46 protein-coding genes and 5 tRNA genes (1 of these 51 running past the window's edge) are annotated in these 51,885 nt (G+C 58.9%); 36 read left to right on the top strand and 15 right to left on the bottom strand.

Annotation, left to right across the window (positions count from 1 at the left end; genetic code table 11):
• Positions 1–240: 240 nt before the first annotated feature.
• Positions 241–313 (bottom strand) — tRNA-Lys (locus ADA16_RS09530).
• A 720-nt stretch (positions 314–1,033) separates the two neighbouring features.
• On the opposite strand from ADA16_RS09530, the gene ADA16_RS09525 reads away from it, so the two are divergent.
• Entirely contained in the window at positions 1,034–2,203 is a 1,170-nt protein-coding gene (locus ADA16_RS09525; RefSeq protein ID WP_048761342.1) for a L,D-transpeptidase, read from the top strand.
• 54 nt (positions 2,204–2,257) lie between these two features.
• Here ADA16_RS09525 and ADA16_RS09520 read toward each other — a convergent pair whose 3' ends face one another.
• On the bottom strand, positions 2,258–2,941 hold the full coding sequence (locus ADA16_RS09520) for a LuxR C-terminal-related transcriptional regulator (RefSeq protein WP_082150696.1): 684 nt from the start codon (positions 2,939–2,941) through the stop codon (positions 2,258–2,260).
• Positions 2,942–3,002: 61 nt separating this feature from the next.
• The gene (locus ADA16_RS09515) at positions 3,003–4,208 is read right to left on the bottom strand and encodes a sensor histidine kinase (protein ID WP_048761336.1); all 1,206 of its coding nucleotides are present in this window, start codon (positions 4,206–4,208) and stop codon (positions 3,003–3,005) included.
• Positions 4,209–4,357: 149 nt separating this feature from the next.
• Here ADA16_RS09515 and ADA16_RS09510 point away from each other — a divergent pair, with 149 nt between their 5' ends.
• Both ADA16_RS09510 and ADA16_RS09505 read left to right on the top strand, forming a co-directional pair.
• Positions 4,358–5,374 (top strand): FtsX-like permease family protein, encoded by a 1,017-nt coding sequence (locus tag ADA16_RS09510; protein WP_239659429.1) that lies wholly within the window; start codon positions 4,358–4,360, stop codon positions 5,372–5,374.
• A gap of 97 nt (positions 5,375–5,471) precedes the next feature.
• Complete coding sequence (locus ADA16_RS09505; protein ID WP_048761330.1) at positions 5,472–6,266, top strand: ABC transporter ATP-binding protein; 795 nt, start codon at positions 5,472–5,474, stop codon at positions 6,264–6,266.
• Positions 6,267–6,359: 93 nt separating this feature from the next.
• Here the strand turns inward: ADA16_RS09505 and ADA16_RS09500 are convergent, their stop codons facing one another.
• Positions 6,360–6,788: a hypothetical protein gene (locus ADA16_RS09500; protein WP_048761327.1), complete on the bottom strand. Its 429-nt coding sequence runs from the start codon at positions 6,786–6,788 to the stop codon at positions 6,360–6,362.
• Positions 6,789–6,831: 43 nt separating this feature from the next.
• Between ADA16_RS09500 and ADA16_RS09495 the strand changes: the two genes are divergently transcribed.
• On the top strand, positions 6,832–7,176 hold the full coding sequence (locus ADA16_RS09495; protein WP_152680755.1) for a hypothetical protein: 345 nt from the start codon (positions 6,832–6,834) through the stop codon (positions 7,174–7,176).
• Between the two features lie 469 nt (positions 7,177–7,645).
• Here ADA16_RS09495 and ADA16_RS09490 read toward each other — a convergent pair.
• Both ADA16_RS09490 and orn read right to left on the bottom strand, forming a co-directional pair.
• Positions 7,646–7,721 (bottom strand) — tRNA-His (locus ADA16_RS09490).
• A gap of 143 nt (positions 7,722–7,864) precedes the next feature.
• Positions 7,865–8,518, bottom strand: a complete 654-nt coding sequence (gene orn / locus ADA16_RS09485; protein WP_048761322.1) for an oligoribonuclease — start codon at positions 8,516–8,518, stop codon at positions 7,865–7,867.
• Between the two features lie 267 nt (positions 8,519–8,785).
• On the opposite strand from orn, the gene ADA16_RS09480 reads away from it, so the two are divergent.
• Positions 8,786–9,430 (top strand): TetR/AcrR family transcriptional regulator, encoded by a 645-nt coding sequence (locus tag ADA16_RS09480; RefSeq protein WP_048761319.1) that lies wholly within the window; start codon positions 8,786–8,788, stop codon positions 9,428–9,430.
• Between the two features lie 55 nt (positions 9,431–9,485).
• Here the strand turns inward: ADA16_RS09480 and ADA16_RS09475 are convergent.
• A tRNA-Arg gene (locus tag ADA16_RS09475) sits at positions 9,486–9,558 on the bottom strand.
• 110 nt (positions 9,559–9,668) lie between these two features.
• Here ADA16_RS09475 and ADA16_RS09470 point away from each other — a divergent pair.
• The 5 genes from ADA16_RS09470 (at position 9,669) to ADA16_RS09450 (ending at position 16,042) form a co-directional block, all read left to right on the top strand.
• Positions 9,669–11,816 (top strand): cytochrome c oxidase assembly protein, encoded by a 2,148-nt coding sequence (locus tag ADA16_RS09470; protein ID WP_048761315.1) that lies wholly within the window; start codon positions 9,669–9,671, stop codon positions 11,814–11,816.
• A 233-nt stretch (positions 11,817–12,049) separates the two neighbouring features.
• Complete coding sequence (locus ADA16_RS09465) at positions 12,050–12,589, top strand: single-stranded DNA-binding protein (RefSeq protein WP_048761310.1); 540 nt, start codon at positions 12,050–12,052, stop codon at positions 12,587–12,589.
• A 301-nt stretch (positions 12,590–12,890) separates the two neighbouring features.
• Positions 12,891–14,561: an energy-dependent translational throttle protein EttA gene (gene ettA, locus ADA16_RS09460; protein WP_048761306.1), complete on the top strand. Its 1,671-nt coding sequence runs from the start codon at positions 12,891–12,893 to the stop codon at positions 14,559–14,561.
• 137 nt (positions 14,562–14,698) lie between these two features.
• The gene (locus ADA16_RS09455; RefSeq protein ID WP_048761303.1) at positions 14,699–15,160 is read left to right on the top strand and encodes an acyl-CoA thioesterase; all 462 of its coding nucleotides are present in this window, start codon (positions 14,699–14,701) and stop codon (positions 15,158–15,160) included.
• 6 nt (positions 15,161–15,166) lie between these two features.
• On the top strand, positions 15,167–16,042 hold the full coding sequence (locus tag ADA16_RS09450; protein WP_048761299.1) for a hypothetical protein: 876 nt from the start codon (positions 15,167–15,169) through the stop codon (positions 16,040–16,042).
• Between the two features lie 19 nt (positions 16,043–16,061).
• On the opposite strand, the gene ADA16_RS09445 is transcribed toward ADA16_RS09450, so the two are convergent.
• Entirely contained in the window at positions 16,062–16,460 is a 399-nt protein-coding gene (locus tag ADA16_RS09445) for a globin (protein WP_048761296.1), read from the bottom strand.
• Between the two features lie 67 nt (positions 16,461–16,527).
• Complete coding sequence (gene pepN / locus ADA16_RS09440; protein WP_048761293.1) at positions 16,528–19,230, bottom strand: aminopeptidase N; 2,703 nt, start codon at positions 19,228–19,230, stop codon at positions 16,528–16,530.
• A gap of 152 nt (positions 19,231–19,382) precedes the next feature.
• Between pepN and ADA16_RS09435 the strand changes: the two genes are divergently transcribed.
• Positions 19,383–19,913, top strand: coding sequence for an SMI1/KNR4 family protein (locus tag ADA16_RS09435; protein WP_239659428.1), 531 nt, complete (start codon positions 19,383–19,385; stop codon positions 19,911–19,913).
• A gap of 151 nt (positions 19,914–20,064) precedes the next feature.
• The gene (locus tag ADA16_RS09430; protein ID WP_038628082.1) at positions 20,065–20,709 is read left to right on the top strand and encodes a DsbA family protein; all 645 of its coding nucleotides are present in this window, start codon (positions 20,065–20,067) and stop codon (positions 20,707–20,709) included.
• A gap of 27 nt (positions 20,710–20,736) precedes the next feature.
• On the opposite strand, the gene ADA16_RS09425 is transcribed toward ADA16_RS09430, so the two are convergent.
• Positions 20,737–21,942 carry a TIGR04053 family radical SAM/SPASM domain-containing protein gene (locus ADA16_RS09425; RefSeq protein ID WP_048761286.1) on the bottom strand — a complete coding sequence of 402 codons (1,206 nt, stop codon included), beginning with the start codon at positions 21,940–21,942 and terminating at the stop codon, positions 20,737–20,739.
• Between the two features lie 228 nt (positions 21,943–22,170).
• On the opposite strand from ADA16_RS09425, the gene ADA16_RS09420 reads away from it, so the two are divergent.
• Positions 22,171–22,644, top strand: coding sequence for a ribose-5-phosphate isomerase (locus tag ADA16_RS09420; RefSeq protein ID WP_005511109.1), 474 nt, complete (start codon positions 22,171–22,173; stop codon positions 22,642–22,644).
• Between the two features lie 162 nt (positions 22,645–22,806).
• Here ADA16_RS09420 and ADA16_RS09415 read toward each other — a convergent pair whose 3' ends face one another.
• The 3 genes from ADA16_RS09415 to ADA16_RS09405 form a co-directional block, all read right to left on the bottom strand.
• The gene (locus ADA16_RS09415; RefSeq protein WP_048761282.1) at positions 22,807–23,679 is read right to left on the bottom strand and encodes a hypothetical protein; all 873 of its coding nucleotides are present in this window, start codon (positions 23,677–23,679) and stop codon (positions 22,807–22,809) included.
• Between the two features lie 147 nt (positions 23,680–23,826).
• Positions 23,827–24,060, bottom strand: coding sequence for a hypothetical protein (locus ADA16_RS09410; RefSeq protein ID WP_048761280.1), 234 nt, complete (start codon positions 24,058–24,060; stop codon positions 23,827–23,829).
• A gap of 109 nt (positions 24,061–24,169) precedes the next feature.
• Positions 24,170–24,244, bottom strand: a tRNA-Gly gene (locus tag ADA16_RS09405).
• Between the two features lie 562 nt (positions 24,245–24,806).
• On the opposite strand from ADA16_RS09405, the gene ADA16_RS09400 reads away from it, so the two are divergent.
• From ADA16_RS09400 to clpX, 5 genes are all read left to right on the top strand, one after another.
• A tRNA-Pro gene (locus ADA16_RS09400) sits at positions 24,807–24,883 on the top strand.
• 59 nt (positions 24,884–24,942) lie between these two features.
• Positions 24,943–26,319: a trigger factor gene (tig, locus tag ADA16_RS09395; RefSeq protein WP_048761386.1), complete on the top strand. Its 1,377-nt coding sequence runs from the start codon at positions 24,943–24,945 to the stop codon at positions 26,317–26,319.
• 141 nt (positions 26,320–26,460) lie between these two features.
• Positions 26,461–27,033 (top strand): ATP-dependent Clp protease proteolytic subunit, encoded by a 573-nt coding sequence (locus ADA16_RS09390; RefSeq protein WP_048761277.1) that lies wholly within the window; start codon positions 26,461–26,463, stop codon positions 27,031–27,033.
• 46 nt (positions 27,034–27,079) lie between these two features.
• Positions 27,080–27,703, top strand: a complete 624-nt coding sequence (locus ADA16_RS09385) for an ATP-dependent Clp protease proteolytic subunit (RefSeq protein ID WP_048761383.1) — start codon at positions 27,080–27,082, stop codon at positions 27,701–27,703.
• 186 nt (positions 27,704–27,889) lie between these two features.
• Entirely contained in the window at positions 27,890–29,152 is a 1,263-nt protein-coding gene (gene clpX, locus ADA16_RS09380; RefSeq protein WP_048761275.1) for an ATP-dependent Clp protease ATP-binding subunit ClpX, read from the top strand.
• A gap of 62 nt (positions 29,153–29,214) precedes the next feature.
• On the opposite strand, the gene ADA16_RS09375 is transcribed toward clpX, so the two are convergent.
• Positions 29,215–30,000 carry a TetR/AcrR family transcriptional regulator gene (locus ADA16_RS09375; protein ID WP_048761272.1) on the bottom strand — a complete coding sequence of 262 codons (786 nt, stop codon included), beginning with the start codon at positions 29,998–30,000 and terminating at the stop codon, positions 29,215–29,217.
• Positions 30,001–30,230: 230 nt separating this feature from the next.
• On the opposite strand from ADA16_RS09375, the gene ADA16_RS09370 reads away from it, so the two are divergent.
• The 5 genes from ADA16_RS09370 to ndk all read left to right on the top strand — a co-directional run bounded on the left by ADA16_RS09370 (position 30,231) and on the right by ndk (position 36,960).
• Positions 30,231–31,214 (top strand): malate dehydrogenase, encoded by a 984-nt coding sequence (locus ADA16_RS09370; RefSeq protein WP_048761267.1) that lies wholly within the window; start codon positions 30,231–30,233, stop codon positions 31,212–31,214.
• 215 nt (positions 31,215–31,429) lie between these two features.
• Positions 31,430–34,165: a valine--tRNA ligase gene (locus ADA16_RS09365; protein WP_048761266.1), complete on the top strand. Its 2,736-nt coding sequence runs from the start codon at positions 31,430–31,432 to the stop codon at positions 34,163–34,165.
• A gap of 236 nt (positions 34,166–34,401) precedes the next feature.
• Positions 34,402–35,907: a bifunctional tetrahydrofolate synthase/dihydrofolate synthase gene (gene folC, locus ADA16_RS09360; protein WP_414629662.1), complete on the top strand. Its 1,506-nt coding sequence runs from the start codon at positions 34,402–34,404 to the stop codon at positions 35,905–35,907.
• A complete protein-coding gene (locus ADA16_RS09355) occupies positions 35,904–36,419 on the top strand; it encodes a DUF4233 domain-containing protein (protein WP_048761263.1) in 516 nt (171 codons plus the stop codon). The genes folC and ADA16_RS09355 overlap by 4 nt, the downstream gene beginning before the upstream one ends.
• A gap of 130 nt (positions 36,420–36,549) precedes the next feature.
• The gene (gene ndk, locus ADA16_RS09350; RefSeq protein ID WP_048761378.1) at positions 36,550–36,960 is read left to right on the top strand and encodes a nucleoside-diphosphate kinase; all 411 of its coding nucleotides are present in this window, start codon (positions 36,550–36,552) and stop codon (positions 36,958–36,960) included.
• Positions 36,961–37,247: 287 nt separating this feature from the next.
• On the opposite strand, the gene ADA16_RS11195 is transcribed toward ndk, so the two are convergent.
• On the bottom strand, positions 37,248–37,418 hold the full coding sequence (locus ADA16_RS11195; protein ID WP_161797598.1) for a hypothetical protein: 171 nt from the start codon (positions 37,416–37,418) through the stop codon (positions 37,248–37,250).
• A gap of 232 nt (positions 37,419–37,650) precedes the next feature.
• Here ADA16_RS11195 and ADA16_RS09345 point away from each other — a divergent pair, with 232 nt between their 5' ends.
• The 13 genes from ADA16_RS09345 to ADA16_RS09285 all read left to right on the top strand — a co-directional run.
• Positions 37,651–41,811 carry a translation initiation factor IF-2 N-terminal domain-containing protein gene (locus ADA16_RS09345; RefSeq protein ID WP_048761261.1) on the top strand — a complete coding sequence of 1,387 codons (4,161 nt, stop codon included), beginning with the start codon at positions 37,651–37,653 and terminating at the stop codon, positions 41,809–41,811.
• A gap of 391 nt (positions 41,812–42,202) precedes the next feature.
• Positions 42,203–42,511 carry a 50S ribosomal protein L21 gene (rplU, locus tag ADA16_RS09340; protein WP_038628111.1) on the top strand — a complete coding sequence of 103 codons (309 nt, stop codon included), beginning with the start codon at positions 42,203–42,205 and terminating at the stop codon, positions 42,509–42,511.
• A gap of 40 nt (positions 42,512–42,551) precedes the next feature.
• Positions 42,552–42,809, top strand: coding sequence for a 50S ribosomal protein L27 (gene rpmA, locus ADA16_RS09335; protein WP_048761258.1), 258 nt, complete (start codon positions 42,552–42,554; stop codon positions 42,807–42,809).
• 256 nt (positions 42,810–43,065) lie between these two features.
• Positions 43,066–44,580, top strand: coding sequence for a GTPase ObgE (obgE, locus tag ADA16_RS09330; protein WP_048761256.1), 1,515 nt, complete (start codon positions 43,066–43,068; stop codon positions 44,578–44,580).
• Between the two features lie 98 nt (positions 44,581–44,678).
• Positions 44,679–46,028 carry a glutamate 5-kinase gene (proB, locus tag ADA16_RS09325; RefSeq protein WP_048761253.1) on the top strand — a complete coding sequence of 450 codons (1,350 nt, stop codon included), beginning with the start codon at positions 44,679–44,681 and terminating at the stop codon, positions 46,026–46,028.
• Between the two features lie 127 nt (positions 46,029–46,155).
• Positions 46,156–46,869: a class E sortase gene (locus ADA16_RS09320; RefSeq protein WP_048761251.1), complete on the top strand. Its 714-nt coding sequence runs from the start codon at positions 46,156–46,158 to the stop codon at positions 46,867–46,869.
• Positions 46,870–47,022, top strand: a complete 153-nt coding sequence (locus ADA16_RS11240; protein ID WP_048761246.1) for a hypothetical protein — start codon at positions 46,870–46,872, stop codon at positions 47,020–47,022.
• 14 nt (positions 47,023–47,036) lie between these two features.
• The gene (locus ADA16_RS09310) at positions 47,037–48,380 is read left to right on the top strand and encodes a glutamate-5-semialdehyde dehydrogenase (RefSeq protein WP_414629661.1); all 1,344 of its coding nucleotides are present in this window, start codon (positions 47,037–47,039) and stop codon (positions 48,378–48,380) included.
• 21 nt (positions 48,381–48,401) lie between these two features.
• On the top strand, positions 48,402–49,127 hold the full coding sequence (gene nadD / locus ADA16_RS09305; protein WP_048761242.1) for a nicotinate-nucleotide adenylyltransferase: 726 nt from the start codon (positions 48,402–48,404) through the stop codon (positions 49,125–49,127).
• Between the two features lie 86 nt (positions 49,128–49,213).
• On the top strand, positions 49,214–49,672 hold the full coding sequence (rsfS, locus tag ADA16_RS09300) for a ribosome silencing factor (protein WP_048761239.1): 459 nt from the start codon (positions 49,214–49,216) through the stop codon (positions 49,670–49,672).
• A gap of 2 nt (positions 49,673–49,674) precedes the next feature.
• A complete protein-coding gene (locus ADA16_RS09295; protein WP_048761236.1) occupies positions 49,675–50,388 on the top strand; it encodes a histidine phosphatase family protein in 714 nt (237 codons plus the stop codon).
• Positions 50,378–51,721 (top strand): DegV family protein, encoded by a 1,344-nt coding sequence (locus ADA16_RS09290; RefSeq protein WP_048761235.1) that lies wholly within the window; start codon positions 50,378–50,380, stop codon positions 51,719–51,721. Before ADA16_RS09295 ends, ADA16_RS09290 begins: the two co-directional genes overlap by 11 nt.
• A 126-nt stretch (positions 51,722–51,847) precedes the next feature.
• Positions 51,848–51,885: the start of a ComEA family DNA-binding protein gene (locus ADA16_RS09285; protein WP_239659427.1), read on the top strand. 739 nt of this gene lie beyond the right edge of the window; only the first 38 of its 777 coding nucleotides appear in the window; it begins with the start codon at positions 51,848–51,850; its stop codon lies off the right edge, out of view.

Here is a 51,885-nt window from a genome sequence, read left to right as displayed (position 1 = left end):
TTCAGGCTATTTTTCGGGCCATTTTTGCTATAAGCGAGGTCACTAACTCGTGTTGACCCACCGTCGCTGGCCATAAATGCGGTCACTAACTTGCATTGGGGTAAGTAGCGAAAGGTGCCCACCCGGTGACACGCCAGGCGGACACACTTTTGTCTATTAACCCTTGCCAGAATTTAAACAAGGAACAAAAAGAAATGCCCCGGCGGTTGAATCGTGGAGATTCGCACGCCGGGGCATTTGTGCGCCATCAGGGACTCGAACCCCGAACCCGCTGATTAAGAGTCAGCTGCTCTGCCAGTTGAGCTAATGGCGCTTACCGTTTCCTGCTTGGTGCTCTCTTTGTGAGCTCCTCGCTGGCAACGAGAAGATATATAACCAGGTTTCTGATTGTTTGTAAAATCGGCTGGTCAGACGCTGTTTTTGAGTCGATGTTTCTGTATGTTTTTGGGAAGGTTTTGCGCAACCGTTTGAAAAAAGTTCAAAAAAAGTTTGAAAATCCTCAAAGTGGGGCTGGAGGGCGCCTGTATCAACGTCGGGAGCGTGCATAGATGCCGCGGTGGCGTTCGGTGTGGTTCGGCGGTGGTGTTCAGTGGTGGCGGTGGCGTTCGGTGTGGTTCGACGGTGGTGTTCAGTGGTGGCGGTGGCGTTCGGTGGTGGCGTTCGGTGTGGTTGGGCGGTGGCAGCGGTGGCGATTTGGAATACCGAACTGATTACTTTTCGGTAACAATCCCTGAAGGTGTCCCGTTTTCCCTGGTCGATTCAAGTGCCCCGGCTTTTGGGGGTTGCACAGCAATTTTCTAGAGGGTTAACTGTAGGAACCGTTGGGCTACTCTGCGTGCTGTGTCCTGTGAGGGGTTTCAGGCTGCAATTGGGCAGTTAAAAAGGCTTTTCACGTAGGGTGAGCGTTTTGTCGGCGGCTAGTGCCATCGCGGGGTAATCTAGCTTTTTCCCGGACATATCAGGGCTTCGCTGTGTTGCTCTGTGGCCCGGGAGTTACTACTTAATAATTGCACTGTTGGAGTGAAGCACGATCATGCGGCAATCATTTAAGCGCCTGTCGATGGCGGTGGTGACGTTTGCGACCACCATTTCTCTGGCTGCTTGTACCGTTGGTGGAGATAATTCCGGGCAGCAGGGAGCAGAGGAGCCAGACGCTGGTCTTGTCGCCAGTGTGAAGGACGACGCTACCGATGTTTCGGTGGTTGATCCGATTTCGGTTCAGGTGGGCGAGGGACATCGCCTGGACAAGGTTGTTATGACCAACCCTGAGGGTAAAGAGGTAAAGGGCAAGCTCGACGACAGTGGCACCAAGTGGACCACTGCAGAACCTTTGGGGTACTCAAGGACCTACGAAATTAACGCCACCTCGGGCACAGAAAAGCTGACTAGCTCATTCACCACCGTCGAGCCGACTAATCAGGTAAATGGTTACCTGTCTCCACTGGATGGTTCTACCGTGGGGGTTGGCCAACCTATCGCCGTGAAGTTCAGCGCGAGTATCTCGGACCGAGAGGCCGCTGAGGAAGCGATTAAGGTGACCACCGAACCTAAGGTGGAAGGCGCTTTCTACTGGCTGAACAATACTGAGGTTCGCTGGCGTCCAAAGGATTACTGGAAGCCGGGCACCAAGGTTACCGTGAAATCCGACATTTACGGCACCGATCTTGGTGACGGCATGTACGGTGCGGAGTCCGCTGAAACTAGCTTCACCATTGGTGATGAAGTCATTGCCATCGCTGATGATGCGACTAAGACCATGGTCATTAAGAAGAATGGTGAAGTCGTAAACTCCATGCCTATCTCCATGGGGTCGAATGTTCACCCGACTCCGAATGGTCAGTACATTCTCGGCGACCACAATGAGAGCATGGTGATGGACTCTCGCACCTATGGCCTGTCTTTGGCAAACGGCGGCTACGTCACCCCGGTTAACTATGCAACGCAGATGTCCTACTCGGGTATTTACGTTCACGGCGCACCGTGGTCCACGTGGGCACAGGGCAGCGTCAACCAGTCTCACGGCTGCATCAACGTCACGGACGCCAACGCTAAGTGGTTCCTGGAGAACACCAAGCGCGGTGACATCGTGATTGTGAAGAATACTGTTGGTGAGACGCTCTCCGGTGTCGATGGACTAGGTGACTGGAACATCCCGTGGGAGACTTGGAAGAAGGGCAACGCCGACGAGACCAGCTCTTGGTAGCCCATATCGCCTAAAGTGCGGCCATCGTTTAGGCCGCACGGGCTAGGCCGCCACCTATTCACCCAACATTCCCAGCTCCTGCGCCCGAGCAACAGCCGCGGTGCGGGAGCTTACGTCTAGCTTGGTGAAAATATGCACCAGATGCGACTTCACAGTCGCTTCGGTGAGCACCAGCTGTTCAGCAATTTTCCTATTCGACATACCCCGCGCGACCAATTCGAGCACCTCGAGTTCGCGCGGGGTTAGTGCTGTATTGGGGTTGCGCATCCTACCCATCAGGCGCCCGGCCACCTGCGTGTTCAGTACGGTTTCACCTCGAACGGCACGACGGATGCCGTCGATGAGTTCTTCCGGCGCAGCATCCTTCAGCAGATAACCAACTGCGCCTGCGGTCACAGCGCCGAGCACATCGGAGTCTGAGGAATAGTTGGTCACTACCAACACTTCGGGAGCCTTCACTCCCCGCCCGGCCAGTGCGCGGATGGCCGCGGTGGCATCAACCCCGCCAGCGCGGGTAGCGGTGCCAGGGGCCTCGCCAAAGCGAAGGTCCATGAGTACCAGATCGATGTGGTCGCAAGAGTCGTCGTCAAGCGATGCGCGCACCTTCTCGACCGCTTCGTCACCGGTAGTAGCCTCGCCGACCACGACGATATCCGGCGCCGATTCAACGACGGCGCGAAGGCCAGCGCGGACGATGGGGTGATCGTCGGCGATGAGGACTCCGATGGGCTTGGTCACCTGGCTATCTCCTCGGGTGATGTGAATGGTCGTTTCCTACCTGCCTACCAGGTGCGCGACTTTAAGGGTTGAGGTCGTGCGGGATGCTGACGCTGACACCGCAGCCGCGCCCCGGTTCCGATTCGATGGTGAAGGTACCGCCGAGCTTTTCCACACGTCGGCGCGCGTTGGCGATACCGACGCTGTCGTCGCTGGTTGGTGTGATGGGGTCGAAACCGATGCCGTTGTCGACGCAGTCGAGAAGGACCTCGTCGGGCTGGTAGGTCAGGGTGACGCGGCAGCGGGTGGCGTTTGCATGCTTGACGACGTTCGCCAAGCTCGCCTGGGCCACCCTGATAATGGTGGCCTCGACAGTGGCTGGCAGCCGCGTGGGTGTGCCGTCGACGCAGAAGGTGACGGCATCGCCAAGTACCGTGGTGGAGCAGACTTTCTCCAATGCACTGGAAAGGTCAGAGCCTTCGAGGGGCGCCGGCTGCAGCGCTGCAATGATGCGCCGGGTCTCGGCGAGATTGTCGGCCGCGACCTTGCGGGCGAGCTGTAGAGAATCCAGCGAGGCCTGATCATGCTGGATGGGGGCGTTCTTCATTCGTGACTCCACCGAATGCAGCAGCAGCTGGATGGAGGACAGCCCCTGCGCCACCGTGTCATGAATGTCGGCCGCGAGGCGTGCGCGTTCGTCCAGCTCACCGGCGCGACGCGACAGCGCTTCCGAGCGGGCACGGGCAGCCGAGAGCTCCTCTAGCGCCTTGGTCTTTTCGATGGTCTCCTTCTGCAGGAGCCGGAACCCCAGCCCCACAGTGAGTACAAACGTCCCGCCGAGGATGGGGCCGAGGACACCGCCAAAAGTCAGGGGAGTGTGTATAGCGATGGCGCCGATTGCGGCCGCCGTTGTCGCAGCCACCATGATTACGGCTGTAATCCCGCCGGTGACCTGCAAAATTACGAAAAAAAGTGGGAAAACCAGAAACGAGGCGTCCAGCGTCGCGAACGCCAACGCCGCCCAGCACAGCAGCAGAATCACAAGCCAGCCCAGCAGCAGGCCACGTGGTTTAGTCAGTGCAACCTCGTTGGCTACGTTGCCATGCCGAGCCCGTCCAATCGGCCCGACCGAACCGGCAATGTACACCACCAGAAAGCACGCCGCATAGGTGATGATTCGCCACTCCGGGTTCGGTATCACGCACACCGCCAGCAGCACCAGCACCAAAACATCCAGGGCAAACCGCAGTATCTGCCAGCTGCGGTTCAGAGTCTCAGGAGTATCCACGCCCTCGAGCTTAGGTCAGTTCCACCTGCCAAAACACTGCTGACGAGCTGGAACCATCAACATCAACCGAAAGTTGGAGACGAAGTTCAACCTCCATGGCGATTAAATCCGCCTGTGAATCCACGACCATAATGAGTATGTACCAGTCAATGAAAGAACTTCGAGCCGCTCCAGGCCGTGCCGCACTGATCACCATCACCGTCGGCATGATTGCTGTGATGGTCACATTCCTCTCGGCTTTGGCTGCAGGTCTGTCCGACCAGTCCGTTTCCGCACTTGACGAGGTCTACGGCAAAAACGACGCCGTCGTCATCTCCGAGGGGGCTACGTCGCTGTCGTCGTCAAGCATGGGCGAGACAGCACGTAAGAGCGTCCAAACGTGGGCGAGCGACAGCGGCGCAAGCGTCCGCGATGTCTACGTCAGTCGTGCGCGCGTCAACGAAACGCCCGTCACCGTCATCTCCGACTTTTCGCTTGACGACGACCAGGTGGCCATCACCGATGGCGTCAGCGAAACCGATATTGCGGAAGGTGACTCGCTGACTCTGTCTGGTGCGATGGGTGAACACGAAACCACGGTTGCACGCGTGGTGGGGGACAAGTGGCTGGATCACCAGGCAGTTATTTACGCCGGTCGCGGTGTGATGGAAGACCTGACCCCGGGGCAGATGGTGCCGGCGGCGATGGTTGTCGACGAGTCTGCGGCACAGCTGCCGAATGTTGCGGAAGGAACCATTCTGCGTGATGGCGAGCGCAATAACCTGTCGGCTTCCTACCAGGGAGAGCAGACTTCGCTCAACGCGATGACCTCGATGCTGTATGTCATCTCCGCGCTGGTAGTAGGCGCATTTTTCACCGTGTGGACCGTTCAGCGACTGCGTGGTGTGGCTATCTCATCGGCACTCGGTGCTTCCCGCTCCGTGCTGGTGGCTGACTCTCTGGCACAGGTGCTGGCCGTGCTCGCAATCGGAGTTGGCGGCGGCGTGGCGGTGACTGCAGCTGCAGGCTGGGCTCTGCAGAGCGCCAATGTCATGCCGATTGTGGTCGATGCTTCAACGACTGTCGTGCCGGGGCTCATTCTCGCTGTGACCGGCGTGGTTGGTGCACTGCTGGCGCTGGTGCCGGTCTTCCGTGTCGATCCGACGACCGCACTAGCGAATGCATAGGAGTGCGTTACTGCGGCGGCTCCCTGCACCATACACACCACACACCACGCACCACGCGCATCACGAACAACCCTGCAACTGAGGAATTGAGGACAAAATGACTACCTACATCGACAACAAGGCTCCCGTAGCACTGGCGCTGAAGAACATCTCGCTGACCGTCCAGGACGGTGAAAACAAGCGCACCATTTTGGATGACATCTCGCTGAAGATTCGAGCTGGCGAGGTAGTGGGGCTGGTGGGGCCATCGGGTTCCGGTAAGTCGACATTGCTGACCATTGCCGGTTGCCTGAAGAGCGCCGATTCCGGATATGTCACTCTGTACTCCAACAAGCAGGACTCGAACGGTGCAGGCGCTGCCGAGAACACGGAACGAACAGCCATTGACTTGAGCGCTCGCGGCGCGGATGCTGCCAAGATTCGTCGCGAACACATCGGTATCGTCTTCCAGCAGCCGAATCTTCTGCCCGCCTTGACGGTTAAGCAGCAGCTCATCGCGATGCGGCGACTGGGCCGCGTCTTCGGTTGGCCCGCGGGTGGCCGTCGTGAAGCGGAGAAGCGCGCGGATGAGCTGCTAGAGGCAGTTGGCCTGGCAGGGCTTGGAGACCGTCGCGTAAGCCAGCTTTCCGGTGGTCAGCAGGCGCGCGTCAATGTTGCGCGGGCACTGATGAATGAGCCGGAAGTGCTGCTAGTCGACGAACCGACTGCGGCCCTGGATCAGAAGACCGCCGGTGCGGTGACACGACTGATTATGGATGTGACGCGGAAAATGGGTGTGGCCACCCTGTACATCACCCACGACCTGGGCCAGCTCCACGGCGCCGACCGAATCGTGGAGATGGTTGACGGCAAGCTGCAGACATCGGATGCAGGCTTGGTAGCTACTCGGTAGGCACTGGGGAGTAACGGGGGATTCGGTAGCTACCAGCAGCGGCTATCCGCTGGGTAGCTAACCGGTCGCGTCGGCTTACCAGGTGGCGGGAAATTACCAGGTGACGTAGGTATCCTTGCCGACGGTAAAGCCGTGGTCACCACTTACACAAGTCATGTTGTTGTCCTTGGAACCGCAAGTGACAGTCTCGTCGGATTCAAAAGACATCCGGACTTTGATTTTCTTGCCATCCTCGAGGGGGGTACCCGTACCTATCGAAGGGAAAGTTCCCTGCTGCAGCCAATTCTTCGGCTTGGTTCCCAACGGAGAACGCACTGGCATCCAGCCAACGTTGGTTGCCTTTGGCGGGTTCGGCATATCTCGGACACCGTCGTCAGCACGCTCATCATGGGGCCACTCACTATGGTCGCCAGGCACGGCACAGACAGCTTTGTCAACGACAAAGTGGCACTGCACCGTTTCGTCCGGTGTCATAAAACGCGTGCCTGCCAGTTCTCCAGAACCGTTTTGCGTGTAGAACATGGCATCGACTTCCTCGAGGTCGTCGAGGATGCTCGCGTAATCCTTGGCGCTATCTGCAGCGGTGCTCGTAGAGTTCGAGCTGCTTCCCGACGTCGAAGTCTCAGAGCTGGTCGAGGTACTGGAGTCTGATGAGCTCGAGCTAGAGGTACTTGAATCAGAAGTACTTGTGGAAGACAGGGTGGAAGAAGATGCGCTTGAACTGACGGCCTGCTCTGAGCTAGCGCTGCTTGCGTCGGAGTCGTCCCCGTTACAAGCTGCCAAGCTGCCTGCGATGGCAACACCTGCAAGCAATGCGGCTACTTTGCGGGGAATGGAGATTGGTGAGTGCTGGTGGGGTGCGGGGTTTTTGAAGGTCCTCATGCACGACAGAATATCCTCGCAGCTATAGCTGGGTAAGCGTTTTTCACCAATTTATTTAGGGTTAATAGACAAAAGTGCGCCTGATTCTCAAGATAGTGACTGGTCAGACCCCAACTGTGGCAGTTCCACAACCTGGGGGTAGGTAGCAAAACCGGAAAACCCAAAACCGGAAAACCCAAAAACTATGGAGTGCACATGCGAATACGGGCTGCACATGTGAAACTGCCCAACTTTATAGCACTTTCAGGTCATTTTTCGGGCCATTTTTGCTATAAGCGGGGTCAGTAACTCGCATGGGATTGTCGTTGCTGGCATAAACGCAGTCACTAACTCGCATGGAGGGCTAAGTAGCAAAAGGCCCCACCCGGTGACACGCCGGACAGACACACTTTTCTTTACTTAGCCCTATTAACCCGCGACCTGCGTAGGGCGGATTCTAGGGGGCGTGGACACAGAAGACCCTCGGCCGGGAAAAATTCCTGGCCGAGGGTCCTATTTGGGGTGACTGACGGGGCTCGAACCCGCGACACCCAGGATCACAACCTGGTGCTCTACCAACTGAACTACAGTCACCATTACCGCGTTAAGAGAGCTATTTTCTCGGCTCATCTCTGCAGCGAACTATATGGTAGCCCACAGTAGGCTGGAAACAAAAACGGCAGGTCAATCCGGATAAATTTAGGAAAGGGCGGGGTTTGGGGCCGTCGTAAAGCGAGCTAGCCGCGAATTTCGCCGTACTTTTCTGTGGATTCGTTGCTAGCGGTGGAAATAGCGTCGGCGTCCGGGCCGGGGTGGGGTAGGAGCATTGCGCGACGGTAGTAGTCCAGCTCGCGGATGGACTCCTTGATGTCGGCGAGAGCTCGGTGAGCGAGGCCCTTCTCTGGAGCGCCCTTGAGGACCTGTGGGTACCAGCGGCGAGCTAGCTCCTTGAAGGATGAGGCATCAATCATGCGGTAGTGCAGGTGCTGATCGAGCTCTGGCATGTAGCGGTGGATGAACTTGCGGTCGGAGGCAATCGAGTTACCTGCCAACGGAGCGGTGCGCGGCTCGGGAACCCACTGGCGGATGTAGTCCAAGACGGCCTGCTCGGCGTCAGAGACATTGGTCCTGCTTGCGCGAATCTCCTGATCTAGGCCGGACTTTGCATGCATCTTGGTGACGAAATCATCCATCTGTGCCAATTCGGTTTCGGAAGCGTGCACGACAATGTCCACACCTTCACCAAGAACATTGAGGTTGGCGTCTGTGACGAGAGCCGCGATTTCGACGATGACGTGGCGTTCGGGCTCGAGGCCTGTCATCTCGCAGTCAATCCACACGATGCGGTCGAGCTCAGGGGAGAGCTGGAGGTCGGGATCGGACTGAGTCATGATTTCACCTTTCGCTGAGATTCGGCTTGAGCCTGCAATGAGTTTTGTTTCGCGTCTGGAATGTGCTGTGGGCACGTGTTGACTACGCCCAGCTTAGCGAGGCGGATCGTGGCGTGGTCTGGGTATGGATTGAAAGGCGGATTGTGGGGAAATGAAATTAATTGGATGTTGAGGTTTTAGGATTGGACGACGGGGTATGAGCTAAATCAACCTATTTGCCTGCTAAAATTACTTCTGAATTCGAATTCCAACGGGAGAAATAGTTACATGGATGAGACGAATCGTGCCGACGGCGCTGCTAATAGCGACACTGCAGCACAGAAACCATCCGTCGATGATGTCATCATTGCCGCCGCGCGCGAAAGCGTTATGACCGTGGGCTTGCGTAGGACTTCGATTGCAGAAATTGCTCGCAAGGCAGGGGTTTCCCGGCCGACCGTATATCGCCGATATGCCGATATCGGTGAGCTTCTGGCGGAAGTGACCAACCGCGAAATTTTGCACATGCTTGAGGGGCTCCGTTATGTCCCCGGCAATTCGCGCGCTCGTATGTTGCTGCGTATTCGAATCGTCGTTCAGCGCATTATTGATAGTGACTTTTTCCCTGGCTTGGTCAAGACTGACCCTGACCGCGTATTGCAAATGCTCACAGGAGAGATGAGCGACACACAGATGGAAATTGTGGAGAAGTTTATTCTCCCTGGTGTTCGCCACGGGCAGGAAGACGGCACTATTCGAGAACACGACCCATACCTGCTTGCGCGCAACATTTACCGTCTGATCCAGACGATGGTGCTGGTGTGGCGCCCGAATGGAAAGGACGCGGAACTCGACAAGGAATCTGTCGAAGAAGTTGTCGATATGGTTGACCGCTACTTGCGTCCGGACCCCACGGATAGCAAGAAGGACTAAGAGGTAAAAACCCGCCTGATGCTGGTATACAACCAGTTCAGGCGGGTTATTTTTGCGCCCCCAGAAGGATTCGAACCCTCGACCAATCGGGTAGAAGCCGACTGCTCTGTCCACTGAGCTATGGAGGCCAGCTAAGAAAAGCATTGTAGCGTCTCCAGCGCGGCCAATCACAACCGGTTCGCATCCCAGTGCTGTAACCGGTTCTGCTCTAGCGACTTTGGTCGCTAAGCTTAGGGCTATGACTGCCACAACCAAGGCCGAGACCTCTCCGCCTGTTAGCAAGGATAAGAAAGTCCGTAAATCTGCTGGTTGGTACGTTGTTTTTGTGCTTATCGGCGGCGTTTTAGCTGGTTTGCTCTCGATGGCGTTCAACATGGATTCGCGCGCCACGTTGGGCATTCCTGATCCCGGCACAATCACTACCTTCGGGTTCCCGTTCGCCAAGGCGGCCGGTGAGTTGCTCGCTTGTCTCGGTGTCGGCTCGTTTATGCTCGCCGCTTTCGGTACGAAGCAGCGTGCCGACGGCACTTTGGGCCTCGACGGCTACACAGCATCCCGCACGGGTATGTGGGCCATGCTCGGCTGGGGTCTCATGGCGCTGATGGAGATTCCGCTGGTTCTCTCCGATGTGTCGGGCCAGCCGCTGTCAACAACAATTCAGCTGAGCAACTGGGCTGTGTCCTTGGAGCAGACCAAGGAGGGCTTGGCGTGGCTGTGGGTAGCTATTTTTGCGGGCATTGTGGCGCTCGGCTCATCGCTGACTCGTAAGTGGATTTGGCAGCCGGTGTTCTTCGCCATCAGCTTGGTGTCGATGATGCCGCTGGCTGTTGTGAGCCACAACGCCTCCGGTGGTGCGCATGACTACGGCACCAACTCCTACATCTGGCACTTGACTTTCACTGTGTTTTGGGTCGGCGGTTTGATGGCGTTGGTTGGCCACGCGCGTCGTCGTGGTGAGTGGATGCCAGAAGTCGTGAAGCGCTACTCCTTCGTGGCGTTGGTTGCATTCATTGCAATGTCTGCCTCTGGCTTCATTAACGCAGCCATCAATATTGACTGGTCTGACCTGGTCAGCAATAACTACGGCATCATGGTGCTGGTCAAGGCGGTGCTCACCATCTTGCTGGGCCTGTGTGGCTATGTGCACCGCAAGATCACCATTCCGGAGATTGAGCGTGCCCAGTCGAATCGCCCGTTCTGGCGACTGGCCATTGTTGAGGTCATCATTATGGCGCTCACGATTGGCGTTGCCGTGGCCCTCGGCCGTACTCCGCCGCCACCGAATTTCTCTGAGCAGGCCGGTGGTGAGGGCCTGCCGTCCATTACACAGATGCAGGTCAAGCTCGGCTACAACCTGGAGATTCCATTCGGTTGGGAGGCCATGTTCACGCAGTGGCGTTTTGACATCTTCTTCGGTTCGGCCGCCATCATTGCCGCGTGGATTTACCTGTACTGGCTCTATCTACTGAAGAAGCGCGGCGGTACCTGGCCGCTATCCAACACCCTGTGGTGGCTCGGCGGCTGCGCAACCTTGCTGTTTACTTCGTGCAGCGCCCTGGGCGTGTACATGCCGGCTCTGTTCTCGGTTCACATGATCGCCCACATGCTTTACTCCATGGGTATCCCGGTCATGCTGGTGCTGGGTGGGCCGGTCACGTTGGCGCTGCGTGCGCTGAAGCCGGCCGGCCGCGACGGGTTGCCGGGTATTCGTGAGTGGCTGGTGGTCTTCATCAACAACCCGGTGTCGCGTTTCCTCACGCACCCAGTGGTGGCAACGGTGCAGTTCGTTGCAGGTTTCTATCTGCTCTACATGACACCAATCTACGACTTCCTGGCCGATGAGCACGCCGGTCACGTGTTCATGAACATCCACTTCTTGATCTCCGGTTACATCTTCTACTGGGTCATTATCGGTGTCGATGCCGCACCGCAGCAGATCGCGCCGTCGGTCAAGCTGGTCACGCTGATGGGTTCGTTGCCGTTCCACGCTTGGTTCGGTATTTCGCTGATGCAGTCGCAGAAGGTACTTGCCGAGACCTACTACGCCAGCCTTGATCTCCCGTGGGCAGTCAATCTCCTGGAGGATCAGAACGTCGGTGGTGCCGTCGCGTGGGCCGCCGGTGAGGTTCCGCTCTATATCGTCACCGTTGCGCTGTTTGTGCAGTGGCGACGTTCTGATGAGAAGGATGCCGCACGCTACGACCGCGTCGCAGACCGCAACAACGATGAGGAGTTGGCTGCATACAACGAAATGCTCGCGCGTATGAGCCAGCAGGTCGGTGTCGGTGGCGAAGATGAGCGCGACTACTACACCTCGGAGGTTGACGCGCAGCATCCGGTGCACATGGACAATCCGATTGATGCCTCGAAGAGGCGCGGAAGGTAGCGTCGTTAAGCAGATTTCGTTCGCTTGACGACGAGGATTGCTGCGACCCCGCCCCTCAACTTCATATGAAGCCTGTGGATAGTTGTCTTTTAGACGAACTTATCCACAGGCTTTTTGTTTGCCTCTTTCGCTTGCCTCCCGGAGCCGGAAAAGTAGTTGGCACGGCACGAATGAGACATCTTCGGATTATTCGGCCGAAGTAGGTAAACGCTTTCTTTTGGGGGAGGAGCCCGATGTCTGAGGCAGTTATTACCGTGGTGGGAAATGTGGTCCATCACGTGGAAAATCGAAATACCAATTCTGGGGCAAAGGTCTGCAAGTTCTCTGTGGCATCCAGCAAGTCGTGGAAGGGGGAGAACGGTTGGGAGCAGTCGGAGACTTCGTACTTTGATGTTGAATGCTGGGGCAAGCTGGCCGAGAACGTGAATAACACGGTGTGGAAGGGCCAAGCTGTCATTGTTCATGGGCATGTTCGTACGGACCGGTGGGAGGGCGATGATGGTACGAAGCATCAGCGTCAGAAGATTATTGCCAAGGCGGTGGGGCCGAATCTGCGCCGTCACCTGGCAACGGTCAAGACCATGACGGAGAAGCCGCATGAGTCGCCGACTGGTCTTGGTGCAGCGTCGACCGGAGATTCGGACGCTCCGGTTACTGAGACAGTGCGCACATTCAGTGTTGGTGCAGGTGGCGCTGGTGAAGCTGGAGACGCAAGTGCAGCCAATTCTGAGAAGCAAGAAATGGCTGGCGCAGGTGCGAGTGCGCCGTTCTAGTAACGGAGTTAGTGGGGCGTTTTAGGCCAGGAGTCAGCTCGTTGTTGTAGAGCGGAATTCGGGGGGATCCGCTGAGAGAGGGGAGGGATATTTGCCGCGCGTGAGGCGACGCCGCTGAAGTGGGGAGGGATTACTAAAGATTCGGCGGCGTTATCTCGCGACCAGTTTTGCTGGTGGCCTTGCGGGAATTTTGGTGGGAAAGGATTGCGGGTACGCCCATGTAGATTGTGCCTTTTCGTTCGTATGCGTAACCTCTACAGGGATTGCTTATTTCCTTTCGACGAGGGGACGAAATTCCACCATGGGTGAGTTCATCTACCAGATGAAAAACGTGCGTAAAGCGCACGGCGATAAGGTTATTCTCGACAACGTCACCATGGCGTTTTACCCGGGTGCCAAGATCGGCGTAGTCGGTCCGAACGGCGCAGGTAAGTCGTCGATTCTGAAGATTATGGCTGGTCTGGACCAGCCGAGTAACGGTGAAGCTTTCCTGGAGCCGGGTGCCACTGTTGGCATCCTGCTGCAGGAGCCTCCGCTGAATGAGGAGAAGACCGTTCGCGGCAACGTTGAGGAAGGTCTCGGCGACATCTTCGAGAAGAAGGCCCGTTTTGAGGCTATCGCCGAGGAGATGGCCACCAATTACACCGACGAGCTCATGGAAGAAATGGGCAAGCTCCAGGAGGAGCTCGACGCAGCTGATGCTTGGGAGCTGGATTCCAAGATTGAGCAGGCAATGGATGCGCTTCGCTGCCCGCCGGCAGATGAGCCGGTTACTCACCTCTCCGGTGGTGAGCGTCGTCGTGTAGCACTGGCGAAGCTGCTGCTTTCCGAGCCGGATCTGCTGCTTCTCGACGAGCCCACTAACCACCTGGATGCCGAGTCCGTGCTGTGGCTCGAGCAGCACCTGGCTAAGTACCCGGGTGCCGTCCTGGCCGTGACCCACGACCGTTACTTCCTGGACCACGTTGCTGGCTGGATTTGTGAGGTCGATCGCGGCAAGCTCTACCCGTACGAAGGCAACTACTCGACTTACCTGGAGAAGAAGGCTGAGCGCCTCGAGGTTGCAGGTAAGAAGGACGCCAAGCTGCAGAAGCGCCTGAAGGACGAGCTGGCATGGGTCCGCTCGGGCCAGAAGGCTCGCCAGGCCAAGAACAAGGCCCGTCTGGAGCGCTACGAGCAGATGGTGGAGGAAGCCGAGCAGTACAAGAAGCTCGACTTCGAAGAAATCCAGATTCCGACCCCGCCGCGCCTGGGTAACCAGGTTGTTGAGGTCAAGGACCTGGAGAAGGGTTTTGATGGTCGCGTCCTGATTAAGGACCTGTCGTTCACCCTGCCGCGTAACGGCATCGTCGGTGTGATTGGCCCGAACGGTGTGGGTAAGTCCACCCTGTTTAAGACCATCGTGGGGCTGGAGCAGCCGGATTCCGGTGAGGTCAAGGTCGGTCAGACTGTTCAGCTCAGCTACGTTGACCAGGGTCGTGAAAACATCGATCCGGAAAAGACCGTCTGGGAGGTTGTCTCTAATGGTCTCGACTACATCGTGGTCGGCCAGAACGAGATGCCGTCTCGTGCATACCTGTCCGCTTTCGGTTTCAAGGGCGCTGACCAGCAGAAGCCGTCGAAGGTTCTCTCCGGTGGTGAGCGCAACCGTCTGAACCTCGCGCTGACCCTGAAGCAGGGCGGTAACCTGATCCTCCTGGACGAGCCGACTAACGACCTCGACGTCGAAACCCTGTCTTCGCTGGAAAACGCACTGCAGAACTTCCCAGGCTGCGCCGTCGTCATTTCCCACGACCGTTGGTTCCTGGACCGCACCTGTACCCACATTCTCGCGTGGGAAGGCAACTTCGAAGAGGGCAAGTGGTTCTGGTTCGAGGGCAACTTCGAGGGCTACGAGAAGAACAAGATTGAGCGTTACGGCGAGGAAGCTGCACGCCCGTCGCGCGTCACTCACCGTCGCCTGACCCGCTAATCCGTTTCCTGCGAATCTGATTTTCGCCAACGGCAAAGCCCGGCAACCTTGGGAACTGGCTCGCGCCAGTGCAGAGGTTTCCGGGCTTTCGCGGTTTTCGCAGGCTCATGGCTCTGGAAAAGCCTATAGTTCTGGGTATGACTGAATCAGCACCATTTCGTACCAACGTCGCTATCCGCTGGTCTGATTTCGATCAGTATGGCCACGCGAACAATACGGCTTTCCTCGAGTACGCTCAGCAGGCTCGCCTGGACTTTGTTATGCGCGGTCTCGGCGGCGGGGCAGGAATGCCCGCTGCAGTGGTGCGTCGCCTGGAGATTGATTACGTCCGGGCCATTTTGCCGGACACCCAGGAAGTTGTGGTCGAAACCGAAATTATCAACTTCGGTCGCACCTCCTTCACGCTTCGCCAGACTATCTCCGATCAGCATGATCACATCGTTGCTGTGCTCGAAACCGTGATGGTGATGTTCGACCTCAAGACCGCCAAGGCGGTCGAGCTCTCCCCGTCTGCCCGCCGTGAATTGGAACGCTTCGCAGCTCCCGCAATTGAAGATAACAAGGAAGACGAAGACAACAAGGAAGACCAGGACAAGTAACTCGCTGTGACCACTCCTCATCCCACCCCCGAGCTGACCTTCGGCACTCCAGATGCGTTGAAGAATCTAGGTGTCCTGGCTCACAAGGCCTACGCCCTCGACGAGAACACATTGCTGCGCATCCGAGCACGCAAGACCACCGCCGGCACGGGTTCCGCCTCGGGTTCCGGTACTGCTACTAGCTCCTCGTCCTCTGCTACCTCGGCACCAGCGATGTCGCAGGTATGGGTGAAGACTCCCATCGGCCCGCTCGCGATGCGCACGATTGCGCTGCACTCGCTTCCCGACGACATCATCGTCACCGCCGCGGAGATTAAAGACATTGCCGTGCGTGCCTTTGCGCAAGCAAAATCATCCGACGATGCGGAGGACAAGGAAGCTTCGCTCACCGCGCTGCCGTACCGGGTGCAGGCGCAGTCGGCATCCTCCTGGCCGGGATTCCTGCCGGTGCCGGAAGGGTGGCAGGTTGTCGATTATGTTCCGGCCACTGCTTTCCGGACTCTCGAGAAGCAGGGGCGCGCGGTCGCTGTCGAATCTTCCGGCCCCATGGGCATGCCGCCATCTCTGCTGGATCAGAAGGTTCTTACTGTCAGCGGAGGCACCGGTGAAGCCGCCACCGGCACCTCCACCGGCACAGCCACTGCCTCCGGTGAAGCCGCCGTTCACACTGGAGAGGGGCAGACGCGGGAAACGTCGGCAAGCGTTGTCGACGTGACCATGCGGGATGTGTTTGCGTTGTGTGCGATGGGCTTCATCCCGGAGCATCCGGACGAAAAAGAGCCGGTGCGCGTGTCCACGAAGGGACGGTGGCACCGGCTGGATGGGCGTTTTGGCTCAATCTTTACGCTTGAGTCTTTCGGCGTGCTGCCGTTGTTGAACTAGCGGGGTAGGAGCTTAATTCCTACTGCGCGTCGAAGCGGTTGATGAGCATGTCAGCAACCTGCACCATGTGGTTCCACATGGCCTCGCGCTGGGGACGGGGGAGCTCCTCATCGGGAATGTCTGCGAGTGAGGCGCTCATAATTTCCAGCCAGCGGTCGCGTTCGGCCTCTCCGATGGAAAACGGCATGTGGCGCATGCGCAGGCGCGGATGACCACGCTGTTCGCTGTAAGCACGCGGCCCGCCCCAGTACTGGACGAGGAACATGCGCAGTCGATCTTCGGCGCCCTCCCAGTCATCGCTGGGGTACATCGGGCCGATGAGGTCATCGGAACGCATGCGTGTGTAGAAACCATGGACGATGCGATTGAAGACATCCTCGCCGCCGACGGAGTCAAAGAGCGTCTGAGAAGTTGTCATGGCACCAAGTCTATCGACTTGATGCCACGATAACGATAATCGGCAAAGCGCCGACCGAAACCAATTGTTACTTCGCGTCGAACTCGCGAGCGCGAAGTGCGAGCTTCACCAGGAACTGCTGCTCAGAGATGATGCGCTTGACCGGCGACGCGGTCTCGTCGCTGTCGAGGAGGCGCTGAGCGGCTGCAATGGCCGATTCGCTGATCTCCCAGGTGGGGTAAAAGCCCTCGAGCAGCGTCTGTGCCGTCTCGGAGGAGAACTGCTTCCACCAGCTGTTGGCAACAGCGAAGAAGTGCTCCGACAGTGAGGTTGCCGACTGCTCCGCGTTGATGGTGGCGCGGGAGTCGTCGTCAAGCGCCTGTGCGAGCACCGCACCCGAGCCCGGCGCGTTGAAGCCGGCCAGCAGATGGCGAATGACAAGGTTCGACGGGGCCTCATCGCCAGAGACCGTCGCGTCAGACCAGACGCGGGCCTTGTTGGCGAGCGTCGGCACGGAGGCGCGGCAGGCGATGGCGGCCTGCGCGCCGAGTGCCGAGTTGTCGGCCTTCTCAAGCTCTGCGATGGCTTCCTCGCCTTCGAGACCAGCGGAAACCAACGCCTTCAGGGCGCGCCACTGCATGTCGGTGTCGACAGTGACAGCGGGGAAGCCAGCCTTGGCGGCGTCGCCAGCGTAGATGTCGCGCAGTGCGCCCACGACATCGCTATTCGACGAGCCCACGGTGGTCAAAGCGTTAACGAAAATCAGGGCGCGGTCGGCGTCGGTTTCCTTCTTCGCGTAGTCCAACAGGCCCTGAGCCAGCAGGTCGCGGCCGGTGGAATCAGCCCACTGTGGATCGGCGTAGACATTGACAGCGCTAACCGCCTGAGCGATGACGCGCTCCAAAACGGAGAGCTTGTCCTCGCCCGGGATGCCGCGGAGCACCAGGTTGACGAAGTCGCGAGCGCGCATCTGGCCTGCGCGAACCATCTGCCAGGTAGCGGACCAGCACAGTGTGCGTGCCATCGAATCGGTGAAAGCGCCGATGTTGTCGATGACGGTGGCAAGCGAGCCCTCGTCCAGGCGAATCATGCTGTAGGTGAGATCGTCGTCGTTGACCAGCACGACATCGCCGACTGGGGTGTCGACCAGCTCTGGGACTTCGGTGCGTGCACCGCGGACGTCGAGTTCGACGCGCTTGGTGCGTTCGAGTACGGCATCCGCGCCGGTGCCGCGCAGGTTGTAGATACCCACGGCGATTCGGTGATCGCGGAGTTCTCCGGCACCCGGCTCGGCACCTTCCTGTGTGACTGCGAAGGAGGTGTACTTACCGGCCGACTGGCGGAAATCCGGTGCCAGGGTGGTGATGCCAGTAGTGGTCAGCCACTGATCGGCCCAACCAGACAGATCGCGACCGGAGGCCTCAGAGAGTGCGTCCAGCAGGTCCGCGAAAGTGGCGTTGCCATAGCGGTGGCGGGCAAAGTGAAGACGAGCACCGGCGAGGAAAGCATCCTGACCGACGTAGGCGGCCAGCTGTTTGAGGGTGGACGCGCCCTTGGCGTAGGTGATGCCGTCGAAGTTCTGCTCGACGGTATCAATGTCGCTGGCATCGGCGGCAATCGGGTGTGTCGACGGCAGCTGATCTTGCTTGTAGGCCCAGGCCTTTTCGACGTTGGCGAAAGTGGTCCAAGCGTGGCTGTAATCGGAAACCTCGACCTGAGCGGCGGCAGCAGACCAGGTGGCGAAGGACTCGTTGAGCCAGAGGTCATCCCACCACTGCATGGTGACCAAATCGCCGAACCACATGTGAGCCATCTCATGCAGGATGGTGTCGTTGCGGCGCTCGTAGAGGTAATGGGTGGGCTTGGAGCGGAAGACGTACTCGTCGCGGATGGTCACGCAGCCGGCGTTTTCCATCGCGCCCATGTTGTACTCCGGGCAGAAGATCTGGTCGTACTTACCGAACGGGTACGGCTCACCGAAATGCTTGGCGTAGAAGTCGAAGCCTTCCTTGGTCTCCTTGAACAAGGTGTCGGCATCGAGGTACTCGGCGATGGACTGGCGGCAGTAGAGTCCCAGTGGAATGGTCAGTTCGCCATCCGGCTGGTGCTCAGCAGGGGTTTCCGGGTGCGGTGCGACAGTGCCGGTCCACGAGTCAGTGACCTCGTGCCATGGGCCCGCACAGACTGCGATGAGATACGTCGACAACGGAACGTCCACCGAGAAGTCGAAGGTATCGGCCTCATTGCCGTGGACATCGGTGGTGGCGCCGGTCTTGGCCACCGAGTTGGAAATAACCTTCCAACCCTTCGGTGCCACGACGTGGATTGAATACGTCGCCTTCAAATCCGGCTGGTCAAAGCAGGCGAACACGCGCTTGGCGTCGGCAGTTTCAAACTGCGAGTACAGGTATGTTTCGCCGTCGGCAGGATCCTGGAAGCGGTGAATGCCCTGGCCGTTGTTGGTGTAACGGCAGTCCGCGTCGATAACGACGGTGTGGTCACCTTCGGTCAGGTCCACGTTAATACCGGTCTCGCTGGCATAGCGAGCGGCCTCCGTGGCATCGACGCCGTCGATGGTCACACTCTTAACAACAGCATCACGCAGATCAATAAAGGTGGAACCGGCGCGCTTCGTCGTCAGAGAAATTGTGGTCTTTGAAGCGAATGTTGGTGCGCTGTGCGGCGCGCCAACAGGTGCGGTAGTGAGGTCGAGAGAGATGTCGTAGTGGGACACCTCGAGCATGGCCGCACGGTCGGCGGCCTCGGTCCTGGTTAGGTTCGTGGAAGTCATGCGACAAGTGTAACCACGACCCCGGATTGGGAATCGGGCAGTAGTGGGATTGGTGAGGCAGACCCGAATTCGTAACCCATTCGGTGTCGATTGGGCAAGATTTTGGCTAGTACGGCATGCGAGCAAAGCCAGGCGTGAATACACTTCGTTTCATGTACGAACTCAGTGATGATGCAAGCAAAGTTGAACGGGTCAACGCGGCGTGGGATCGCATTGAGGCGAAGCTTGACGACGATGCCCTGGAGGCTCCGGCGACAGAAGCGGAACTGGATCAGCTTGAGACTGACCTCGGAGTAAAGCTGCCAGACTACGTGCGAGCTTCGTGGCTGCGGCACGCGTCTGTGGACGGCGAGCCGTGGGACGGTGGCTGGATTGCGCCGCCTACGTCGATTCTGAACGACTACAAGCTGTGGACCCAGTTGCAGGCAGACGGCGACTTCGATGATTTTGAAGCCGAAGGCATGGACAGCGCCGACTCGGATGACAAGTGGTATCACGAGGCATGGATTCCGCTGGTCATGGACTTCGGCGGAAACAACTACTGCCTGGATATGCGCTCGGGGAAGATGGTCTCTATGGATCACGAGGTGGGCCCGGAGTTCCTGGACTATGCCGACTGGCCTGCCTACTTGGAAGCTGCTGCTGATTCCCTGGAGGCCACGGGCTTGCCCTGGAATGGCTAGGTAAGCAATCTGGACGGCGTCCGATGAGGGGGGAGTCAGTTAACACCGGCCCCAATAGAACTTCGGACCCATCCGAATTCATAAATGCGAACCGAAAAATTCCGCCCTATAGTCGTTGATAAGTCAATCAATGCTTTAGGAGGACTTTCACATGAGCAATCGAGACAAGGTCACTTTTTACTTCGACGTTTCCTGCCCGTTTTGCTGGGTGACATCCCGCTGGATTAAGGAAGTCGAAAAGGTCCGCGACATCGAGGTCGAGTGGAAGCCGATGAGCCTGTCAGTACTCAATGAAGGCCGCGACGAGCTGCCGGAAGAGTACAAGTTCATGATGCAGTGCAACTGGACTCCGGCACGCCTGTTTAATGCAGTGTTCTCCCAGGATGGTCAGGAGGCTGTCGACAAGCTCTACACCGCGCTGGGCACGAAGATTCACAACGAAAACCGCATCGATCGCCACGCGCATGTCGACGAGCCGGAGCACGCATTCGACGAGCTGATTAAGGAAACCCTCGCAGAGGTTGGACTGCCGGAAGAGCGTCTGGCCCAGGCTCTGACCACAGAGTTTGATGAGCTCATGCGTGAAAACCACGCAGAGGCCATGAAGGAGGTCGGCAATGACGTCGGCACTCCGGTAGTTAAGCTCAACGACGTTGCTTTCTTCGGCCCGGTGCTGACCCGCATCCCGCGGGGCGAAGAAGCGGGCAAGATTTTCGACGGCTCGGTCGCCGTGGCCAGCTACCCGTACTTCTTCGAAATTAAGCGCTCTCGCACTGAGGATCCGCGCTTCGACTAAGAAACCTGTAGCAGCTGGGCCGTGTGGCTAAGAAACCTGAGCCGTCCCAGCTTCGGCATTCTGCCCGGTAGAGGCCTGCCGTTCTTCTTCGCTCATTGCAGCCCACCGTGGCGGAATGTAGATGCAGGTCGGGTCGGATGCGGTGTAATCCCCGGTCAGTGCATAGGCAGTGGACCGGGATCCACCACAGACGCTGTGGTATTCACAGACGCTGCACTTGCCGTGCCAATTGTCCGGGTCGCGAAGGGCTTTGAACGCCGGTGAGTTTGAATAGATTTCCTGGAATGGTGTGGCCTTCACATTGCCGCAGTGCAACGGCAGGAAACCATTGGGGTAGACATCGCCGATATGGTCAATGAAGGCAAAACCGGAACCAGAATTGACGGCCATCGGGGAGCGCGGTCGGCGTGGCTTTTCCGGTACAGCGCCGAGCAGCTTAGTCGTTTCCTCCGTCAAGTAGTGGTAGAGCTCGCCGCCCTCATAGGGTGGCAGCCCCTTTTCCTTCGCTTCCTCCTGCTGCATGACGACGCGCCGATACTGCGGCGCCTCCGTCGTCTTAATGGCAATTCGGTTGGACACATCTGACAACCAGTGCAGAACGTCCTCGCGTTCCTCCGGCGACAAAGCGCCTAAATCCGCACCGCGACCAGTGGGGACGAGGAAAAAGACGTACCACATCTTGGCTTGCATCTCCATGACCGTCTTCAGCAGCGCTGGTGCCTCATGGATATTTCCCTTGGTCAGGGTCGAGTTGATCTGCAGTCGGTAACCGGCCTCGTTGATGTGCGGAGCCATCTCCAGCGTCTTTTCAAAAGTGCCTGAAAAACCACGGAACTTATCATGGGTCTGGGCGGTCGCGCCATCGAGCGACATCGACATCGCCTTACCGCCAGCCTCTCGCAACGACTGAATCCGCTCCGGCGTCAGCCGCGGCGTCACCGATGGCGACAGCGACATATTCAGACCGTGCTCGGTGCCGAATCGCACCAATTCTTCCAGGTCATCACGCTCAAACGGATCACCGCCGGTGAGCACCACAAGCGGCTTCGGCTTGCTATACGACGCCAAGGTCTCCAACAACACCTTGCCTTCGGCAGTCGAAAGCTGAAGTGGATGCGGCTCATGTTGCGCATCCGCACGGCAGTGCTTGCAGACTAGGCCACAAGCCCGAGTGACCTCCCAAATGACAATAAATGGCTTTTTATTAATGTCATGTCGAACCGTTCGCACCACCGGTGCGTGATGATTCCCACGGGAGCCATGAGCTTCCGGATCGACTTGGAAGTGAGCCTGTGGCGCAGGAGACACGGTAAAAGCACCCAATTTCCGGTTTCGAAGACATGCTGAGACGCAAATACAGTCACTTTTCACCCTATTCGGCTGCGCAGGGGACGTCGTCAAGCAATACCTAAAACGGGTGCAGACACCGTCGAATCCGTGAGAACCGCTAGACTTGCTGCCATGCGTATTTACCTTGGTGCAGACCACGCCGGTTTTGAGATGAAGAACCTGATTAAGGCCCACCTGGAAAAGGCTGGCCACGACGTCGTAGACTGCGGCGCTCACACCTACGACCCTGCAGATGACTACCCAGCATTCTGCATCGAGGCGGCTTCCCGTACCGTCGCCGATCCGGGCAGCCTGGGTATCGTGCTCGGCGGTTCCGGTAACGGCGAGCAGATCGCCGCTAACAAGGTCAAGGGCGCTCGTTGTGCGCTGGCTTGGTCGGTGGAGACCGCGAAGCTCGCCCGCGAGCACAACAACGCTCAGCTGATTGGTCTCGGCGGTCGTATGCACTCTGAGGAAGAAGCCCTGGCCATCGTCGATGCTTTCGTCTCCCAGCCGTGGAGCGAGGAGGAGCGCCACCAGCGCCGCATCGACATCCTCGCAGAGTACGAGAAGACTGGCGTTGCTCCGGAGCTACCGGAGGCCTAAGCGCTCACCGCAGTGCCCTTCACGCCGTTCTCGCTTGACGACGGTCACGGAGGGCAAAGTAACCGCAAAAACCCGGTCAGCCTTTCCCATCGTGGGAGGGCTGACCGGGTTTTCGTGGTGCCAGGGCTAGGGGAGTCGGGGCCAATCGGGCCCTATCGGGGCCTATTCGCCGAAGCCGTCAAAGCCGCCGTCGAAGAAACCGTCACCGTCGCCACCGCCGAAGAGGCCGTCGAAGAAGCCGCCACCGTCGCCTGCGTCGCCGGCATCAGCGGCACCGCCACCGAAGTCGCCGCCACCCAAGTCATCTCCACCGAAATCGTCGCCACCGAAGTCTTCGGCTCCAAAGTCCTCGGTGCCGCCGAAGTCATCAGCGCCGGTGCCCATGCCGCTGGCGAACTCATCAGCGCCGTAGGCCACACCGGCCATACCGTGGAAGAGGGTAGAAAACAGCAGCATCGAGCCTGCGGTCCAGACACCGGTGCGGAGCGCGGACTTCCACCATGGCTCGGAGTACCAACCGGCTGGAACCGGACGGCCAGCGACACGGCCGCCGGGGTAGTAGTTCGGAGTCTCTGGGGTGGCGTATGGAGAGGCGGTAACCGAGTGGCCTTCGTGCTCAATGGTGCGAGTTTCGGTCACAGAACCAGCGGCCTTCTGCCCCTCCAGCGGTGGCAGCGTCGGTCCCGCCGGCAGGCCCATAATTTCGCGAGCTGCATTGATGTAGTGCAAGCCCTCCAGCGCCGATTCGCGCGCCATTCGTGCCTGTGCTGGGGTGCGTGCAGTAGAAATCTGCGAGGAAGCGGCGTTGTAGCGCTCGGATGCATCAGCAAGAGCCTGCGTGGAAGCCGAATCCGTGCCAGAGAGGTTCAGTACCTGTGAGCCCAGTCGCTCAATCCATCGGCGGGCGTCTGCGACGGCGTCTTCCAATTGATTGTTCTGGCGGGCATCAAAGGCCCTGTTAGAACGGTTTTGAGCCATCGACGCGATGATAATTGCGCCGCCGACGGTGATAGCGATCAGGATTAAAGCCCCCATGGGCTAGGCCTCCAAAAAGGAAAATTGCGGGTACTGCTAGTAATTACTTGAAATAACGCATGTAGAGCGCAAAAAGTTCCCGAGCTGACATCTCTATTCGGCGGATGCAGTTCGGGAAGCGGAAAATAAGGGGTTATGGGCAGGTATCTATGACTCAGCGGAATCGTTGCGCTTGGTGCGGCTCTTCCGATTGGCGTGCCATTCACGCACCTCTTCGGAGTCCCACAGGGTCAACCCATGGAGCTTCGCGACGGGCTCCGGGGCCTTTTTGCGGCCAGCGTAGCTAGTAAACGTGCCACGTGCGGTGCCGGAAAAAGCAGCGCATTCGACCGCGGTCCATAGTTCGTGTCCAGTATCGGCATCGATAATGGTGGGCTTCATGGTGCCCAGAGTACCCGCGGCACTAGATCCTGAACAGAGCTTAGAAGAATTTCCGCCCCAAGGGCTCGGTGGAAGAAAACAAAAACCGGGAGCAATGCTCCCGGTTACATGGAGGGGATGACGGGAATCGAACCCGCGTCTTCAGCTTGGAAGGCTGAGGTATTAGCCACTATACGACATCCCCATAGACAGAAATCCGGCTTAGATGCGCAATCGCCTCCACCAGACTGTGTCTTGGTACAAGGCATATTAACCCGTTAAAGCGCACATACAAAAATCGATGCCAGGTTTTTCTCGAAGGCTTTAAAGAAAAGTGGCTGTGGCCGGTAAAAACAGAAACTGAAGTTAAATCAATGTGGGGTATATGAAACAGGCATATAGCCGTTGATTACACTGTCACACGACTCAACAAAGGGGCAGTCGTTTGAGAGGCTTCTTTGAGGAGTCGGCCGACGAATGGAGTGTTTGCAGTAAACGAGGCCGCCAAAAGCAGTGCCGAGGTGATGCAAACGCCCGGTGATATGCATGGATTTCATGAAACCAGTAGTAGTTGGCAGGTTGGCTCTCGATGGCGTCGTAAAGCGTTTTCAGACAGAGCATTAGCCTGGTTGAACGCGTGGTTTTGTGATTTCATTAATCGTCAGGTAAATCTATACGGGTCCGTTGTGGAAACGCGATTTCGCGCCTATGAGGGCCCCGGTGCAGATGCTCCAAAGGGGTTTCTGCTAGGTTTCGAATGACGCATACGGGGTATGGCGCAGCTTGGTAGCGCGTCCGCTTTGGGAGCGGAAGGCCGTGGGTTCAAATCCCGCTACCCCGACCAGTATCACGGGCACTCCCGTGGTCTATGAATTAATCATCGAGTTGCAGGAGAGTGCACCAGTGAAGTCTTCCGTTGAGAAGCTCAATGAGACCCGAGTAAAGATTACCGTCGAGGTCCCGTTTGATGAGCTGAAGCCAGAATTCGACAACGCCTACAAGGCGCTGGCTCAGCAGGTCCAGATTCCGGGCTTCCGTAAGGGCAAGGCCCCGGCAAAGCTGATTGAGGCCCGCTTCGGCCGCGGCCCAATCCTGGAGCAGGTGCTCAACGACATGGTTCCGTCCCGCTACGACGAGGTCGTTCGCGAGGAGGACCTGAAGGTTATCGGTCAGCCTGAGGTTGACATCACCAAGCTGGAAGATGGCGAGCTCGTTGAGTTCACCGCTGAGGTTGACGTCCGTCCGGAGATTGAGCTGCCGAAGTTCGAGGACATCGCAGTTGAGGTTGACCCGCTGGTCGCCGACGAGGAAGCTGTTGAGGCTGAGCTGCAGAACCTGCTCGCTCGCTTCGGCACCCTGACCGGCGTCGAGCGCGCAGTCGAGAAGGACGACTTCGTCTCCATCGACCTGTCCGCCACCATCGACGGCGAAGAGCTGGAAGAGGCTTCCACCGAGGGGCTGTCCTACCAGGTTGGCTCCGACGACCTGATCGACGGCCTGGACGAGGCTGTTGTTGGCCTGTCCCAGGGCGAGTCCAAGGAGTTCACCACCAAGCTCGTTGCTGGCGAGCACGAAGGCGAGGACGCTCAGGTCACCGTTACCGTTCAGTCCGTCAAGGTCCGCGAGCTGCCAGAAGCTGATGACGACTTCGCTCAGATGGCTTCCGAGTTCGACACCATCGACGAGTTGAAGGAAGACCTGGGCCGTCAGGTCGAGAACACCAAGAAGGGCGAGCAGGCTCAGCAGGTTCGCGACAAGGTTCTGGCTGCCGCTATGGAGCAGACCACTATCGCTCTGCCGGAGGGCGTTGTCAAGGAGCAGGTCGAGGGCCAGCTGCAGCAGCTGCTTGGCCAGTTCGGCGGCGACGAGAAGGTCCTGAACTCCATGCTGGAGGCACAGGGCACCACCCGCGAGCAGTTCGACGAGGACTCCAAGAAGTCCGCTGAGGAAGCTGTCCGCACCCAGCTGTTCCTGGACGCACTGGCTGAAGAGATCCAGCCGGATGTTTCCCAGCAGGAGCTCACCGACCACATCCTGTTCACTGCTCAGTCCTACGGCATGGACCCGAACCAGTTCATCCAGCAGATTCAGCAGTCCGGCCAGCTCGGCAACCTGTTCGCAGACGTTCGCCGCGGCAAGGCTCTGGCTACCTCGATTCTGAAGGCTTCCGCCAAGGACACCGAAGGCAACGAAATCGACCTGAACGAGTACTTCGGTGAGGTCGAGCCGGAGGCTGAGAAGGCTGAGTCCGACAAGGCTGAGGACACTTCTGCTGAGTAAGCCCCGCACTTAGCGCGGCGCGTTCGACATGACGCAACGCTTATAGCGAACAAGGGCCGTTCCCGAAACAAAGGGGCGGCCCTTTTCGTTACCCTCTAATGAACGACAAAACTCGCACACGTACGAAAAAGGAGTACACAGATGAGCGATAACCCCCAGATGTCGACGAACACGGTTTTCGACAAGCTGCTCAAGGAGCGCATTATTTGGCTGGGTGAGCAGGTCGACGACGAGATTGCAAACAAGCTCTGCGGTCAGATGCTGCTCCTGGCAGCTGAGGATCCGGAGGCTGATATCTCGCTGTACATTAACTCCCCGGGCGGCTCCGTCACCGCCGGCATGGCTATTTACGACACCATGCAGTTCGTTCCGTGCGACGTGGCTACCTACGGCATGGGCCTGGCAGCTTCCATGGGCCAGTTCCTGCTCGCCGCAGGTGCTAAGGGCAAGCGTTACGCACTGCCACACGCTCGCATTATGATGCACCAGCCGTCCGCAGGTATTGGCGGTACCGCATCCGACATCACCATTCAGGCTGAGCAGTTCGCTGCCACTAAGAAGGAAATGGCTCGCCTGATTGCGCAGCACACCGGTCAGCCGATCGAGCGCATTGAGGAAGACTCGGACCGCGACCGCTGGTTTACCGCGGCTGAGGCTAAGGAATACGGCCTGGTTGACCATGTCGTTACCGCTCTCAAGGACACCGCACACTAGAAGCGGATAGTAGCGAAAAATTAGAGGCGAATTAATCAACATGGAGATGAACAATATGCAGATGCCGCAGTCGCGCTACGTGCTTCCTTCTTTCGTGGAGCACTCCAGCTTTGGTGCTAAGGAATCCAACCCGTACAACAAGCTCTTCGAAGAGCGCATTATCTTCCTCGGCTCTCAGGTCGACGACACCGCCGCTAACGACATCATGGCGCAGCTTCTGGTGCTCGAGGGCCTGGACCCGGACCGTGACATCACGATGTACATCAACTCCCCAGGTGGCTCCTTCACCTCGCTGATGGCCATCTACGACACGATGCAGTACGTGCGTCCCGACGTGCAGACCGTGTGCCTGGGCCAGGCTGCTTCCGCGGCAGCCGTGCTGCTCGCTGCAGGTGCACCGGGTAAGCGTGCAGCTCTGCCGAATGCGCGCGTGCTCATTCACCAGCCGGCTACCCAGGGCATCCAGGGGCAGGTTTCCGACCTGGAGATTCAGGCGAACGAAATCGAGCGCATGCGTAAGCTGATGGAGGAGACGCTGGCTCGCCACTCCGGTCGTACTGCGGAGCAGATCCGCAAGGACACCGACCGTGACAAGATTCTGACTGCTGATGAGGCCGTCGAGTACGGCATAATCGACCAGGTCTTCGAATACCGCAAGCACAACGCTTAAAGCACAACACTTTAAGGTTGACGCGGTCTCTGGGAGTGCTGCGCACTGGCCGTCGTAAAGCGCTGAGCGAGATTGCGTGAAATTCGCATCGCCCCTGGCGTGGAAGCCGGTATTTGCGCACACTCACGGTAGGCTGGTCTGAAGCAGTTATTGGCAACGAAGCGGAAAGGCGGCGGCGGGAGCCTCATGGCGCGTATGCAAGAAAGTGCGGATTTGCTGAAGTGCTCTTTCTGTGGAAAGAGTCAGAAGCAGGTCAAAAAGCTGATTGCCGGACCTGGTGTGTACATCTGTAATGAGTGCATCGAGCTCTGCAACGAAATCATCGAAGAAGAGCTCAATACCGGCGGCGAAGCAACCAGCAACAATGACCGCCTGCCGCGTCCGATGGAAATTCGTGACTTCCTCGATGAGTACGTCATCGGCCAGGACACGGCTAAGCGCACGCTGGCCGTCGCGGTCTACAACCACTACAAGCGCCTTCGTGCCGCAGAGACCAAGTCGGACAACGACGTCGAGTTGCAGAAGTCGAACATTCTGCTGCTGGGGCCGACCGGCTGCGGCAAGACCTACCTTGCACAGACGCTGGCGCGGAAGCTGGATGTGCCGTTTGCAATCGCTGATGCCACCAGCCTGACCGAAGCCGGCTATGTCGGCGAGGACGTGGAAAACATCCTGCTGAAACTGCTGCAGGCTACTGATTTCGATGTCGAGAAGGCGCAGCGTGGCATCATTTACGTCGATGAGATTGACAAGATTTCGCGCAAGTCCGAAAACACCTCCATCACCCGCGATGTCTCCGGTGAAGGTGTGCAGCAGGCGCTGCTGAAGATTCTCGAGGGAACCGTAGCCGCCGTGCCCCCGCAGGGTGGGCGCAAGCTGCCGAACCAGGAGTTCATTCAGTTCGACACCTCCAACGTCCTGTTCATCGTGGCCGGCGCGTTTGCTGGTCTGGAGAAAGTCGTGCAGGAGCGCGTCGGCAAGAAGGGGCTGGGCTTCGGCGCAGATGTCACCTCGGCTAACGACGAGGACATGAAGGATCCTTTCCGCGACGTGCTGCCGGAGGATCTCGTTCGATTCGGCCTGATTCCTGAGTTCATCGGCCGCCTGCCGGTTATCGCATCCGTTACCAACCTCGATGAGGACGCACTGGTCCGTGTACTCACCGAGCCCAAGAACTCCCTGGTCCGCCAGTACCAGCACCTCTTCGACATGGACGGTGTGCGCCTTACCCTCGATGACGAGGCACTGCGCGCCATCGCCGCCAAGGCGATTAGCCGCAACACTGGCGCCCGCGGTTTGCGTGGAATCATGGAGGAAATCTTGGTCCCCGTGATGTTCGAAGTGCCAGAGCGTGACGACGTCGCGGAGGTCATTGTCCACAAGGAGTGCGTCACGGACGGTGCAGCGCCGGAACTCATTGAACGCGGTGAGGATAAAAAGACTGCGTAAAGGTAGCTGAAAACCCGGTTAGAGTAGCCGCTCTAACCGGGTTTTAGTGTCTGTATGGATCCCTAGTCGTCCATGCCGTAGATGTCGCGGTAATCCGGGGCATCGTCGGCCGCCAGATCCTGTGTTTCTGGGTTGGGCTGATCTCCGTAGACCTCAGCTCCAAGCGCTGAGGAAGTGACTCCATGGGAGGCCAGCAGGGAAGTATACGAGCTGCCCGGTTCGTTGCGGGGCGAGGATGTCAACAGGCTGGTGACTGTGTCCTGTGCGAATTCGCGTAGCTTGTCCGACAGCACCGTGGACTGCATTTCAATGCCGTAGAGGTTTTCAAATGTCCGCTGGTGCAAAGTAGGGAAGGTGGCCAGCGACAGCACGAGAATATAAAGATCGAGTGCGGAAATATCGGTGCGGAATGCACCGTAGTCGCGGCCGAGCAACAAGATGCGGTCAAACTCCAAAACAATAGGGCTCTGGCCACCAAGCCCTGTCACGCCTTCAAGGGGGAGGACCGGGTGCAGATTTTCCTGAATAATGAAGCGCACGGCGAGCGGGTTCGCTGAGAAGTAGTCATAGATAACACCGACGACATGCTGCAGGGCTTCCACCGGCACATTGGAGTGCGGACGCAGGTCGTCGTCGTCAGGCCTTACGGTCTCCAGCACATGTGCCCACGTTGCTCGGTAGAGCCCCATCTTGTCACCACAGTGGTAGTGAAGCATGCGCTTGGAGACACCAGAGGCGGCAGCAATGGCATCCAAGCGGGCATCTGCATACCCCTTTGCGGTGAATTCTTGAAGGGCTGCCACCAAGACTGCATGGGGGATTGCATCAGAGGAGCCTGGAGACTTCATGAAAATCCTTTGCTTGGACTAGAGGGCGACTACGGGGTTTTGGCTATCTTACGGGGGTGAAATTGCTCGGTCGGGGACTTCTTTCTAACGAAATGAGTACATGACCGTAAGTCATGCCTAATGCTATCCGTTTTTCAGATTTTGCCCGAGTGCATCGCCCCCGTCTGCGCCAATTCCGTATGCGCATTAGAGTGGGCACCGAATTGATTCTCTATCGAGAAAGGCCTGTAGTGAACAAGACTCCCGTAAAGGTTGCAGTTACCGGCGCCGCCGGACAGATCGCTTACTCTCTGCTGTTCCGCATTGCCAGCGGTTCGGTTTTCGGTCCGGAGACCCCGGTTGAGTTGAACCTGCTGGAGATCACTCCGGCGCTGCATGCTACCGAAGGCGTCGCCATGGAGCTCTTTGACTCCGCCTTCCCGCTTCTGACTGGCATCAACATCACCGATGACCCAGCAAAGGCATTCGACGGCGCCAACGCAGCATTCCTGGTTGGTGCAAAGCCACGCGGTAAGGGCGAGGAGCGCTCCGCACTGCTGGGTGCCAACGGCAAGATCTTCGGCCCGCAGGGTGCTGCACTGAACGATCACGCAGCAGACGACATCAAGGTTCTGGTTGTTGGCAACCCGGCCAACACCAACACCATGATTGCCGCTTCCCACGCTAAGGACATCCCGGCAGAGCGCTTCACCGCCATGATGCGCCTGGATCACAACCGTTCCCTGTCCCAGCTGTCGCAAAAGATTGGTGTTCCGACCACCGAGATTAAGAACATGATCGTCTGGGGTAACCACTCCGCCGACCAGTTCCCGGACATCACCTACGCCACCATTGCTGGTGAGAAGGTCTCCGACAAGGTTGACGCTGCATGGGTCGAGCAGGACTTCATCCCGCGTGTCGCCAAGCGTGGCGCAGAAATCATCGAGGTTCGCGGTTCCTCATCCGCAGCTTCCGCTGCCGCTGCCGCAGTTGACCACATGCGTGACTGGGTCACGGGTACCCCAGAGGGCGAGTGGGTCTCTGTCGCACTTCCGTCCGACGGTTCCTACGGCATCGACGAGGGCCTGGTCGCTGGTGTTCCGTGCTATGCCAAGGACGGCGAGTGGGTTCGCGTTGAGGGCCTGGATCTCTCCGAGGCTCAGTGCGCTGGTATCGAGCGCAACGTCAAGGCACTGCGCGAAGAGCGCGACGCAGTTAAGGACCTGCTGGTCTAAGAGCTGCTTAGCAACCGTTTAGAGGCGCTCTCTTGTGATGGTTTCACAAGAGAGCGCCTTCTTATTTAGTGCTTATCGCGGTTGGGGTCAAAAGCCTGAGCAAGTACCAAAATCAGCGGTGCATAAGCCGCAGATAGCAGATATGGGTTGGGGCGCAAGGGTCGTCGTAAAGCCCCTGGAAAAACAAATCCGGGCAAGGCGCTAAGATGTGACGCGTGACTGAGAACAACGTGGACCTAAACAGAGCAGATAAGTTGCCCAAGTCGTGGAACCCGGCTGACGTGGAGTCGGACCTGTACCAGGGCTGGGTAGACGCTGGCTACTTCAAGGCTGACCCGTCTAGCTCCAAGCCGGCTTACTCTATTGTGCTGCCCCCGCCGAATGTGACGGGTCAGCTGCACATGGGCCACGCACTGGACCACACTTTGATGGATGCGCTGGTGCGCCGTAAGCGTATGCAGGGCTACGAGGTGCTGTGGCTGCCGGGTATGGACCACGCGGGTATCGCAACGCAGACCAAGGTCGAGGCGATGTTGAAGGAGTCCGAAGGTAAGGACCGCTTCGACTATGGCCGCGAGGAATTCGTGGAAAAGGTCTGGGAGTGGAAGCACGATTACGGCGGACGTATCGGCAACCAGATGCGCCAGATTGGTGACTCGCTGGACTGGTCACGTGAGCGCTTCACTCTGGATGAGGGGCTGTCTCGTGCAGTTCAGACGATCTTTAAGGAACTGTTTGACCGCGGCCTGATTTACCGCGCCAAGCGCATGGTCAACTGGTCTCCGGTGTTGCAGACCGCGATCTCGGATATTGAGGTCAAGTACGAGGACGCTGAGGGTGAGCTCGTCTCCTTCCGCTACGGCGATGGAGAGGAATCCATTGTTGTGGCGACGACTCGTGTGGAGACAATGCTGGGTGACGTGGCAATTGCCGTGCACCCGGAGGATGAGCGCTACACGCACCTGGTGGGCAAGGTTCTTGACCACCCGTTCCGCGAGGACCTGAAGATTCAGGTTATCGCCGATGATTACGTGGACCGCGAGTTCGGTACCGGTGCGGTGAAGATTACACCGGCGCATGATCCGAATGACTTCGCCATGGGGCAGCGCCACGACCTGGATATGCCGGAGGTCATCGACACCGCTGGCCGTATCTTCAACACGGGCACGCGTTTCGATGGCATGGATCGTGCCGAGGCCCGCACAGCGCTAACAGAAGCGCTGCGTGAGCAGGGACGCATTGTCAAGGAGGTTCGCCCATACGTTCACTCGGTCGGTCACTCGGAGCGCTCGGGTGAGCCGATTGAGCCACTGCTGAGCCTGCAATGGTTCGTCAAGGTCGATGAACTGGCCAAGATGTCTGGCGATGCCGTTCGTGAGGGTGACACGGTTATTCACCCGGCTTCCCAGGAGCCGCGCTGGTTCGACTGGGTCGATGACATGCACGACTGGTGTATTTCCCGCCAGCTGTGGTGGGGCCACCGCATCCCGATTTGGTACGGCCCGAATGGCGAGGTCGTGTGTGTCGGCCCGGATGATGAGGTTCCGACGGGCGAGGGATGGACGCAGGATCCGGACGTACTGGATACCTGGTTCTCCTCTGCGCTGTGGCCGTTTTCCACGATGGGTTGGCCGGAAGCCACTCCGGAGCTGGAGAAGTTCTACCCGACATCCGTGCTGGTCACCGGCTACGACATTCTGTTCTTCTGGGTCGCGCGCATGATGATGTTCTCGACCTTTGCTGCCACCCTGCCTAACTCGCCGCTGGGCAAGGGGTGCGATGGTCGCCCGCAGGTGCCGTTCAAGGACGTCTTCCTGCACGGTCTGGTCCGCGATGAGCAGGGTCGCAAGATGTCGAAGTCCCTCGGCAATGGCATTGACCCGTTGGACTGGGTGCGCGACTACGGCGCGGATGCACTTCGCTTCACCCTGGCTCGTGGCGCTAACCCGGGCTCTGACCTGCCGGTCGGTAACGATGCCGCGCAGAGCTCCCGTAACTTCGCCACCAAGCTGTTTAACGCAACCCGCTTTGCGCTGATGAACGGTGCCCACGTGGGCGAGCTGCCGGACCGTGACCAGCTCACTGACACCGACCGCTGGATCCTGGATCGCCTGGAGCAGGTCCGCGCTGAGGTCGACGCCGCGCTGGATAAGTACGAGTTCTCCAAGGCCAACGAGGCCCTCTACCACTTCGCATGGGACGAGGTCTGTGACTGGTATCTGGAGATGACCAAGGTCGACTTCCCACGTCTGAATGACGGCGAGACCATGACCGAGGAGCAGGCCGCCCGCGCTGCCTCCACGCGTCTGGTGCTCGGCCGCGTGCTGGATACGCTGCTGCGTCTGCTGCACCCGTCCATGCCGTTCGTCACGGAGACACTGTGGAAGGCGCTTACCGACGGCGCGGAGGGCTTCGAGGACTCTCTGGTAATTTCCGCCTGGCCGGACGCCACCATGACCACCGACGGCGCTGCTGTCGACGAGGTGGCTGCACGTCGTATTGCCGATGCCCAGAAGCTGGTCACCGAGCTGCGTCGTTTCCGCAATGACCAGGGTGTGAAGCCGTCGCAGCGCGTGCCGGCACGCATGAACCTGGACGATGCTGACTTGGCTGCACAGGAAGAGATGATCCGTTCGCTGGCTCGTGCTGAGGCACCGGAAGATGGCTTCACCGCCACCGCTTCCATTGAGGTGCGCCTGTCGCAGGCCACTGTCCTGATTGAACTGGATACCTCCGGCACCGTCGACGTGGCCGCAGAGCGCAAGCGCTTGGAAAAGGACCTGGCCAAGGCTGAGAAGGAACTGGCCGGCACTGAGAAGAAGCTCGGCAACGAGGCCTTCTTGTCCAAGGCTCCAGAGCAGGTTGTAGAAAAGATTAAGGCTCGCCACCAGTTCGCACTAGAGGAAATTGATCGCATCAAGGCTCGTTTGGAGGGACTTCCGCAGGCATGACCGAACCACGGGATATCGAACCTCGGGATGCTGAACCACGCGATGAAGCCGCAAGCGAGATCCGTCTGAATCTCGGCGGCGAGGACGAATCGGTGACGCAGGATGAGACTGCGGCGCGAGAAGCAGCGCAAGAAGAGTCCACCGCAGCGCCTGAGTTCGAATTCGATCCGGCTGACTCCCAGATTGTGGAGGACCTCGAGCCGCGCGAGCTCGCCGGTGTGATGGCCGATGACCGCATGCCCGATGACATGCGCCTCGGTGAGGTCTCGGTCTCCGAGGAAGGTCTGAGCCTGCCTGTCGACGTGGATCGCCCGGTCAATGAGCCGGCCCCGCTGGAGGCCACCGCCGAGGAGCTGCGCGAGTTGGCGGAGGTCGAAGCCGAGCTGGATCAGCGCTGGCCGGAGACCAAGATTGACCCATCACTCGAGCGGATCGAGATGCTGATGGACATCCTTGGTCATCCGGAGCGCGCCACCCCGGTCATTCACGTTGCCGGTACGAACGGCAAGACCTCCACGGTGCGCATGATTGAGTCGCTGGTGCGTGCTCTCGGTCGTCGCACCGGCCGCACCACCAGTCCGCATTTGCAGCTCGTCACTGAGCGCATCGCCATCGATGGCCAGCCCATCCATCCGCGCGACTACGTGCGCATCTGGCGCGAGATTCAACCCTACGTGGAAATGGTTGACGCCAAGTCCGCGGAAAAGGGCGGCCCGCAGATGAGTAAGTTCGAGGTCCTTACGGCCATGGCCTACGCAGCCTTCGCCGATGCTCCGGTCGACGTTGCAGTGGTGGAGGTCGGTATGGGCGGCACGTGGGATGCGACCAACGTGGTGGAGGCCGACGTGGCCGTCATCTGCCCGATTGGTCTCGATCACACGGAGTACCTCGGCGACACTTTGTCCGAAATCGCTGCTGAGAAGGCTGGCATTATCAAGTCGCGGTGGAACAAGGATGACTTGCTCACGCCACCGGACAATGTCGCCATTGTTGGTGAGCAGGAGTCGGAAGCAATGGACGTCGTTTTGCGACGTGCCGTGGAAGTGGATGCTTCTGTCGCCCGCGCTGGGGTGGAGTACGGCGTCGTCAGCCATCAGCTGGCAGTCGGCGGGCAGAACCTGACGCTCAAGGGCCTGGCCGGCGAGTATGGCGACATCCATCTGCCACTGCACGGTCCGCATCAGGCGCGCAACGCCGCCACAGCACTGGCCGCGGTGGAGGCGTTCTTCGGCGCAGGTCCGGGGCGTCCGCTCAACATTGATGCTGTTCGCGAAGGCTTTGCGACGGTCGCGTCGCCCGGCCGTCTGGAGCGAGTGCGTTCGACCCCGACGGTGTTTATCGACGCAGCCCACAATCCTCATGGTGCCCGGGCGTTGCGTGAGGCTCTGTCCGCTGAATTCGACTTCCGCCGTGTCATCGGTGTGCTGTCGGTGCTGGGGGAGAAGGATGCTCGTGGGCTGCTGGTGGAGCTGGAGCCGTACTTCGAAGAAGTAGTTATTACTCAGAACACCTCGCCGCGTGCACTGCACTACGACGACTTGGCGGACCTTGCGGAGGAAATTTTCGGTGAGGAGCGGGTGCACCGCGTGCCAACTCTGCCGTCCGCCGTTGAGTTGGCGGTCGCGCTGGCAGAGGAAACCGACACCGGAGACGGTATTGTTTCTGGTTCAGGTGTGATTGTCACTGGATCTGTTGTCACTGCGGGCGAAGCCCGGACACTATTTGGAAAGGACCCGCAATGAGCGAATCTCAGGCGAGCCAGTCACAGGGCAACGGCGCGGAGGATTACACCGCTGCCGACCGTGAGGCACTGCGCGCCTACCGCGAGGGCCGTGACCTGAGTGAGGGCGGCAAATATGGTCCGCTCGGTGCAGGACACGATCCAGCTAAGGACCCGATGAAGGGTCTGCGCGGTGTTATGTCCGGCACGCTGATCATGCAGGCTATCTCCGTGCTGCTTGGTCTGACTGTGGTCACGCGCATTCCCGACGGCCAAATCAACCAGACCTTCTCGGTTACGTACATCACCATCCTGGGCTTGGCTCTGATTGTGATGGCCTTCCTGCAGAAGCAGCCCTGGGCGCTGAAGGCCAACATTGTGCTGCAGGTCTTTGGTGTGCTGGCTATCTTCACGCACGTGTCCATGGGCGTGGTGGGTATCTTCTTCGCCCTGGTGTGGGCCTACATTCTGCACCTGCGGAAGAACCTCATCCAGCGTATGGAGCGCGGCCTGCTGACCACTCAGCACTCGTAGATCTCCCGCGCTCGTAGTTGCGCTGTTTTACGTTGCTTTACGCTGTGCAAGGTTGTCTTATGCTGCGTCTTTGGCCCCGCCACACCACCACCCCCGGTGCGGCGGGGTTTGTCATAGTATGATGCTCACCATGACTGAACGTACCCTTATTCTGATCAAGCCGGACGGCGTTTCCCGCGGTCTGGTCGGCGAAGTTATCTCCCGCATTGAGCGCAAGGGCCTGAAGCTGGTCGCGCTTGACCTCCGTGTTGCTGACGAGGCAACTGCGAAGGAGCACTACGCAGAGCACGTCGATAAGCCGTTCTTTGGTGAGCTGGTTGATTTCATCACCTCTGCACCGCTGGTCGCTGGTGTTATCGAGGGCCCGAACGCAATCGCTGCTTGGCGTCAGCTCGCTGGCGGCACCAACCCGGTTGAGGCGGCAACTCCGGGCTCCATCCGCGGTGACTTCGCACTTGAGGTTTCCAACAACGTTGTTCACGGTTCCGATTCTCCGGAGTCCGCTGAGCGCGAGATTGGTATTTGGTTCCCGAACCTCTAAGCGTTTCTTTCGGAGACGTTGGCCTTTTATCGTTGACCGAGCGTTGACGGTTAAGCGTTAATATGTACGCGTTTATCTGGCGCCGAACTGAGCAGGCACCTGCTTGCCGGTTCGGCGCTTTTTGCTTGTCGACGACCGTGCGGTGGCCCTTCAGCGGGTTAATAGACAAAAAGGGTGTCTGATTCTCAAGATAGTGACTGGTCAGTCCCTATAAATTGGGCTGCACATGTGGCTGCGAATGTGAACGCACATGTGAATACGGGCTGCACATGTGAAACTGCCCAACTTTATAGCACTTTCAGGCTATTTTTCGGGCCATTTTTGCTATAAGCGAGGTCACTAACTCGGATTGGCCCGCCGTCACCAATGTCGGTGCGCGCCACCTGCTTGATATGTGCGACAATGGACAGCAGCAGTAGTGCCCGGGAGTTCGCTCCGGCGGATTTGTTAGTCCGCATGCGATCGCTGAATCCCCGAGTCAGCCGGTAGGCCTGCCAAAAAGACTTTCATAATTGTTCATCGCTTTCGGCCCTCTATCTGCGCGTATGGCGCAAATGAAGTGGCTGTCGCAACATCGTTGCTCCGCCTGGTTCCCAAGGCCACAACGGACGTAGGCGCACATTGAATGACAAGAGTGCGCCTCCTGTTGTCGGGTTTTGCGTGGTGGGGTGTCAAGGAGAAACAAATACAGTGGCAAATTTCAGCCAGGATGTTGTCGCTAAGGCACGCGAGTTTGATCGCGAGTCGGCGGCTCTGAAAACCCGAGTCCACCACCTGGCCAAGAGCCTGGGGCTGACCTCGAAGGAAACAATCGAAGCACTGGGGCACGCGGGAATTGTCGTGAAGTCCGCTGCGTCCACGATTAATCAGAATCAGCTCGACGCGGTGCTGAATTTCATCGGCGATCATCCGGAGGACGCCCCGCTTAACGACGAAACTTCCGCGACCAAGCCAAGCAGCGAAGAGTCAGCTGCAAAGGACAAGCAGTTGGCAGACAAGTCGGGCAAGTCGGAGGCATCGGACGAAAAGTCCGACGAAAGGTCCGAGGACAAGCCTGCGGAGAATTCCGACGAGAAGGCCGCAGCCACGGCCGAGAAGAAGTCGGCCGCTAAGAAGAGCAGCAAGAAGTCAGCTGCTAAGAAGGCCGAAAAGAAGGCCGATAAAAAGGCAACCAAGAGCGAAGCTAAATCGGATGCGGCACCTGCTGAGGAAGCGGCTGAGCAGAAGGAAGCCAAGACCTCGGCTAAGAAATCCTCGGCAAAGCAGACTGCAGAGAAGCCGACCGAGGAAAAGAAGAGCGACGAGAAGAAGAGCACGACTAAGAAGCGGGTAACGCGTAAGCGTGCCGTGAAGAAGAGCGCCGGCGCTCCGGAAGAAACGGTAGCGAAGGACGCGAAGCAGGAGAAGGACGCTAACTCGGTCGTCGAAGAAGCCGTTGAGGCTGTAGTTCAGCCGTCGCCGAAGAAGGCTGCCGACAGTGCTGACGACACCGCACCAGAGCACGCCACCGAGGCCGCTGAGGCCACCGAGAAAACTTCCGCCGACGAAGCCTCCACTGAGGCACCTGCTGCAAAGGGCGCTCCCGCGACCACACGTCGTAGCCGCCGCGTTCGTCGTGCAACCCGTACGACCAGCGCTCCAGCGGCAGAGAAAACCCAGGAACTGCAGGAACCGCAGGAAACTCCAGCAACCGAGCCTGCTGCAGAGTCTAAGGCCGCTGCGCCGACGGAAAACACGCAGGAAGAAGCTCTCCAGGACATCGAGCCACCGGTAGTTCCGGAGCCGCCAGTCGCGGAGGAACAGACCGCGTTCGCGCCTATTTTCCTGGCTCCACAGGCTGTCCCGGCCACAGTCAAGGATGCGGTCGCCGAGGATTCGACGTCGGCTGACAACAATGCCTCCAACCAGAATGCCGATGGCAACGCGGGGGATGAGCAGGACGGCTCGTCGTCAAGCGAAACGGAGCGTCAGCCGCGCCCGCGCCGTCGCCGTCGTGGACGTGGGCGTCGTAATGATGATGCTCAGCAGTCGAAAAACACCACTGAGAACACCGAGCGCAAGGAAGAGGAAACCCGCGACGAGGTCGAGGAACCGCAGGCGATTAAGGGATCGACCCGCCTGGAGGCGCAGCGACGTCGCCGCATTGAGCGTCGTGAGGAATCGCGCAAGCGTCACGTAATCTCGGAGGCGGAGTTCCTGGCTCGTCGTGAATCCGTTGAGCGCACGATGGTGGTGCGTGAGCGCAAGCGCCATGACCACTCGGGCATTGTCACTGAGGTCGGCGTGCTGGAAGACGACCTGCTGGTCGAGCACTTTGTCACCTCGGACACGCAGACCACGCAGATTGGCAATATCTACCTCGGTCGTGTGCAGAACGTCCTGCCCAGCATGGAGGCAGCGTTCATCGACATCGGAACCGACCGCAACGGTGTCATTTACGTCGGCGATCTGAACTGGAAGCTGCTGGGCACGAAGTCGCGTTCGCGCAAGATTGAGCATGCGCTGAAGGCCGGCGACCAGATTCTGGTGCAGGTCTCCAAGGACCCGATTGGTCACAAGGGTGCACGTTTGACCACCCACATTTCGATGGCTGGTCGATTCCTGGTGTACGTGCCGGGCGGTCGTAGCGCAGGTATTTCCCGCAAGCTGCCGGAGCCGGAGCGCAAGCGTCTGAAGTCCATTCTGAGCGAGGTTACGCCGGAGGGCTCGGGCACGATTATTCGTACGGCAGCTGAGGGCGTTTCCAAGGAGGCCATTGAGGCCGACATCAAGCGCTTGGAGACGCAGTGGCAGGAAATTTGGGAAGCCGCCGAGGCGGCGAAGGCCAAGCGTGGCGCAAAGCCGCTCACGCTGTACCAAGAGCCGGACATGCTGGTTAAGGTCGTCCGCGACGTCTTCAACGAGGATTTCTCACGTCTCGTAGTCGAGGGCGACCGCCCGTGGAACACGGTGACGGATTACATCGGCGACCTGGCGCCGGAGCTGGAGCCGCGACTGCAGCGCTACTTCGCCAAGGAGCACGGTGGCGCTGATGTCTTCGAGCACTTCCGTATCGATGAGCAGCTGGCCAAGGCACTCGACCGCAAGGTCTGGCTGCCCTCGGGTGGCACGCTGGTCATCGACCGCACCGAGGCCATGACAGTCATCGACGTCAACACCGGTAAGTTCACCGGCGCCGGCGGAAACCTGGAAGAGACGGTTACCCGCAACAACCTGGAGGCCGCCGAGGAAATCGTTCGCCAGATGCGCCTGCGCGATCTGGGCGGCATGATTGTCGTCGACTTCATCGACATGGTGCTGCCGGAAAACCAGGACTTGGTGCTGCGCCGTCTGAAGGAGGCTCTCGGCCGTGACCGCTCGCGTCACGAGGTCTCCGAGGTCACCTCGCTCGGCCTCGTCCAGATGACTCGCAAGCGGCTGGGCACAGGTCTGTTGGAAACCTTCTCCACGCCGTGTAGCTGCTGTAATGGCCGCGGTCTGATCATTCACATCGACCCGGTCGAGCAGGATAATCAGGGACGCGGCCAGAAGAGCGGCCGACGCAATGACGAGCAGGGCAAGTCCAAGCGCCGCAACAAGTCGCGCTCGGCGCACAATCCTGCCAACCACCCAGCCGCGCTGGCCATGCACCGGGATCAGGACAATCAGGCGGGCTCTTCTAAGACATCGCTTGACGACGACACGGAGACCAACCAGCAGGATAAGGATGCGGCTGACAAGCGTGTTGCAGCTGCTGTCGAAGCGGTAATTGTCTCTTCCGAGAACGATGAGCCGAAGCCACCGCGTCGTCGCCGTGCCCGCAAGAGCCAGGGTCGCAACGATGAGCAGCGCCAGGACGGAAATGGCCGTCAGGAACGTCGCGATCGTAACGAGCGTTCGGAGGACTCCAATGACCTGGCTGCACTGGCGGCCGCGGCTGTTGCGGAAGCCCGTGAGAAGGATCCAGAGGAACCGTCGGATGACCGTTACATGCCGCAGGAGGGGCAGCGCCGTCGCCGTCGGGCTACGCGTCGCCGGGTAGCGGAGCATGTCGCCGTTGATACGGCAGCACGCGGCGCTGATGACCGCGACGATGAATATGGTGATCACCGCAACCGCTCGGAGCACGCGAACCGTGCTGAGCGTGCCGAGCGCAACGATAGCGGTGGCACCGGTGGAGGCCGCGGAGATGCTAAGCACACCAGTAGTGCTAGCGCTCGCCGTCGTCGCCGTCGGGCTGTTCGCCGCACGACTGCGCAGGAGTCCACCGAATCTCGGGCAGAGTCTCAGTCGGCTTCTAACGCGGATGTGAAGGAAGCGGCCAAGCAAGTTAAGGACGGCAGCGCCAACAAGGGCGACAACGCTCAAAAGGGCGGCAATGCTGAGGCCGCGGAATCGCAGACCTATGAAGAGGCCAAGGAGGCGTTCGAGCGCTCGCCGCGTCGTCGCCGACCGACTCGCGGTAACTCTCGTTCGGATCACGCTCCGCGGCGCGAGGACTTCGAGTCCGCCAATCCAAAGGCCGAAGGTGAAGGCCGCAAGGGCGGAAATCATGCTGAGGATAACCGCAGTGGCGATAACCGCAGCGCCAACAGCAACGGTGGCGATCGCCGCTCCGGCAAGCCACGTGTTGAGGTTGTAGCGGTTCAGGGCACGGGAGCTCGCCGTAACCGCCGTCGGGCAGTGCGCAGGATTTCGTCGCAAAGCGATGCCGGGGCGGGTGCACCGAAGCAGCAGCGACAGGACGCTTCGAACCGCGCTACCAAGCCGGAGCAGAAGCAGGCTAATCGCGGTGCATCGATGCCGGAAACGAAACCGACCAACCGTCGTCGCCGTGTGCGCCGTGCGGTGCGCCGAAGTGGCCAGAAATAGGTAGTAGAACCTAGAGTAAGACCAGATAGGAGGCTATTTTCCAACCTCTGAAGCGACGGTTGGAAAGTGGCCTGGTGAACTGCCCGAGGAGACCGTGAAAACCCATGGGGGACATGGTCGTACTCGGGCAGTTTGTAATTTAGGGGGATTTTTCGCTACTCTTGACCAGTCGCTGATTAGTAGGCGTATCTGGTCATGCCTGCTGGCGCTTGAGGCGCTGGTAGTAAGGAAACGACCAGAGCGGGGAAATCTACTCGGATTTCGCTTTCGGGTCTTTCGGGTATGTCCCTGAAGTGTGATGCACGCGCAACTAATCGCAATTCCATTGTCCAGTCAAGGAATTACAAAGATTCCTTGAGTCGAGTTTCTCAGATAAAGGGGTAGCCCTCCTATGTACGCGATCGTCAAGACCGGCGGCAAGCAGTACAAGGTTGCCGAAGGTGACCTCGTCAAGGTCGAGAAGATCGAGGGTGAGCCGGGTTCGTCCGTGGCTCTCACCCCGGTTCTGCTCGTCGATGGCGCAGATGTCATTGCGGATGCCGACAAGCTTGCCAACGTTACCGTTAACGCTGAGATCGTCGAGGCTGTCAAGGGCCCGAAGATCCGCGGCATGCACTACAAGAACAAGACTGGCTACAAGCGCCGCTACGGCCACCGTCAGCCGCTCACTGTTCTGAAGATCACCGGCGTCTCCAAGTAAACCGCCGAAATTCCAATTAGCTTTTCCCTAGGAGAAAATCATGGCTACTAAGAAGGGTGCATCCAGCACCAGCAACGGCCGCGACTCCGAAGCTAAGCGCCTCGGCGTGAAGCGCTTCGGCGGCCAGCAGGTTAAGGCAGGCGAGATTCTCGTTCGTCAGCGCGGTACCTCGTTCCACCCGGGTGAGAACGTTGGCCGTGGCGGCGACGACACTCTCTTCGCTCTGAAGGCAGGCGCAGTCGAGTTCGGCACCCGCCGCAACCGTCGCGTTGTCAACATCGTTGAGAACAACTCCTAAGAACAACCGCTTGGTTGTCCGCATAGGATTACTGCAACGTTGAATTTGGGGCAGAACTAGCTGCCTTACAAAGGAGCCGATTCCTTTCCCACTGCGAAAGGCAATCGGCTCTTTTGTTGTTTATGTACTGTTTCGCAACGTTTGGTTGCGAGACACCGTTTTGTCACCGCCTAGACTTCTGCCCGTCGGCTCGCTTAAATTAGGGCATTACTCCAGGCACTAGATGATGGCTCTCCGCTCGGAAGTGTGTGATTTTATGTCTCGTTTTGTAGATCGTGTCGTGCTGCATTTGCAGGCCGGCGACGGCGGTCACGGCTGTAACTCGGTGCTGCGTGAAAAGTTCAAGCCACTGGGTGGCCCCGACGGTGGCAACGGTGGCCACGGTGGCGACATTGTGCTGGTCGTAGACCCGCAGATTCACACCCTGATGGACTTCCACTTCCATCCCCACATCAAGGCTTCCAACGGTAAGCCCGGCGCGGGCGATCATCGCAACGGTGCCCGTGGTGAGGATCTGGTTCTCGGAGTGCCGCAAGGCACGGTTGTTATGACCGAGGATGGGGAAGTGCTGGCGGACATGACCGGTAAGGGTGCCCGCTTCATTGCCGCTGAGGGCGGTTACGGAGGACTGGGCAACGCCGCGTTGGCGAACAAGAACCGTCGTGCGCCGGGCTTTGCTCTCCTCGGTGAGCCGGGTGAGGCCAAGGATCTTGTCTTGGAGCTCAAGTCCATGGCCGACGTTGGCCTGGTGGGCTTCCCGTCAGCTGGAAAGTCATCGCTGGTAAGCACCTTGAGTGCTGCTAAGCCGAAGATCGGTGACTACCCGTTTACTACGCTGCAGCCGAACCTGGGTGTCGTCAACGTCGGCTATGAGTCCTTCACTATCGCAGACGTGCCGGGTCTAATCCCGGGAGCTTCTGAGGGCCGTGGCCTCGGCCTGGATTTCCTGCGGCATATCGAGCGCTGTGCTGTGCTGGCTCATGTGGTTGATGCTGCTGCGCTGGAGGGTGACCGGGATCCGGTCTCTGATATCAAGGCGCTGGAGACAGAGCTCGCTAACTACCAGTCGGTATTGAAGGCTGACGTGGGGCTTGGGGATCTCGCGGAGCGCCCGCGCGTCATCGTGCTGAACAAGATTGACCTGCCGGATGCTCGCGAAATGATTGACCTGCAGCGCGAGGAACTGGAGAAGTTTGGCTGGCCAATTTTTGAGATCTCCACGGTGACGCACGAGGGGCTCAAAGAGCTGACCTACGGCCTGAAGGATCAGATTGCCGCCTACCGCAAGGCGCATCCGTTGCCAACAGAGCAGGAGCCCCGTGCGGTCATCCGTCCGGAAGGTGTGCGTGGCAAGAAGCGCGAAGGCGCGGACTTCACCATCGAGTGCGATCCGAATACCCCAGACGGGTTCATTGTGCGTGGTCGTAAGCCGGAGCGCTGGATTAACCAGACGGACTTCGAAAACGACGAGGCTGTGGGCTACCTGGCAGACCGTTTGGCCAAGCTCGGTGTCGAGGATGCGCTGGCGAAGGCCGGAGCAACAGTTGGCTGCCCTGTGACTATTTCCTACCTTACCTTTGAGTGGTACCCACAGCAGGTTGCGGGCACCGATGATTTCGTGCCGAGTGGCCGTGGTACCGACGATCGTCTCTACGTCAACGAGCGCACGAGCGCTGAGGAGCGTAAGCGTGCATCGCAGGCCCGCCGTGGTCTTATTGACGAGTACGACTTCGGAGATGGTGAAGAGGCCATTCGCGACCGGTACTCGTAGTCGCGGGCGACAGCGTCGTCGGCAAGCGAATGTACTGGACTTGCAATTTGCCATTGATTGTTTAAACAATTATAAAGTCAGAATTACATAAGACCGTCATGTTTTCCATTAGTGAAATGAGTGAGTCAGTTATCCCTTCCGACACGATTGCCAGTGATGTTGACGACACGGTGGCAGGGGCATCAGACACCCCGGTAGCTACCGCGCCAAAGCCTGAATCGGACGCGCCGATTTCCCGTGAGGAGGTCGACGAGCTGCTTCACGACAATCCCGAAGCCACCCTCGCTGAGATTGAAAAAGCGACCGAGAATCTATCTCCAGGTACGAAGGGCGGCTTCGATTCGGAGACTCGTGAAGCAATTCGAACCGCGAAGCGTGTCGTTGTGAAGATTGGTTCTTCCTCCCTGACCGGACCTGACGGTCGCACCGATCCTGAGCGCATTGACTTTATCGCCGATGCCCTGGAAAAGCGCATGGGCATTAGCGATGTCATCGTCGTGTCCTCCGGTGCAGTGGCATCCGGAATGGGGCCGCTAGGGCTGACTACGCGTCCGGCGGACCTTGCTACCAAGCAGGCAGCTGCTGCTGTGGGGCAGGTGCGCCTGGCACAGGAGTGGGGACGCTCCTTCCTGCGCTATGGCCGCACTTCCGCACAGGTGCTTTTGACTTCGGACGATGCGGGTGTGCGTTCCCGTGCCCGCAACGCCCAGCGCACTATTGATCGCCTGCGCCAGCTGGGTGCAGTGCCAATCGTCAACGAAAATGACACGGTTGCGACCTCGGAGTTCCGCTTCGGTGACAACGACCGTCTCGCCGCACTGGTCAGCCACTTGGCGTACTGCGATGCACTGATTCTGCTATCCGACGTCGACGGCCTCTACGACCGCAACCCGGCTGATCCAGGTGCAACCTTTGTGCCGGAGGTGCGCAGCGGTAACGACTTGCGTGGTGTGATCGCCGGTGATGGTGGAGCACTGGGTACCGGTGGTATGGCCTCGAAGGTCTCTGCCGCACGCTTGGCTTCGCGTGCTGGTGTGCCAGTGTTGCTGACCTCGGCATCCAACATTGAGCGAGCACTGGATCAAGCGGACGTGGGAACCGCTTTCGCCGCGAAGGAAAACCGCCTCAGCGCCTGGAAGTTCTGGATGCTCTATGCGGCTGACAGCTCGGGCCTGCTTCGCCTGGATGCCGGTGCGGTCGACGCTGTGACCCGGATGCGTAAGTCGCTGCTCCCGGTCGGTATCACCTCGGTTGACGGTGAGTTCTCTGCCGGTGACATTGTGGATCTGATTGGGCCGAGCGGTGAGGTCATCGGTCGTGGGGAGGTCAACTATGACTCCGAGGAACTGCTGGGCATGATTGGCTACCACACCGAGGAACTGCCCAATGACATGCAGAAGCCCGTCGTCCATGCCGACTACCTGTCGGATTTCGCCTCCCGCGCTTAGGGGCACCGCGCCTAGAGCTGCAGCGCTTAAACGCACCGCGCAAAGGCATGCCCGTGGAGGTGTGCCCGGATAGAGATGCTTCGGCGAGGACTGCCTGAGCGAGGAACTTTCGGGCATAATCCGAGGTGTGTTATCAAAAATTATCGGTGTCATCGGCGAGTTGCTCTTGACGGCTGGAGTGCTCGTTGCGCTCTTTGCGTTTTACCTGCTGTACTGGTCTGGTCTTGAGACTGGAAAGGTCCAGCAGCAGGCTCGTGATGAGCTGCAAGAGACCTGGTCCACACCGGTATCGCTCCCAGTTCCGGCGCCAGATGGCACGGAGCCGGCTGTTGAGGATTCCTGGGTACCAGGCTCCGCGGTGGCGATGATTTCCGCTCCGAAGGCGGGTTTTACCGATTTGGTTGTCTTCGAAGGTGTCTCCCAAGAAGTTTTGCGCGGTGGTCCCGGCCATTATCCGAGCACAGCCCTGCCGGGGCAGGTGGGCAACAGCTCCTATGCCGCTCACCGTGATGGCCACGGAGCTCCCTTCGATAACATTGACCGCCTGCAGACCTGCGATGACATCACCGTAGAGACGCGCGATGCTATTTACCACTACAAGGTATTGCCGGTCGACGGTATGGCTGGAGCAGGGGAGGGCTTCGACTGCGTGCCAGAAGGAACCAACGTCCCTGAGATTCCCGGCCAGCACATTGTCACTCCGGATCGTGGCGATGTTCTCGATCCGGTCGGTGACGCCACCCTACTTACGTTGACCACCTGCCACCCGCAGTGGGACAACACTCACCGGTTAATCATTCACGCGGTGCTCGCCGGCGTGGAGACCAAGGAGGCCAACTAGATGTACGCAGCATATTGGCGATCTCTGCCAGGGCCGTGGTGGGTGAAACTGATTATCACAATCGTGATTGCCGTCATCATCTTCCTGCTGTTGATGAATTACATCTTTCCGTGGGTTGCTGAGCTAATTCCCTCAAATGATGTCTCACTCTAGTTATGCTGGTAGGCATGACTGCTCAAACGAATGAAACTGCTAACTCCAATCAACAGGGCATTGCCGAGGATTCGGCTCTTAGCCCGGAGCGTGCTGCTGAGCGCGCCGAGGTTTTAGAAAAGGCGCAGCGTGCCAAGGCTGTCGCGGGAGAGCTGTCGCGCTTTACGTCGGCACGCAAGAACGAGCTCCTGCTGGCCGCAGCCGATGAGCTGGTTGCCCGTACTGAAGACATTCTGGCGGCCAACGTCAAGGATATCGAGGCTGGTAAGGAACGCGGTTTCAGCGATTCCCTGCTGGATCGCCTGCGTCTCGATGCCGATCGTGTTGAGGGCATTGCCGGTGGTCTTCGTCAGGTCGCGGCACTGCCGGATCCGGTAGGTGAGGTGCTGCGTGGTAGCACTCTTCCCAATGGGATTAAGCTTTCCCAGGTCCGCGTGCCGCTGGGCGTGATGGGCATGGTCTACGAGGCACGCCCGAACGTTACGGTCGATGCTTTTGGTCTGGCGCTGAAGTCGGGCAACGTAGCTCTGCTGCGCGGTTCTAAGTCCGCCGTTCACTCCAACACGCAGCTGGTAGCGGTTCTGCGTGAGGTGCTGGCCAACCACGATGCACCGGAGGACCTCGTTCAGCTGCTGCCGTGTGAGACTCACGATTCTGTGCAGGACCTCATCACTGCTCGTGGCCTGGTTGACGTGGTGATTCCGCGCGGTGGTGCCGGTCTGATTGAGGCCGTTGTGACGAAGGCAACGGTGCCAGCCATTGAGACCGGTACCGGCAACTGCCACATCTACATCGATGCTTCCGCCGATATCGACGAGGCAATTGCACTGATGATTAACGGCAAGACCCGCCGTCCGAGCGTCTGCAACGCCACTGAAACCGTTCTCATTGACTCAGCGCTGCCGGCGCAGGATCAGGTCCGCATTTTGGACGCGCTTGCCGACGCAGGCATTGCGGTTCACGGCGATGTCGATAACTTGGCGGCCTCCGGGTGGACTGGTGAGGTCATTCCGGCGACGGAAGACGACTGGTCGGATGAGTACCTCTCGCTGGACATTGCCGCGCGCATTGTCGACGGTGTGGTGGCCGCAACCGAACACATCAGTGAGTACTCCTCGGGGCACACGGAGGCTGTCTCCGCACGTGACTGGGGTGTGTGCCAGGAATTCGTCGACCGTGTTGATGCCGCAGCGGTCAGCGTTAATGCCTCCACCGCATTCACCGATGGTGAGCAGTACGGTTTCGGCGCAGAGATTGGTATTTCCACTCAGAAGCTGCATGCTCGTGGCCCGATGGGATTGCCGGAGCTGACCAGCAGCAAGTGGGTTCTGGCCGGTCGCGGACAAACTCGTCCATAGTACCCAGGTAAAGTGCCAGACATGGTTAAGCGCAAGAAAAGTGTGCGGTCGCGGGTACACGCCGCGTTGACAGCAAAGTCGGCGGAAGCGCCCCGGCAGCGCATTGGCGTGATGGGTGGCACTTTTGATCCGATTCACAATGGTCACTTGGTCGCTGCCAGTGAGGTGGCAGACCGTTTTGACCTGGACTTTGTGCTCTTCGTGCCCACGGGTGAGCCGTGGCAAAAGCGCGGCCGGAAGGTCTCTCACAGCGAAGACCGCTACCTGATGACGGTCATTGCCACCGCGTCGAATCCGCAGTTTTCGGTCTCACGGGTGGATATTGACCGACCGGGTGCGACCTATACCGTCGATACGCTGCGGGATTTGAAGGTCATCTATCCCAATGCGGATCTGTTCTTCATTACCGGTGCCGATGCGCTGCAGAAGATTATGACGTGGCGGGACTGGGAGGAGATGTTCGACGCAGCAACGTTCGTCGGCGTCACTCGCCCAGGAGTTCACCTGCGTGCAGAGGACCTGGAGGGAATCGACGCCTCGCGGTTACACCTCATCGAGATTCCCGCGATGGCTATTTCTTCCACCGACTGTCGAAAGCGGGCGGAGGCAGGACGCCCCGTTTGGTACTTGGTGCCGGATGGAGTGGTGCAGTACATCGCCAAGCGTGGTCTGTACCAGTCCGCTGAGGGCACGGTTGGTTCTGTGGGGCCCGCATTTGCAGATGCGAAGGCCGATACTGCCGACTGAAAGTTAGCAAAATCCTGCTGAGACGGTAAGTTACAAGTACAAACACTGTTTTTCACGACTTTAATCACAAGGAGCTGAAGTCTTTCGTGACTGCACAAGCACGCGCCATCGAGCTGGCGACCGCCGCGGCAAAGGCCGCCGATAGCAAGAAGGGTGAGGACGTCGTTGTTCTCGATGTCTCTGGCCCGGTGGTGATTACGGACGCGTTCGTCCTGGTCAGTGCTGACAATGAGCGACTGGTTGCCGCAATCGTCGATGAGATTGAGGACGATCTGCGTGACCTCGGCGCAAAGCCGGTGCGCCGCGAAGGCGTGCGTGAGGGACGTTGGGCGCTGCTGGATTACGGCGACATTGTCGTGCATGTCTTCCGCAGCGAAGAGCGTGACTTCTACGGTCTAGATCGACTGTGGCGCGATTGCCCGCGCATTGAGGTCGAAGGTGTCGAGCAGCCGAGCAACGAAGACGGCGAAGATTCCGCCCGCAATGCTCGTTCTATCGACGAGATTCCGCTGGCTGCCGACAACCCGGATACGGACGAGTTTTAATCGTGGCGGGCTCACGCGAGGCGCATGTTGCCACCCGACGTCGTCTGATTATGCTGCGGCACGGGCAGACATCGTACAACGCTACCGGTCGCATTCAGGGACAGCTGGACACGCAGCTTTCCGACGTCGGCCGCGAGCAAGCCCGTACTGCGGCACAGTACTTGGCTGTGTCTGAACCGCGAATCACAAAAATCGTGTCCTCTGACCTAACCCGGGCAGCTGACACCGCCCGCGCGCTAGCCGAGACCACCGGTGCAGAACTGAGCTTTGATAAGCGCCTGCGTGAAACCAACCTTGGCGAATGGCAGGAGCGCACCTACGACGAGATTGACTCCGCGTTCCCCGGTATGCGGGACCACTGGCGTCACAATCTCAACTGGGCGCCCAAAGGTGGCGAGACCCGCTTTGAGGTTTCCAACCGAATGCTCGCGGTGATTGCTGACCTCGCGGCTGCCCCTGCTTGGGAGACAGATACGTTCGTGCTCGTGTCTCACGGTGGTGCCATTGCTGCGGCTACTGCAGCCCTGCTACAGATGCCGCGCGACTACTTCAGCACTTTCAATGGCCTGGGCAACACTGCGTGGGTCGAAATGGAACAGCGCACTCGCGTCAATGGTGAGACTTCCTGGTACCTCAACGCGTTTAACGCGAAGGTCCGTGAACGGGAAGCGCAGATTTCTGACTCCGATCATTCAGGAGGCCGCCATGCCCGGTGACGGCCACGTTCGCATTGTTGTCGATGACACCGCGTGCCTGATGCCCGAGGTTGCCCGCAAGCTCGACATCACCGTGGTTCCCATCAGCCATGACATCAATGAAGACGCCGTCACCACCTCAGCGGTCAGCCCGCTGAAGCTGTGCGCTGCTTACGCCCGTGCACTGGAACGCTCCAACAAGGACGGTTCCGACGCCGGCGTTGTCGCCCTACACCTTGGCAAGGGCATGTCCGCCACCTGGTCGAATGCTGTCACCGCTGCAGGGGCTCTCGACCGCGTGACCATCATCGATACCGACACCGTAGGCGCCGGGGTCGGTGCCGCTGCCATTGCGGCAGCTAAGGCAGCACGGGCTGGTGCCAGCCGTGATGAGGTTGCCGATGTCGCCCGCGATGTGCTGCAGCGCTATCGACTCTGGTTGTTCGTGCCGAAGCTCGATTCGTTGCGCCGTGGTGGTCGCATCTCGGCCGGCCAAGCGATGCTCTCTACTGCTCTCGCCATCAAACCCATCGTCGGCATTAAAGATGGCTCACTGGCACTCGTCGCCAAGTGCCGTACAGAAGCGAAGGTCAAGCAGCGCATGGTGGATTTTGCCACCAAGATGGTTCGGTCCGCGTCATCGGCGAACCGTCCGCCGGCAGTGCTGCTGCATCACGCCGACGCGCTTGACGACGTTCACGAGCTCCAGGCCATGCTTGCCGAAGAGCTACCCGATGATACCCGGTTTAGAATCCTAGATTTGCCGGAGTCGATTGCTGCTCATGTCGGACAGGGCGCCTATGCAGTTGGCATGGTCTCTGGTGGCTCAATTGATTCGGACGCCATGGATTTTGAAGTAGAGATGGGAGTAACTGCGCTGCTTCACAGCGTGGAGGAGAGCGACACGGCCGTTGTTGACGCTGAGGTTACGGACGCTGGGGAAGATAATTCTTGCGACTCGGCTGACATGGAAGGGGCGGATGGCTCGGTTGGTTCAGCTGAAACCGCTGCCGTCACTGACTCGGATGAACCAATCACCGATCAGGCCGCGGTGAAAGTAGTTGAGAATCCGGCCGCACCCCACAACCGCAACAAGCGAGTCCATCGCACAGTCGTGACCAATGAACAGGGAATTCCGCTTTTCACCACGGCTGTTTCTAAATTGCCAACGTGGAGTGAGAACCGCCAAGCAGCCCTGGAAAAGGCTGAGCGTCTGGCAAAGGCTATCTCTGATTTGTCGCTGCGCGACAAGTCGGATCCCGAGGGAGCCGTATTTGGCGCTGAAGAGGAGAAATCGCAGGAGTCGTCGTCAAGCGAAAAGCGTGATGCAGACGGGGACGAGAAGAAGAAATAGCTTCTGAGCTGTGCGGATAGCGTGGCCTGTGGATAACCCCCACAGGCCATTTTTTATCCACAGCTGCCCCTTCGATGGGCGCTTTCGCGGGAGTGCGCGCAGGGGCGGGGCATTAGTGTGCGCATCGTGACGAATTTGCGGAATCGGCTGGCGGACTATCTGGA

This window comes from Corynebacterium vitaeruminis, assembly GCF_001054325.1.
GTDB classification, from domain to species: Bacteria; Actinomycetota; Actinomycetes; order Mycobacteriales; family Mycobacteriaceae; genus Corynebacterium; species Corynebacterium vitaeruminis_A.
The sequence above is the reverse complement of the archived record's forward strand: the minus strand, read 5'-3'. Positions and strand labels throughout refer to the sequence as shown.

What these genes read in the sequence shown, in the direction of transcription:
- orn (WP_048761322.1), bottom strand. Translation starts at nt 8,518, where the DNA reads ATGACTCAGTCCGATCCCGACCTCCAGCTCTCCCCTGAGCTCGACCGC.
- ADA16_RS09445 (WP_048761296.1), bottom strand. Translation starts at nt 16,460, where the DNA reads ATGACAACTTCTCAGACGCTCTTTGACTCCGTCGGCGGCGAGGATGTC.
- ADA16_RS09410 (WP_048761280.1), bottom strand. Translation starts at nt 24,060, where the DNA reads ATGAAGCCCACCATTATCGATGCCGATACTGGACACGAACTATGGACC.
- ADA16_RS09435 (WP_239659428.1), top strand. Translation starts at nt 19,383, where the DNA reads ATGTACGAACTCAGTGATGATGCAAGCAAAGTTGAACGGGTCAACGCG.
- obgE (WP_048761256.1), top strand. Translation starts at nt 43,066, where the DNA reads ATGTCTCGTTTTGTAGATCGTGTCGTGCTGCATTTGCAGGCCGGCGAC.
- rplU (WP_038628111.1), top strand. Translation starts at nt 42,203, where the DNA reads ATGTACGCGATCGTCAAGACCGGCGGCAAGCAGTACAAGGTTGCCGAA.
- nadD (WP_048761242.1), top strand. Translation starts at nt 48,402, where the DNA reads ATGGTTAAGCGCAAGAAAAGTGTGCGGTCGCGGGTACACGCCGCGTTG.
- ADA16_RS09455 (WP_048761303.1), top strand. Translation starts at nt 14,699, where the DNA reads ATGACTGAATCAGCACCATTTCGTACCAACGTCGCTATCCGCTGGTCT.
- ADA16_RS09510 (WP_239659429.1), top strand. Translation starts at nt 4,358, where the DNA reads ATGAAAGAACTTCGAGCCGCTCCAGGCCGTGCCGCACTGATCACCATC.
- rpmA (WP_048761258.1), top strand. Translation starts at nt 42,552, where the DNA reads ATGGCTACTAAGAAGGGTGCATCCAGCACCAGCAACGGCCGCGACTCC.
- ADA16_RS09480 (WP_048761319.1), top strand. Translation starts at nt 8,786, where the DNA reads ATGGATGAGACGAATCGTGCCGACGGCGCTGCTAATAGCGACACTGCA.
- ettA (WP_048761306.1), top strand. Translation starts at nt 12,891, where the DNA reads ATGGGTGAGTTCATCTACCAGATGAAAAACGTGCGTAAAGCGCACGGC.
- ADA16_RS09290 (WP_048761235.1), top strand. Translation starts at nt 50,378, where the DNA reads ATGCCCGGTGACGGCCACGTTCGCATTGTTGTCGATGACACCGCGTGC.
- ADA16_RS09355 (WP_048761263.1), top strand. Translation starts at nt 35,904, where the DNA reads ATGAGCGAATCTCAGGCGAGCCAGTCACAGGGCAACGGCGCGGAGGAT.
- folC (WP_414629662.1), top strand. Translation starts at nt 34,402, where the DNA reads ATGCCCGATGACATGCGCCTCGGTGAGGTCTCGGTCTCCGAGGAAGGT.
- ADA16_RS09505 (WP_048761330.1), top strand. Translation starts at nt 5,472, where the DNA reads ATGACTACCTACATCGACAACAAGGCTCCCGTAGCACTGGCGCTGAAG.
- ADA16_RS09310 (WP_414629661.1), top strand. Translation starts at nt 47,037, where the DNA reads ATGACTGCTCAAACGAATGAAACTGCTAACTCCAATCAACAGGGCATT.
- clpX (WP_048761275.1), top strand. Translation starts at nt 27,890, where the DNA reads ATGGCGCGTATGCAAGAAAGTGCGGATTTGCTGAAGTGCTCTTTCTGT.
- ADA16_RS09470 (WP_048761315.1), top strand. Translation starts at nt 9,669, where the DNA reads ATGACTGCCACAACCAAGGCCGAGACCTCTCCGCCTGTTAGCAAGGAT.
- ADA16_RS11240 (WP_048761246.1), top strand. Translation starts at nt 46,870, where the DNA reads ATGTACGCAGCATATTGGCGATCTCTGCCAGGGCCGTGGTGGGTGAAA.
- ADA16_RS09430 (WP_038628082.1), top strand. Translation starts at nt 20,065, where the DNA reads ATGAGCAATCGAGACAAGGTCACTTTTTACTTCGACGTTTCCTGCCCG.
- proB (WP_048761253.1), top strand. Translation starts at nt 44,679, where the DNA reads ATGTTTTCCATTAGTGAAATGAGTGAGTCAGTTATCCCTTCCGACACG.
- pepN (WP_048761293.1), bottom strand. Translation starts at nt 19,230, where the DNA reads ATGACTTCCACGAACCTAACCAGGACCGAGGCCGCCGACCGTGCGGCC.
- ndk (WP_048761378.1), top strand. Translation starts at nt 36,550, where the DNA reads ATGACTGAACGTACCCTTATTCTGATCAAGCCGGACGGCGTTTCCCGC.
- ADA16_RS09375 (WP_048761272.1), bottom strand. Translation starts at nt 30,000, where the DNA reads ATGAAGTCTCCAGGCTCCTCTGATGCAATCCCCCATGCAGTCTTGGTG.
- ADA16_RS09415 (WP_048761282.1), bottom strand. Translation starts at nt 23,679, where the DNA reads ATGGGGGCTTTAATCCTGATCGCTATCACCGTCGGCGGCGCAATTATC.
- ADA16_RS11195 (WP_161797598.1), bottom strand. Translation starts at nt 37,418, where the DNA reads ATGCGGACTAACAAATCCGCCGGAGCGAACTCCCGGGCACTACTGCTG.
- ADA16_RS09385 (WP_048761383.1), top strand. Translation starts at nt 27,080, where the DNA reads ATGAACAATATGCAGATGCCGCAGTCGCGCTACGTGCTTCCTTCTTTC.
- ADA16_RS09500 (WP_048761327.1), bottom strand. Translation starts at nt 6,788, where the DNA reads ATGTTCTACACGCAAAACGGTTCTGGAGAACTGGCAGGCACGCGTTTT.
- ADA16_RS09390 (WP_048761277.1), top strand. Translation starts at nt 26,461, where the DNA reads ATGAGCGATAACCCCCAGATGTCGACGAACACGGTTTTCGACAAGCTG.
- ADA16_RS09525 (WP_048761342.1), top strand. Translation starts at nt 1,034, where the DNA reads ATGCGGCAATCATTTAAGCGCCTGTCGATGGCGGTGGTGACGTTTGCG.
- ADA16_RS09420 (WP_005511109.1), top strand. Translation starts at nt 22,171, where the DNA reads ATGCGTATTTACCTTGGTGCAGACCACGCCGGTTTTGAGATGAAGAAC.
- ADA16_RS09465 (WP_048761310.1), top strand. Translation starts at nt 12,050, where the DNA reads ATGTCTGAGGCAGTTATTACCGTGGTGGGAAATGTGGTCCATCACGTG.